General features: G+C 69.5%; 54 protein-coding genes and 1 tRNA gene. 5 read left to right on the top strand and 50 right to left on the bottom strand.

Features of this window, described 5'->3' with window-relative positions; genetic code table 11:
• Positions 1-22: 22 nt before the first annotated feature.
• The 3 genes from ABT085_RS06650 to ABT085_RS06640 form a co-directional block, all read right to left on the bottom strand.
• On the bottom strand, positions 23-2,548 hold the full coding sequence (locus tag ABT085_RS06650) for an ATP-binding protein (protein WP_351602859.1): 2,526 nt from the start codon (positions 2,546-2,548) through the stop codon (positions 23-25).
• A 438-nt stretch (positions 2,549-2,986) separates the two neighbouring features.
• The gene (locus ABT085_RS06645; RefSeq protein WP_152892817.1) at positions 2,987-3,310 is read right to left on the bottom strand and encodes an STAS domain-containing protein; all 324 of its coding nucleotides are present in this window, start codon (positions 3,308-3,310) and stop codon (positions 2,987-2,989) included.
• Positions 3,311-3,479: 169 nt separating this feature from the next.
• Positions 3,480-4,328 (bottom strand): 3-hydroxyacyl-CoA dehydrogenase family protein, encoded by an 849-nt coding sequence (locus ABT085_RS06640; RefSeq protein WP_351602854.1) that lies wholly within the window; start codon positions 4,326-4,328, stop codon positions 3,480-3,482.
• A 393-nt stretch (positions 4,329-4,721) separates the two neighbouring features.
• Between ABT085_RS06640 and ABT085_RS06635 the strand changes: the two genes are divergently transcribed.
• On the top strand, positions 4,722-5,294 hold the full coding sequence (locus tag ABT085_RS06635; protein ID WP_351602850.1) for a cob(I)yrinic acid a,c-diamide adenosyltransferase: 573 nt from the start codon (positions 4,722-4,724) through the stop codon (positions 5,292-5,294).
• A 30-nt stretch (positions 5,295-5,324) separates the two neighbouring features.
• Here ABT085_RS06635 and ABT085_RS06630 read toward each other — a convergent pair whose 3' ends face one another.
• Genes ABT085_RS06630 through ABT085_RS06615 form a run of 4 tightly spaced genes read right to left on the bottom strand, consistent with a single transcriptional unit; the run spans position 5,325 to position 8,123 of the window.
• Positions 5,325-5,522, bottom strand: a complete 198-nt coding sequence (locus ABT085_RS06630) for a hypothetical protein (protein ID WP_351602848.1) — start codon at positions 5,520-5,522, stop codon at positions 5,325-5,327.
• Complete coding sequence (locus ABT085_RS06625) at positions 5,522-5,917, bottom strand: hypothetical protein (protein WP_351602846.1); 396 nt, start codon at positions 5,915-5,917, stop codon at positions 5,522-5,524. The genes ABT085_RS06630 and ABT085_RS06625 overlap by 1 nt, the downstream gene beginning before the upstream one ends.
• A gap of 50 nt (positions 5,918-5,967) precedes the next feature.
• Positions 5,968-7,431: a sensor histidine kinase gene (locus ABT085_RS06620; protein WP_351602844.1), complete on the bottom strand. Its 1,464-nt coding sequence runs from the start codon at positions 7,429-7,431 to the stop codon at positions 5,968-5,970.
• Complete coding sequence (locus ABT085_RS06615; RefSeq protein ID WP_351602842.1) at positions 7,428-8,123, bottom strand: response regulator transcription factor; 696 nt, start codon at positions 8,121-8,123, stop codon at positions 7,428-7,430. Before ABT085_RS06615 ends, ABT085_RS06620 begins: the two co-directional genes overlap by 4 nt.
• Positions 8,124-8,362: 239 nt before the next feature.
• On the opposite strand from ABT085_RS06615, the gene ABT085_RS06610 reads away from it, so the two are divergent.
• On the top strand, positions 8,363-10,189 hold the full coding sequence (locus tag ABT085_RS06610) for a glycosyl hydrolase family 18 protein (protein ID WP_351602840.1): 1,827 nt from the start codon (positions 8,363-8,365) through the stop codon (positions 10,187-10,189).
• Between the two features lie 159 nt (positions 10,190-10,348).
• Here the strand turns inward: ABT085_RS06610 and ABT085_RS06605 are convergent, their stop codons facing one another.
• The 25 genes from ABT085_RS06605 to ABT085_RS06485 all read right to left on the bottom strand — a co-directional run bounded on the left by ABT085_RS06605 (position 10,349) and on the right by ABT085_RS06485 (position 37,141).
• The gene (locus tag ABT085_RS06605; RefSeq protein ID WP_351602838.1) at positions 10,349-10,795 is read right to left on the bottom strand and encodes a DUF2550 domain-containing protein; all 447 of its coding nucleotides are present in this window, start codon (positions 10,793-10,795) and stop codon (positions 10,349-10,351) included.
• Between the two features lie 142 nt (positions 10,796-10,937).
• Positions 10,938-11,312: a F0F1 ATP synthase subunit epsilon gene (locus ABT085_RS06600; RefSeq protein ID WP_351602836.1), complete on the bottom strand. Its 375-nt coding sequence runs from the start codon at positions 11,310-11,312 to the stop codon at positions 10,938-10,940.
• Positions 11,313-11,424: 112 nt separating this feature from the next.
• The gene (gene atpD, locus ABT085_RS06595) at positions 11,425-12,861 is read right to left on the bottom strand and encodes a F0F1 ATP synthase subunit beta (protein ID WP_351602834.1); all 1,437 of its coding nucleotides are present in this window, start codon (positions 12,859-12,861) and stop codon (positions 11,425-11,427) included.
• On the bottom strand, positions 12,861-13,778 hold the full coding sequence (locus tag ABT085_RS06590) for a F0F1 ATP synthase subunit gamma (protein ID WP_351602832.1): 918 nt from the start codon (positions 13,776-13,778) through the stop codon (positions 12,861-12,863). Before ABT085_RS06590 ends, atpD begins: the two co-directional genes overlap by 1 nt.
• Positions 13,779-13,799: 21 nt before the next feature.
• A complete protein-coding gene (gene atpA, locus ABT085_RS06585; RefSeq protein WP_152892827.1) occupies positions 13,800-15,389 on the bottom strand; it encodes a F0F1 ATP synthase subunit alpha in 1,590 nt (529 codons plus the stop codon).
• A gap of 142 nt (positions 15,390-15,531) precedes the next feature.
• The gene (locus ABT085_RS06580; protein WP_351602830.1) at positions 15,532-16,353 is read right to left on the bottom strand and encodes a F0F1 ATP synthase subunit delta; all 822 of its coding nucleotides are present in this window, start codon (positions 16,351-16,353) and stop codon (positions 15,532-15,534) included.
• Positions 16,350-16,898, bottom strand: coding sequence for a F0F1 ATP synthase subunit B (locus ABT085_RS06575; protein ID WP_351602828.1), 549 nt, complete (start codon positions 16,896-16,898; stop codon positions 16,350-16,352). The genes ABT085_RS06580 and ABT085_RS06575 overlap by 4 nt, the downstream gene beginning before the upstream one ends.
• A 42-nt stretch (positions 16,899-16,940) precedes the next feature.
• A complete protein-coding gene (gene atpE, locus ABT085_RS06570; RefSeq protein ID WP_103780068.1) occupies positions 16,941-17,171 on the bottom strand; it encodes an ATP synthase F0 subunit C in 231 nt (76 codons plus the stop codon).
• Positions 17,172-17,242: 71 nt separating this feature from the next.
• A complete protein-coding gene (gene atpB, locus ABT085_RS06565; RefSeq protein ID WP_351602826.1) occupies positions 17,243-18,076 on the bottom strand; it encodes a F0F1 ATP synthase subunit A in 834 nt (277 codons plus the stop codon).
• Positions 18,077-18,286: 210 nt separating this feature from the next.
• Positions 18,287-18,733, bottom strand: a complete 447-nt coding sequence (locus ABT085_RS06560; RefSeq protein ID WP_351602824.1) for a Cg1360 family ATP-synthase-associated protein — start codon at positions 18,731-18,733, stop codon at positions 18,287-18,289.
• 302 nt (positions 18,734-19,035) lie between these two features.
• Entirely contained in the window at positions 19,036-20,439 is a 1,404-nt protein-coding gene (locus ABT085_RS06555) for an MraY family glycosyltransferase (protein WP_351602822.1), read from the bottom strand.
• A 129-nt stretch (positions 20,440-20,568) separates the two neighbouring features.
• Positions 20,569-21,807, bottom strand: coding sequence for a serine hydroxymethyltransferase (glyA, locus tag ABT085_RS06550; RefSeq protein WP_351602820.1), 1,239 nt, complete (start codon positions 21,805-21,807; stop codon positions 20,569-20,571).
• Positions 21,808-21,890: 83 nt separating this feature from the next.
• Positions 21,891-22,541 (bottom strand): arsenate reductase/protein-tyrosine-phosphatase family protein, encoded by a 651-nt coding sequence (locus ABT085_RS06545; RefSeq protein ID WP_351602818.1) that lies wholly within the window; start codon positions 22,539-22,541, stop codon positions 21,891-21,893.
• Between the two features lie 52 nt (positions 22,542-22,593).
• On the bottom strand, positions 22,594-23,241 hold the full coding sequence (locus tag ABT085_RS06540; protein WP_351602816.1) for an L-threonylcarbamoyladenylate synthase: 648 nt from the start codon (positions 23,239-23,241) through the stop codon (positions 22,594-22,596).
• Between the two features lie 53 nt (positions 23,242-23,294).
• Positions 23,295-24,140 carry a peptide chain release factor N(5)-glutamine methyltransferase gene (gene prmC / locus ABT085_RS06535; RefSeq protein WP_351602814.1) on the bottom strand — a complete coding sequence of 282 codons (846 nt, stop codon included), beginning with the start codon at positions 24,138-24,140 and terminating at the stop codon, positions 23,295-23,297.
• 48 nt (positions 24,141-24,188) lie between these two features.
• Positions 24,189-25,265, bottom strand: a complete 1,077-nt coding sequence (gene prfA / locus ABT085_RS06530; protein ID WP_152892834.1) for a peptide chain release factor 1 — start codon at positions 25,263-25,265, stop codon at positions 24,189-24,191.
• Positions 25,266-25,373: 108 nt separating this feature from the next.
• Positions 25,374-25,598 carry a 50S ribosomal protein L31 gene (gene rpmE, locus ABT085_RS06525; protein WP_003997877.1) on the bottom strand — a complete coding sequence of 75 codons (225 nt, stop codon included), beginning with the start codon at positions 25,596-25,598 and terminating at the stop codon, positions 25,374-25,376.
• A 148-nt stretch (positions 25,599-25,746) separates the two neighbouring features.
• Positions 25,747-26,853: an LCP family protein gene (locus ABT085_RS06520; protein WP_351602811.1), complete on the bottom strand. Its 1,107-nt coding sequence runs from the start codon at positions 26,851-26,853 to the stop codon at positions 25,747-25,749.
• A gap of 615 nt (positions 26,854-27,468) precedes the next feature.
• Positions 27,469-29,490, bottom strand: coding sequence for a transcription termination factor Rho (rho, locus tag ABT085_RS06515; RefSeq protein ID WP_351602809.1), 2,022 nt, complete (start codon positions 29,488-29,490; stop codon positions 27,469-27,471).
• A 411-nt stretch (positions 29,491-29,901) separates the two neighbouring features.
• On the bottom strand, positions 29,902-30,819 hold the full coding sequence (gene thrB / locus ABT085_RS06510) for a homoserine kinase (protein ID WP_351602807.1): 918 nt from the start codon (positions 30,817-30,819) through the stop codon (positions 29,902-29,904).
• A 497-nt stretch (positions 30,820-31,316) separates the two neighbouring features.
• A complete protein-coding gene (gene thrC / locus ABT085_RS06505) occupies positions 31,317-32,375 on the bottom strand; it encodes a threonine synthase (RefSeq protein ID WP_351602805.1) in 1,059 nt (352 codons plus the stop codon).
• A gap of 6 nt (positions 32,376-32,381) precedes the next feature.
• Positions 32,382-33,674, bottom strand: coding sequence for a homoserine dehydrogenase (locus ABT085_RS06500; protein ID WP_351602803.1), 1,293 nt, complete (start codon positions 33,672-33,674; stop codon positions 32,382-32,384).
• A gap of 291 nt (positions 33,675-33,965) precedes the next feature.
• The gene (gene lysA, locus ABT085_RS06495; RefSeq protein WP_351602801.1) at positions 33,966-35,357 is read right to left on the bottom strand and encodes a diaminopimelate decarboxylase; all 1,392 of its coding nucleotides are present in this window, start codon (positions 35,355-35,357) and stop codon (positions 33,966-33,968) included.
• A gap of 45 nt (positions 35,358-35,402) precedes the next feature.
• Positions 35,403-36,389: an ArgS-related anticodon-binding protein NrtL gene (gene nrtL, locus ABT085_RS06490; RefSeq protein WP_351602799.1), complete on the bottom strand. Its 987-nt coding sequence runs from the start codon at positions 36,387-36,389 to the stop codon at positions 35,403-35,405.
• 242 nt (positions 36,390-36,631) lie between these two features.
• On the bottom strand, positions 36,632-37,141 hold the full coding sequence (locus ABT085_RS06485; RefSeq protein WP_502982661.1) for a response regulator: 510 nt from the start codon (positions 37,139-37,141) through the stop codon (positions 36,632-36,634).
• A gap of 129 nt (positions 37,142-37,270) precedes the next feature.
• Here ABT085_RS06485 and ABT085_RS06480 point away from each other — a divergent pair.
• A tRNA-Arg gene (locus ABT085_RS06480) sits at positions 37,271-37,342 on the top strand.
• 236 nt (positions 37,343-37,578) lie between these two features.
• Here ABT085_RS06480 and ABT085_RS06475 read toward each other — a convergent pair.
• The 17 genes from ABT085_RS06475 to ABT085_RS06395 form a co-directional block, all read right to left on the bottom strand.
• Entirely contained in the window at positions 37,579-37,974 is a 396-nt protein-coding gene (locus ABT085_RS06475) for a hypothetical protein (protein WP_351602795.1), read from the bottom strand.
• A 143-nt stretch (positions 37,975-38,117) separates the two neighbouring features.
• On the bottom strand, positions 38,118-38,972 hold the full coding sequence (locus tag ABT085_RS06470) for a nuclease-related domain-containing protein (RefSeq protein WP_351602793.1): 855 nt from the start codon (positions 38,970-38,972) through the stop codon (positions 38,118-38,120).
• 105 nt (positions 38,973-39,077) lie between these two features.
• On the bottom strand, positions 39,078-39,422 hold the full coding sequence (locus ABT085_RS06465; RefSeq protein ID WP_351602791.1) for a hypothetical protein: 345 nt from the start codon (positions 39,420-39,422) through the stop codon (positions 39,078-39,080).
• Positions 39,423-39,453: 31 nt separating this feature from the next.
• Positions 39,454-40,827 carry a tyrosine-type recombinase/integrase gene (locus tag ABT085_RS06460; RefSeq protein WP_351602789.1) on the bottom strand — a complete coding sequence of 458 codons (1,374 nt, stop codon included), beginning with the start codon at positions 40,825-40,827 and terminating at the stop codon, positions 39,454-39,456.
• Positions 40,824-41,018, bottom strand: a complete 195-nt coding sequence (locus tag ABT085_RS06455; RefSeq protein WP_351602787.1) for a helix-turn-helix transcriptional regulator — start codon at positions 41,016-41,018, stop codon at positions 40,824-40,826. The genes ABT085_RS06460 and ABT085_RS06455 overlap by 4 nt, the downstream gene beginning before the upstream one ends.
• Positions 40,994-42,331 (bottom strand): replication initiator, encoded by a 1,338-nt coding sequence (locus ABT085_RS06450; protein ID WP_351602861.1) that lies wholly within the window; start codon positions 42,329-42,331, stop codon positions 40,994-40,996. Before ABT085_RS06450 ends, ABT085_RS06455 begins: the two co-directional genes overlap by 25 nt.
• Positions 42,332-42,447: 116 nt before the next feature.
• Complete coding sequence (locus ABT085_RS06445; RefSeq protein ID WP_351602785.1) at positions 42,448-42,693, bottom strand: SpdD protein; 246 nt, start codon at positions 42,691-42,693, stop codon at positions 42,448-42,450.
• A 14-nt stretch (positions 42,694-42,707) separates the two neighbouring features.
• On the bottom strand, positions 42,708-42,902 hold the full coding sequence (locus ABT085_RS06440; protein WP_351602783.1) for a hypothetical protein: 195 nt from the start codon (positions 42,900-42,902) through the stop codon (positions 42,708-42,710).
• A 10-nt stretch (positions 42,903-42,912) separates the two neighbouring features.
• On the bottom strand, positions 42,913-43,104 hold the full coding sequence (locus ABT085_RS06435) for a mobile element transfer protein (protein WP_351602781.1): 192 nt from the start codon (positions 43,102-43,104) through the stop codon (positions 42,913-42,915).
• Positions 43,104-43,310 carry a hypothetical protein gene (locus tag ABT085_RS06430; protein WP_351602779.1) on the bottom strand — a complete coding sequence of 69 codons (207 nt, stop codon included), beginning with the start codon at positions 43,308-43,310 and terminating at the stop codon, positions 43,104-43,106. The genes ABT085_RS06435 and ABT085_RS06430 overlap by 1 nt, the downstream gene beginning before the upstream one ends.
• 18 nt (positions 43,311-43,328) lie before the next feature.
• Positions 43,329-43,946, bottom strand: a complete 618-nt coding sequence (locus ABT085_RS06425) for a DUF2637 domain-containing protein (protein ID WP_351602777.1) — start codon at positions 43,944-43,946, stop codon at positions 43,329-43,331.
• Positions 43,946-44,152: a hypothetical protein gene (locus ABT085_RS06420; RefSeq protein ID WP_351602775.1), complete on the bottom strand. Its 207-nt coding sequence runs from the start codon at positions 44,150-44,152 to the stop codon at positions 43,946-43,948. Before ABT085_RS06420 ends, ABT085_RS06425 begins: the two co-directional genes overlap by 1 nt.
• A gap of 79 nt (positions 44,153-44,231) precedes the next feature.
• A complete protein-coding gene (locus ABT085_RS06415) occupies positions 44,232-45,614 on the bottom strand; it encodes an FtsK/SpoIIIE domain-containing protein (RefSeq protein ID WP_351602773.1) in 1,383 nt (460 codons plus the stop codon).
• 4 nt (positions 45,615-45,618) lie between these two features.
• The gene (locus ABT085_RS06410; RefSeq protein ID WP_351602771.1) at positions 45,619-45,969 is read right to left on the bottom strand and encodes an SCO3933 family regulatory protein; all 351 of its coding nucleotides are present in this window, start codon (positions 45,967-45,969) and stop codon (positions 45,619-45,621) included.
• Positions 45,970-46,093: 124 nt separating this feature from the next.
• Positions 46,094-46,822 carry a GntR family transcriptional regulator gene (locus tag ABT085_RS06405; RefSeq protein WP_351602769.1) on the bottom strand — a complete coding sequence of 243 codons (729 nt, stop codon included), beginning with the start codon at positions 46,820-46,822 and terminating at the stop codon, positions 46,094-46,096.
• Positions 46,823-46,911: 89 nt separating this feature from the next.
• Positions 46,912-47,349, bottom strand: coding sequence for an ATP-binding protein (locus tag ABT085_RS06400; RefSeq protein WP_152889193.1), 438 nt, complete (start codon positions 47,347-47,349; stop codon positions 46,912-46,914).
• A gap of 281 nt (positions 47,350-47,630) precedes the next feature.
• Positions 47,631-48,371 carry a GntR family transcriptional regulator gene (locus ABT085_RS06395; protein ID WP_351602767.1) on the bottom strand — a complete coding sequence of 247 codons (741 nt, stop codon included), beginning with the start codon at positions 48,369-48,371 and terminating at the stop codon, positions 47,631-47,633.
• 81 nt (positions 48,372-48,452) lie between these two features.
• Here ABT085_RS06395 and ABT085_RS06390 point away from each other — a divergent pair, with 81 nt between their 5' ends.
• Positions 48,453-49,538 carry a DUF1152 domain-containing protein gene (locus tag ABT085_RS06390; RefSeq protein WP_351602765.1) on the top strand — a complete coding sequence of 362 codons (1,086 nt, stop codon included), beginning with the start codon at positions 48,453-48,455 and terminating at the stop codon, positions 49,536-49,538.
• Positions 49,539-49,576: 38 nt separating this feature from the next.
• Positions 49,577-50,080 carry a hypothetical protein gene (locus ABT085_RS06385; RefSeq protein ID WP_351602763.1) on the top strand — a complete coding sequence of 168 codons (504 nt, stop codon included), beginning with the start codon at positions 49,577-49,579 and terminating at the stop codon, positions 50,078-50,080.
• Between the two features lie 414 nt (positions 50,081-50,494).
• Here the strand turns inward: ABT085_RS06385 and ABT085_RS06380 are convergent, their stop codons facing one another.
• Positions 50,495-51,964: a DUF262 domain-containing protein gene (locus tag ABT085_RS06380; protein ID WP_351602761.1), complete on the bottom strand. Its 1,470-nt coding sequence runs from the start codon at positions 51,962-51,964 to the stop codon at positions 50,495-50,497.
• Positions 51,965-52,603: the final 639 nt, after the last annotated feature.

The following is a 52,603-nucleotide window of genomic DNA, read 5'->3' as shown; positions in this document are numbered from 1 at the left end:
CCTCTGCCGCATGCGAGCGGCCTCAGATCACCGGTGCCGTGTCGCTGGGCGTGCCGGACCCGGCGCCCTCCGAGGCGGTCATGGAGGCGCTGGCGGACGCGGCGCCACCGGCCGTGTCCGTTGTGGTCGGGCTGGCGGTGGGCCCGTCGGTGGGCTCGGACGTGGTCGGCGTGGAGCTCGGGGTCGACGACGGCGACCCGGACGGCCTCGGCGAGTTCGTCGGCCTCGTCGACGGCCTCGAGGTGGGCGAGTGCGACGGCTTCTTGGTCGGCGAGCCGGAGGCGCCGCCCGCTCCCTTCGTCCCGGTCGGGTCGTCGGAGGGCTGCGCCGCGCCCGTCGGCGTCGGGTCGTCGGAGGTGCCGTAGGTGCCGTCGGGGCCCGGGTCGGTGGCCGTGGCGGACGGGGTGCCGGTGCCGGTGCCGGTCCTGCCGGTGCCGCTCTTGGACTGGTCGGCGTCCTGGCTGCCGTCGTCCAGGTCCTGGTCGGCCGAGGGGCTGACGCCGACCCGGTCGGAGGGGATGTTGGCGTCGTTCTTGTCGGAGGTGGCGCCGAGCGTCACGACCGTGCCCAGCACGGCGACGAGCAGGGCGCCCGCCCCGACCGCGACGAGGTTGCGCCGGGCCAGCCCCCGCAGGCCGCCGCGCTCCTTGTGGCCGCCGTCGGCCGCGGGCTGGTAGGTGACCAGCGCCGTGCTGTCCAGGACGAGCGGCTGGCGGACCGTGGGGATCCCTCCGGGCGGGGAGGCGGACTGCTCGGAGCGCGCGTCGGGCACCTCCTCGCCCGCCGTCGCCCGCAGTCCGGGCACGTCGCCCGTGCGATCGGCGACCAGGGCGAGGGCACGGCGGCCGACGACCGTGCCGCGCTTGTCGGCGGTCGCGCCGCGCAGCCCTATGGCCGCCTCCAGCTCGGCACGGGCCACGTCGTACTCGCCGCAGCACAGCGCGAGGATCCCCAACTCATGCCGGAAGTAGGCCTGTTCGGAGACGTCGTCGACGGTCCGGGCGGCCTCGGTGCCGACCCGCAGCGCCTGTTCCCAGGCGCCCCAGTGCATTCCGGCGGCGAAGGCGGGCGCGGCGGCGCGGGCCAGCCGGACGACGATGTGGTCCTCGGTCCCGGGCTCGTCCTCGCCGTCGCCGGCGTCGGCCGGGGTCACCGTCGGCGCCAGCACCGCAAGGGCGGTGAGCACGGCGTCGGCCTCGGCGCACACCCGGCCGGGGGTGACGGAGGGATGGCCGGCCCACCAGGCGTAGTGCCGGGCGGCGGTCAGGGCGCCGCCCTCGATGTCGTCGGCGTAGCCGGCGGCCTCCAGCTGGGTCAGGACACCGGCGGCCAGCCGGTAGCGCGGGCCGACCGGGGAGACCAGCCCGCAGGCCGCGAGCTCGCCGAGCGCGGCGTCCGCGTGGGTGTCACCGACCAGTGCCGGCAGATGCGCCTGGTGCGGCACCTCGCCGCCGAGCGCGACGGCGAAGCGCAGCGCGGCCCGGGCCGAGGTGCTCAGCCGGGAGGCGAGCAGCGGGGCGGGCGCGGCCGCCTCGGCGAGGGACGGCAGCGGCACCTCCTCGGTCGACTCTGCGTCGAAGTCGGCGTCGCCGGGCAGTTCGTCCTCGAAGACGCCGAACTCGTCGACGGCCCCGACGTCGGCCCGCAGCCGGTCGCGCTGGCGCAGCAGGGCGCCCGCCTGGACGAAGCGCAGCGGCAGGCCCTCGGACTCGAACCAGAGGTCGCCGGCCCAGTTGTTCTCCTCCTCCGTGAGCACGCGGCCGACGGCACGCTCGATGAGGTCGACACCGCCCGCGCGGTCGAGACCGCCGAGGAAGACCTCCTCCAGGGCCGCCTCGGCGGACGGGGCGGGCACCTCGGGGGTGGCGGCGATCACGAAGGCGCACTCGGGGGTGGCGTCGAGCAGTTCGTCGAGTTCGGCGCCGCCGATCTCCGCGTCGTCGAGGACGACGACCGCGCCGATCTCCCGGACGTGCCCGGCCAGCTCGTCGCGGTCCGGGCGGTGCAGGGGCGCGTCGTACACGGCGTGGAACAGGTCGTAGAGCAGGTCGCTCGCGGTGCGGCGGGCGCCGTTGAGGCGGACCACGCCGTCGGGGGCGAGGTCCGTGCAGTCCTCGGCGACGACGTCGAGAAGGCTGGTGCGGCCGGAGCCGGCCGGGCCGGTGAGGCGGACGGAGCGACCGCGGGCGAGCAGCCTGACCAGGCGTTCGCGCTCGTCCTGCCGGCCGAGCAGGGGCAGCTCCGGCTGGGCGGGACCGGCCGGGACGGGCGGCTGGGCGGCGCGTTCGGCCTCGGCGCGGGCGGCGGCGTCGAGCTTCTCGGGCCGGCCGGGGCGCTCGGCGCCGGGCGGACAGGCCTCGATCTCGCTGCCGTCCACGGGGTTGACGGTGAGCAGCAGATCGCCGGTGACCAGCTGGGCCGTACGGGCCAGGGTCGGCTTGTGCTGCGAGAAGTCGGGGGTGAGGGGATCCCTGGACGAGCGTGGCCGCGGCGCGTGGCTGTCACCGTCGTGGCCGTACTCCTCGGGTTCCCGGTCGATCGGGTCCATAGGTTCAAGCCCCCACAAGCGTCGAGTGCCGAAAGCCCCTCCCGGCCTTGCCGCACACCGCGCGTCGCTTCTGGTCCGGGCCCGCTAGAGGGTTACGAGGTCAGCGGGCAGCCGAACCCTAAACCTTCGCACAGCATCTCCGACAGCCCGGGGTACCGCGCCGTCCGAGACGTCACACTCTCATGAGGATTGCGTGCGTCAGGCGTTTCGCCGGAAGCCGACCGGGTCTCCCCCGCCCGGACCCGCTCCGCCCGCCCCGGCACACCGCACCCGCCCTCGCCGGTACGCCCGCCGTCCGTCGGCACGCCCGCGGCGCTCCGGCCGCGCACCGCACCGCACCGGGCGCGTCCTGGGGCCTGTCCGGCGTCACCGCACCGGTCCGGGTCCGCCCGCGCGGATCCGCACGCCGTCGCGCCGGACGTCACACCCGGGGCGACGTCACACCCGGGGCAGGGACTCCACGCCGATGCCGCCCTCGATCGCCAGGATCCGGTGCAGCCGGGTGGCCACCAGCAGGCGCTGCATCTGCGGCGGTACGCCGCGCAGCACCAGGCGCCGGCCGATGCGGCCGGCCCGCCGGTGGACCCCCATGATCACTCCGAGTCCGGTGGCGTCCCAGGAGTCGAGTCCGGACAGGTCGAGCACGAGATCGCCGACCCCGTCGTCGACGGCCGAGTGCAGGACCGTACGGGCGTCCGCCGCGCTGCGGACGTCGAGGCGGCCCCCGACGACCAGCTCGGCGTGGTCGCCCCTGATGTACATATGCGCTCCCCGAGAGTGCGGTGGCGTACTCCGTGACGATGACTGTGCAACCTTTGACTGCTTCAGCAGCCACCTGGTTGCCGTCTGTAAGCGAACCGATACCGAATTCACCCCCGGGGGTGATCCCCCCGGGGTCTGTGCGGTTTCGGCGCCGATACGTACGTGGCGTTCAGTACGTGTAGAAGCCCTGCCCGCTCTTGCGCCCGATGTCACCGGCGTCAACCATCCGGCGCATCAGCTCCGGCGGCGCGAACTTCTCGTCCTGGCACTCGGTGTAGATGTTGCCGGTGGCGTGCAGCAGGATGTCGACGCCGGTGAGGTCCGCGGTGGCCAGCGGGCCCATGGCGTGGCCGAAGCCCAGCTTGCAGGCGAGGTCGATGTCCTCGGCGGAGGCGACGCCCGACTCGTAGAGCTTGGTCGCCTCGACGACGAGCGCCGAGATCAGGCGGGTGGTCACGAAGCCGGCCACGTCGCGGTTGACGACGATGCAGGTCTTGCCGACGGACTCGGCGAACTCCCGCGCGGTGGCGAGGGCTTCGTCGCTGGTCTTGTAGCCGCGGACGAGCTCGACGAGCTGCATCATCGGCACCGGCGAGAAGAAGTGCACGCCGACGACCCGCTCGGGACGCTCGGTCGCCGCCGCGATCTTGGTGATCGGGATGGCGGAGGTGTTGGAGGCGAGCACGGCGTCCTCGCGCACGATCTTGTCGAGCGCGCGGAAGATCTCGTGCTTGACCTCCAGCTTCTCGAAGACGGCCTCGACGACGACGTCGGCGTCGGCGACGGCGTCCAGGTCGGTGGTCACGGTGATGCGGGCGAGCGCGGCTTCGGCGTCCTGCGCCTCCATCCGGCCCTTGGCGACGAACTTGTCGTACGACGCCTTGATCCCGTCGGTGCCACGCTTGAGCGCCTCGTCGGTGACGTCACGCAGGACGACGTCCCAGCCCGCCTGCGCGGAGACCTGGGCGATGCCGGAACCCATGAGGCCGGCTCCGATGACGGCAAGCTTCCGTGCCACTGTGCGACTCCCCTACTGCAACCGTGACTAACACGCTGTTTATGTCTGACTCTCCGGCGGACCCTAGCGCTCGCGCGCCGCTGTGTGACCGGTTAGTAACGCGCGTCACGTCTCATCTGACGGACATCACACCGGCAGGCGCCGACGCCCGCCCCGGACGGCGCAGCCGGGCGCCGCACCGCCCGAAAAGTCCTCGATGCCGCCGCGGCGCACGTGCGGCTCTCGTGGCACTTCGCCCGGATTGCGCCCGGCGGCCGTCCCCCGGCCGGACCGGACCGGCGACGCCGGGCACCCGGCTCCGCGGCATCCTCGCCGCCGTCGCCCTCGCGGCCCGCGCCGTGACGGCGGGCACACGGGTGTTCCGCGCCGCCGGGGCGTAACTACGCTGGTCCCATGGTCAATCTGACGCGCATCTACACCAGGACCGGCGACCGGGGCACCACCGCCCTCGGCGACATGAGCCGGGTCGCCAAGACGGACCCGCGGATCTCGGCGTACGCCGACGCCAACGAGGCGAACGCCGTGATCGGCGTCGCGATCGCGCTGGGCGCCCTGGACGAGGAGATCGTCACGGTCCTCGGCCGCGTCCAGAACGACCTGTTCGACGTGGGCGCGGACCTGTCGACCCCGGTCGTCGCGGACCCGGAGTTCCCGCCGCTGCGGGTGGAGCAGTCCTACGTCGACAAGCTGGAGGCGGACTGCGACCGCTTCAACGCCGAGCTGGAGAAGCTGCGGTCGTTCATCCTGCCGGGGGGCACCCCGGGCGCGGCGCTGCTGCACCAGGCGTGCACGGTCGTACGCCGGGCCGAGCGCTCGACCTGGGCGGCCCTGGAGACGCACGGCGAGGTGATGAACCCGCTCACCGCGACCTACCTCAACCGGCTCTCGGACCTGCTGTTCATCCTGGCCCGTACGGCGAACAAGGCGGTCGGGGACGTGCTCTGGGTCCCGGGCGGGGAGCGCTGACCCACGGCGCCCCCGGCCCGCCCCGCTCGCTCAGCGGCCGGTGTCGTCGCGCGCGGCGTCCCGGTCCGCCTGGGTGAGCGCCGACTCGGCGGCGTCCACCTTCTGCTGCATCTCGGAGTAGCCGGAGGGAGTGGCGGGCGTCCGCTCCGCCGTGCCGCCGTGCCCGCCGCAGCCCGCCGTGAGGACCGCCAGCAGGGCGGCGGCGGCCGCCACGGCCGTGCGGCGCATCACTTGTGCCCCGCGCCGTTGTCGTTCTGCTCGCACCAGGTCTTCACGCCGGACAGGTCCTTCTGCCGCTGCTGGAGCATCGGCAGCAGGGACTTGCGGAAGGTGAGCCGGTCCTGGAGGTAGGTGGCGATCTCGTCGTGCCCGGCCGACTTCGCGTTGTCCACGCGCTGTTGCAGACGGGCGACCGAACCGCGGGTGCCGGCGTCCCCGTTCAGTCGCGTCAGGGCGCGGCCGATCCGGTCGTCGATCTTCGGCAGCCGCTTGCAGAGCGCCCGGGCGCCGTCGCCCGTCGGGGCGGCCGTGGGCGTGCTGTCGGCGGTGGCCGCCGTCGTACCGCCCGCCAGCAGGGCCGCCGTGGCGAGCCCCACGAACAGGCGCCTTCGCCGTGCGTACATGTCCTCCTCCGTTCCCGGACGGCCGCCGTGGCCGTCCGACGCGTCGGAGGTTAGGAAGTCTCTTTGGGGAAACTCTGTGACCGGTTTGCCCCGGCTGTGCCGATCAGCCAGTCGCGGCGGCCGGGCAGGTCCCCGCCGGTGGACGGCAGCCGTACCTCGAAGCGGGCGCCCGTCCCGGCCGGGCCCTCGGTCACGCTCACGGTTCCCCGGTGCAGCGCGGTCTGCTGGGCCACCAGCGTCAGGCCGAGTCCGGACCCGGAGCTGGCGGGACCCCGCAGGAACCGCTCGAAGACCCGGGCGCGGTCCTGCGGCGGCACCCCCGGTCCGCGGTCGTCGACCGTGACCACGACCTGCTCCCCGGCGCGCCGCACCCCGACCGTCACGGTCGCCCGGCCCTGGGCGTCGCGTCCGTGGGCCAGCGCATTGGCCAGCAGGTTGTCCAGGAGCAGCCGCAGTCCCGGCTCCCAGCCGTGGACCGTCAGGCCGGGCGCCGCGTCCAGGGTGATCCGCGCGTCGGGAGCCCGGCGCCGGGCCTGGGCCACCGAGGCGTCCGCCGCCTCCGTCACGTCCACGTCGCGCAGCGCCTCCGCCTCCACCAGGTCTCCGCGGCCCAGCTCCCGCAGCATCACCAGCAGGCTCAGCAGCCGGGCGTGTTCGCCGCGCAGGTCGGCCAGCACCTCGGTGCGGTCGGGCTCCGGGAGGTCGGGGTGGCCGGTGAGGATGTCGAGGTTGGTGCCCATGCTCATCAGCGGGGTGCGCAGTTCGTGGGAGGCGGCCGCGGAGAACGAGCGGGCGGTGTCGAGCGCCTCGGCGGTGCGGGCGGCCTGTTCGTCGTAGCGGGCCAGGACCGTGCGCAGGGTGGCCGCGAGTTCGTCGACCTCGGTGACCCCGGTCGGTCCGTCCGGCAGCCGGGCGGTGCTGGTCCGCGGGTCGAGTCCGGCCGTACGACGGCCCAGGCGCCGCAGCGGACCGGCCGCGCCGGAGGCGATGCCCCAGGCCAGCAGACCGGACAGGGGCGCGGCGAGCAGCGACGTCACGGCCACCCGGCGCCTGACCAGGCGGAGTTGGGCGCGGTCGGCGGCGTCGGGCGAGAAGACCCACAGGGTGCCCGGGCCGCGCGCGGTGGTGAGCGGCACCGCCAGCACCCGCCAACTGGTGCCGCCCGCCCGCACGGTGACCGGTCCGCGCGTCCGGTGCGGCAGCGCGACCGAGGCGGCCGGCTGCGGTCCGCCGCTGAAGGTGCCGCCCGGCCCCACGACCCGTACGCCGACGTCGAGGACCGCGCTGTACAGCCGCCGCTCCCGGGTGTCGGCCGCCTTGGGCCGGTCGGCGGCGGAGACCCGCAGCAGGGCACGGGCGTCCGGCACCACGGCGGCGGCACGGGCCCGCAGATGGTCGTCCTCGGCGCGGTGCAGATCGCGGGAGACCAGCTGGAGCAGCAGCCAGCCGGAGGCCAGCACCAGCAGCGGCACGGTCACCCCGACCGCGAGCCCGATCCGGGTCGACAGCCTCACGACGGCTCGCCCCGCAGCACGAAGCCCACCCCGCGCACCGTGTGCACCAGCCGCCGCTGCCCGCCGGCCTCCAGTTTGCGCCGCAGATAGCTGACGAAGGTGTCGACGGCGTCGGTGCGGATGTCGACGTCGTAGCCCCAGACCCGCTCCAGGAGCTGGTCGCGGGTCAGGACCAGTCCGGCGTTGCGGGCGAGCACCTCCAAGAGCTCGAACTCGCGCCGGGTCAGTTCCAGGCTCCGCCCGTCCCGCAGCACCGTACGGGCCGCCGGGTCGATGACCAGGTCCGCCACGCGCAGCACCTCCCCCGCCGGCGGTCTGCGCCGCAGCAGCGCCCGCAGGCGCAGCACCAGCTCCTGGAGGGCGAACGGCTTCACCAGGTAGTCGTCCCCGCCCGCCTGGAGCCCGGCTATCCGGTCGGCGGTCTCGTCCAGCGCCGAGAGCATGAGCACGGGCAGGTCCTGGCCGTCGGCGCGCAGCCGCGCGCACACCTCGATGCCGCTGGTGCCGGGCATCGACACATCGAGGACGAGCACGTCGGGCGGCGCCTCGCGGACGGCGTCCAGGGCGGCCCGCCCGCTGTCCGCCGTCCGCACGGAGAAGCCGCTCAGCCGCAGTCCGCGCTCCAGCGAGCGCCGGATCGCCGGGTCGTCGTCCACCACCAGCACCGCCCCGGGGCGGACCCTGTCGCTCATGCGGTCAGGGTACGGCGCCCCGGCCGGCGGGGGTGCGGCACGGTGTTCCACTCAGGGCGCTCCCGGGCCTTTTGCCGCAACGGGCTATCCTCGCACCGGAGTTGAGGACTCCACTTCCCAACTGCCATAGTGGTCCAGACCTATTGACCTATGGTCCAGACCTTTCTATTCTCACGGGCACTGTGGGCGTGAAGGCTCAGTTACGCCCACCTCCCCAACTCCCCCTGAGGAGGCGCGGAATGCGCTTCAGACAACGAGCGACGGCAGGGCTCGCCACCCTGCTGCTCCCCCTGGCCGGCCTGGTCGGCCTGGCGAGTCCCGCCCAGGCCGCGAGCACCGCCACCGCCACCTACGCCAAGACCCAGGACTGGGGCACCGGCTTCGAGGGCAAGTGGACGGTCACGAACACCGGCACCGCGGCCATCAGCTCCTGGACGATCGAGTGGGACTTCCCCTCCGGCACGTCCGTCACCTCCGCCTGGGACGCCGACGTCACGTCCTCCGGCACCCACTGGACGGCCAAGAACAAGTCCTACAACGGCACCCTGGCCGCCGGCGCCTCCGTCTCCTTCGGCTTCAACGGCGCCGGATCCGGCTCGCCCTCCAACTGCAAGCTCAACGGCGGCAGTTGTGACGGCGGCACCACGGTCCCCGGCGACAGCGCACCCGGCGCGCCGGGCACCCCGACCGCCTCCGGCATCACCGACACCTCGGTGCAGCTGTCCTGGAGCGCCGCCACCGACGACAAGGGCGTCAAGAACTACGACGTCCTGCGCGGCGGCACCAAGGTCGCGACCGTGACGACGACCTCGTACACGGACACCGGTCTCACCGCCGGCACCGACTACTCGTACACCGTCCAGGCCCGCGACACCGCCGACCAGACCGGTCCGGTCAGCGGCGCCGTCTCGGTGCACACCACCGGTGGCACCACCACTCCCCCGCCCACCGGCAACAAGGTCCGCCTCGGCTACTTCACCGAGTGGGGCATCTACGGCCGCAACTACAACGTCAAGAACCTGGTGACGTCGGGCTCGGCCGCCAAGATCACGCACATCAACTACGCCTTCGGCAACGTCACCAACGGCCAGTGCGCGATCGGCGACTCCTACGCCGACTACGACAAGGCCTTCACCGCCGACCAGTCGGTCAGCGGCGTCGCCGACACCTGGGACCAGCCGCTGCGCGGCAACTTCAACCAGCTCCGCGAGCTGAAGGCCAAGTACCCGAACATCAAGGTCCTGTGGTCCTTCGGCGGCTGGACCTGGTCCGGCGGCTTCGCGCAGGCTGCGGCCAACCCGACCGCCTTCGCCAACTCCTGTTACAACCTGGTCGAGGACCCGCGCTGGGCCGACGTCTTCGACGGCATCGACATCGACTGGGAGTACCCCAACGCCTGCGGTCTGTCCTGTGACAGCAGCGGCGCCGCGGCCTACAAGAACCTGATGCAGGCCCTGCGCGCCAAGTTCGGCTCGAACAACCTGGTCACCGCGGCCACCACGGCGGACGGCACCTCCGGCGGCAAGATCGACGCCGCCGACTACGCGGGCGCCTCGCAGTACGTCGACTGGTACAACGTGATGTCGTACGACTTCTTCGGCGCGTTCAACGCCCAGGGCCCGACCGCCCCGCACTCCCCGCTCACCTCGTACAGCGGCATCCCGACCCCCGGCTTCACCACCGCCGACGCGATCGCCAAGTTCAAGGCGAAGGGCGTGCCCGCGAGCAAGCTCCTCATCGGCATCGGCTTCTACGGCCGCGGCTGGACCGGCGTCACCCAGGCGGCGCCCGGCGGCACCGCGACCGGCCCGGCGGCCGGCACCTACGAGCAGGGCATCGAGGACTACAAGGTGCTCAAGACGTCCTGCCCGTCCACCGGCCTCGTGGCCGGTACGGCGTACGCCTTCTGCGGCAACAACTGGTGGTCCTACGACACCCCGGCCACCATCGGCACCAAGATGGCCTGGGCCAAGTCCCAGGGCCTCGGCGGCGCCTTCTTCTGGGAGTTCAGCGGCGACACCAGCAACGGTGAGCTGGTGAGCGCCCTCAACAGCGGACTGTCGTAGAACAGTTCGGAGGCTGAAAGACCGACGCTCCCCTGGACCTGGTCCAGGGGAGCGTCGTCGTATGGGGGGGGAACGTCAGCCGAGCCTCAGGCGACGTTCACCCTCCCCCAACCGCTCCGCGGCCGGGGGGACCCCCACCCAGCGGGGCCCTGAACGTCGCTACGCGACGTTCACCCGCTGGCCGGGCGGGGCCGCCTCCAGCCAGGCGAGAAAACCGGTCAGCGCGTCCTCGCTCATCGCCAGTTCCAGACGGGTGCCGCGGTGCAGACACGCGAGGATCACCGAGTCGGACAGCAGCGCCAGTTCCTCCTCGCCGTCGGGCAGCCGGCGGCCGGCCACCTCGATCGACGCGCGCTCCAGGATGCGACGCGGGCGGGGGGCGTAGGAGAAGACCCGGTACCACTCGATGCGGTCGCCGTTGTAGCGGGCGACGCCGTAGCTCCAGCCCTTGCCGCTGGTGTCGGACTTCTCGGGAACGTCCCAGCGCAGGCTGCAATCGAAGGTGCCGCCCGAGCGCTGGATGAGTCTGCGCCGCAGTCCGAAGACGAACAGCCCCACCACCACCAGGGCGACGACGATTGCGCACACAGTCAGAGCGAGGACCATCGGCACCGACCTCCTCGTCTCCTAGAGAACCGTAAATAGATAACGGAACGGAAAAAACATCCAGATCTGCCTCAGCCGCGACCGGCACCGGATCGCTCCGGTCCCAGCCGCGGCTGAGGGACGTCAATGCACAGCGCGCCTGCTAGCGCGCTGCCGCCGCGCGCAGTCGTACGTCCGCACGGCGCTCGGCGTGGGCGTCGCCCTCCGCCTTCGCGCGCTCCAGCTCACGCTCCACGCGCTGGACGTCGATCTCGTCCGACAGCTCGGCGATCTCGGCCAGCAGCGACAGCTTGTTGTCCGCGAACGAGATGAAACCGCCGTGCACCGCAGCGACGACCGTTCCCCCCTCACGCGTACGGATGGTCACCGGGCCCGACTCCAGCACACCGAGCAGCGGCTGGTGACCGGGCATGACGCCGATGTCGCCGGACGTGGTGCGCGCGACGACCAGGGTCGCCTCGCCGGTCCAGACCTCTCGGTCGGCCGCGACCAACGCGACGTGCAGCTCAGCAGCCAAGGTTGGCTCCTCGGGTCACCACCCGGCGGGTCTGCCGGGTGTTGGTTACAAGTCTAGTGGGCGTGACGAAGGGGGCGGGACGCGCCCGCCCCCTTCGTCAAGAGCGCGAGGCTCAGGAGACGCCCAGCTCCTTGGCGTTGGCCTTGAGGTCCTCAATGCCACCGCAGAGGAAGAACGCCTGCTCCGGGAAGTGGTCGTACTCGCCGTCGATGATCGCGTTGAACGCGGTGATCGACTCGTCCAGCGGGACGTCCGACCCGTCGACGCCGGTGAACTGCTTGGCGACGTGGGTGTTCTGGGACAGGAAGCGCTCCACGCGACGGGCACGGTGGACGACGAGCTTGTCCTCCTCGCCGAGCTCGTCGATACCGAGGATCGCGATGATGTCCTGGAGGTCCTTGTACTTCTGGAGGACCGTCTTCACACGCATGGCGGTGTTGTAGTGGTCCGCCGCGATGTAGCGCGGGTCCAGGATGCGGGACGTGGAGTCCAGCGGGTCCACGGCCGGGTAGATGCCCTTCTCGGAGATCGGACGGGAGAGAACCGTCGTCGCGTCGAGGTGGGCGAACGTGGTGGCCGGGGCCGGGTCGGTCAGGTCGTCCGCGGGGACGTAGATCGCCTGCATCGAGGTGATCGAGTGACCACGGGTCGAGGTGATGCGCTCCTGGAGGAGACCCATCTCGTCGGCCAGGTTCGGCTGGTAACCCACCGCGGAGGGCATACGGCCGAGCAGGGTCGAGACCTCGGAACCGGCCTGCGTGAAGCGGAAGATGTTGTCGATGAAGAACAGCACGTCCTGCTTCTGCACATCGCGGAAGTACTCCGCCATGGTCAGACCGGCCAGGGCCACGCGCAGACGGGTGCCCGGGGGCTCGTCCATCTGGCCGAAGACAAGGGCCGTCTTGTCGATGACGCCCGAGTCCGCCATCTCCTCGATGAGGTCGTTGCCCTCACGGGTGCGCTCACCGACACCGGCGAACACGGAGACACCGTCGTGGTTGTTGGCGACGCGGTAGATCATCTCCTGGATGAGCACCGTCTTGCCGACGCCGGCACCACCGAACAGACCGATCTTTCCACCCTTGACGTACGGGGTGAGAAGGTCGATGACCTTGACGCCGGTCTCGAACATCTCGGTCTTCGACTCGAGCTCGTCGAAGTTCGGGGCCTTGCGGTGGATGGACCAGCGCTCGCCCTCGTACTTCTCGTCGACGTTCAGCACCTCACCGAGGGTGTTGAACACCTTGCCCTTGGTGAAGTCGCCGACCGGGACGGTGATGCCCGTGCCGGTGTCGGTCACCGGGGCCTGGCGGACCAGACCGTCGGTGGGCTGCATCGAGATGGTGCGGACCAGGCCGTCACCCAGGTGCTGGGCGACCTCCAGGGTCAGCGTCTTCTTCTCGCCCTCGTTCGCCGGGTCTGCGACCTCGACGTGCAGGGCGTTGTAGATCTCCGGCATCGCGTCGACGGGGAACTCCACGTCGACGACCGGGCCGATGACCCGGGCGACGCGGCCCGTGGCAACGGCCGTCTCAGAAGTCGTCGTCATTACTTGTCACTCCCCGCGGTCGCGTCGGCAAGGGCGCTGGCGCCACCGACGATCTCGCTGATTTCCTGGGTGATTTCGGCCTGGCGGGCCGCGTTGGCAAGACGGGAGAGCGTGTTGATCAGCTCGCCCGCGTTGTCGGTCGCCGACTTCATCGCGCGGCGCGTGGCGGCGTGCTTGGAAGCAGCCGACTGGAGCAGCGCGTTGTAGATACGGCTCTCGACGTAGCGCGGCAGCAGGGCGTCGAGGACGTCCTCCGCCGAGGGCTCGAAGTCGTAGAGCGGAAGGATCTCGCCCTGCGGCGCCGCCTCCTGCGCGACCTCTTCGAGGCTGAGCGGGAGCAGACGGTCGTCGAGCGCCGTCTGCGTCATCATCGACACGAACTCGGTGAAGACGATGTGGAGTTCATCCACGCCGCCGTCGGCCGTGTCCTTCTCGATGGCCTCGATCAGCGGAGCCGCGACCTTCTTGGCGTCCGCGTACGAGGGCTCGTCGGTGAAGCCCGACCACGACTCCACGACCTTGCGCTCGCGGAAGTTGTAGTGGGCCAGACCGCGCCGGCCGACGATGTACGTGTCGACCTGCTTGCCCTCGGCCTCCAGGCGCGCGGTCAGCTTCTCCGCGGCCTTGATGGCGTTGGAGTTGAACGCGCCTGCGAGACCGCGGTCGCTCGTCAGGAGCAGCACCGCGGACCGCACGACCGTCTCGGCCTGCGTGGTCAGCGGGTGCTTCGTGTTCGAGCCGGTACCGACCGCCGTGACCGCGCGGGTGAGCTCGGTCGCGTACGGCGTGGAGGCCGCCACCTTGCGCTGTGCCTTGACGACACGCGAGGCGGCGATCATCTCCATCGCCTTCGTGATCTTCTTGGTCGCGGTGACGGATCGGATGCGACGCTTGTAGACCCGGAGCTGGGCTCCCATGAGTCAGGTCCCTTCCTTACGTCACTTGGCCGCGGCCGGGGCGTCCTCGCCGAGAAGCTTGCCGTCCGAGGTCTCGAACTGCTTCTTGAAGGCGGCGATCGCGTCGGCAACAGCGGTGAGGGTGTCGTCCGACATCTTGCCGCCCTCCTTGATGGAGGTCATGAGGCCCTGCTCCTTGCGGTGCAGGTACTCAAGCAGCTCCTTCTCGAAGCGGCGGATGTCGGCGACCGGGACGTCGTCCATCTTGCCGGTGGTGCCGGCCCACACGGAGACGACCTGGTCCTCGGTCGGCATCGGCTGGTACTGAGCCTGCTTGAGCAGCTCGACCAGGCGCTGACCGCGCTCCAGCTGCGACTTCGACGCGGCGTCCAGGTCGGAACCGAAGGCGGCGAACGCCTCCAGCTCGCGGTACTGGGCCAGGTCGAGGCGCAGACGGCCGGAGACCTGCTTCATCGCCTTGTGCTGCGCGGAACCACCGACTCGGGAGACGGAGATACCGACGTTCAGCGCGGGGCGCTGACCGGCGTTGAACAGGTCCGACTCCAGGAAGCACTGGCCGTCGGTGATGGAGATGACGTTGGTCGGGATGAACGCCGAGACGTCGTTGGCCTTCGTCTCGACGATCGGCAGACCCGTCATCGAACCGGCGCCCAGCTCGTCGGAGAGCTTCGCGCAGCGCTCCAGCAGACGGGAGTGCAGGTAGAAGACGTCACCGGGGTAGGCCTCGCGGCCCGGCGGGCGACGCAGCAGCAGCGACACGGCGCGGTAGGCGTCGGCCTGCTTCGAGAGGTCGTCGAAGATGATGAGGACGTGCTTGCCCTCGTACATCCACTGCTGGCCGATGGCCGAACCGGTGTACGGCGCCAGGTACTTGAAGCCGGCCGGGTCGGACGCCGGGGCGGCGACGATGGTCGTGTACTCCAGCGCGCCGGCCTCTTCCAGGGCGCCACGCACGGAGGCGATGGTCGAGCCCTTCTGGCCGATGGCGACGTAGACGCAGCGGACCTGCTTCTTCGGGTCGCCCGAGCGCCAGTTGTCGCGCTGGTTGATGATCGTGTCGACGGCCAGGGCGGTCTTGCCGGTCTGGCGGTCGCCGATGATCAGCTGACGCTGGCCGCGGCCGACCGGGGTCATCGCGTCGACGGCCTTGTAGCCGGTCTCCATCGGCTCGTGCACCGACTTACGGGCCATGACGCCCGGAGCCTGAAGCTCCAGGGCGCGGCGGCCGGACGTCTCGATCTCGCCGAGGCCGTCGATCGGGTTGCCGAGCGGGTCGACGACGCGGCCGAGGTATCCCTCGCCGACAGCCACGGAGAGCACCTCACCGGTGCGGTGCACCGGCTGACCCTCCTCGATGCCGCTGAACTCACCGAGGACGATGGCGCCGATCTCGCGCTCTTCCAGGTTGAGCGCGAGGCCGAGGGTGCCGTCCTCGAACTTCAGCAGTTCGTTGGCCATGGCCGAGGGGAGACCCTCGACCTTCGCGATGCCGTCGCCGGCAAGGGTGACCGTACCGACCTCCTCGCGCGAGGCCGCGTCCGGCTTGTACGACTGGACGAAGTTCTCCAGCGCGTCCCGGATCTCCTCCGGCCGGATCGTGAGCTCCGCCATCTGGGTTCCCTGCTCTCCTTGTTGGGCCCGAAGTTTCACTTTGGGGGGATGGGGACTCCCCCCTGAAAGAGGTGAATCCTCTGCACGGCCCAACCAGGGCCGTAATTGCTTACGTACTGCTTATTGAGTTGCCGCGGGGGTGCTAGCTCGCCAGTCGGCGGCCGGCGTCCTCGATACGGTCCGCGACGGAGCCGTTGATGACCTCGTCACCGACCTGCACCCGCATCCCGCCGACGACCGAGGGGTCGACGTCGAGGTTGAGGTGCATCCTGCGGCCGTAGAGCTTTGCGAGGGCGGCGCCCAGGCGCTGCTTCTGCGTGTCGCTGAGCGGCACCGCCGAGGTGACGACGGCGACGGCGCGGTCCCGGCGCTCGGCGGCGAGCGTGGACAGGGACTCGAGTCCCGTCTCCAGGCTACGTCCGCGCGCGGCGGTCACCAGACGCGTCACCAGACGCTCGGTGGTGGCCTTCGCCCGGCCGCCGAGCAGCCGGTTCAGCAGCTCGGTCTTGGCCGCGACGGTGGCCTTGCGGTCGGTCAGCGCGGCGCGCAGCTCGGTGTTCGAGGAGACGATCCGGCCGAACCGGAACAGCTCGTCCTCGACGTCGTCGAGCGTGCCCGCCTTCTCCGCGGCGGTGAGGTCGGCGATGCTCGCCAGCTCCTCCAGCGCGTCGACCAGGTCGCGAGGCTGCGACCAGCGCGAGCGCACCGTGCCTGCCACCAGGTCGGCGGTGGTGCCGCTGACCTGGCCGGCGAGCAGGCGCTGGACCAGCTCGGCCTTGGCCTCACCGGCCTGCGCCGGGTCGGTGAGGACCCGACGCAGCGACACCTCGCGGTCGAGCAGCGCGGTGACGGCGGCCAGCTCGTCGGCGAGCCGGGCCGCGTCCACGGACGTGGAGTCCGTCAGCGCGTCGAGACGCTCACGGGCAGCTGCGAACGCCTCGCGGCTCGCTCCGTGTGCTGTCATCGAGCCGCCTCGGCCTTCTCCTCGAGCTCGTCGAGGAAGCGGTCGATCACACGGCTCTGGCGGGCGTGGTCCTCGAGGGACTCGCCGACCAGCTTGCCGGCCAGGTCGGTGGCGAGCTTGCCGACGTCCTGCCGCAGCGCGGACGCGGCGGCCTTGCGGTCTGCCTCGATCTGCGAGTGACCGGCGGCGACGATCTCCTCGCGCTGCCGCTGGCCTTCCGCGCGCATCTCGGCGATGAGCGTGGCGCCCTGCTCCTGCGCCTCCTGGCGCAGCCGCGCGGCCTCGTGGCGGGCCTCGGCGAGCTGGGCCTTGTACTGCTCAAGGACGCTCTGGGCCTCGGTCTGTGCGGCCTCGGCCTTCTCGATACCGCCCTCGATGGCCTCGCGACGCTCTTCCAGGACCTTGTTGATGGTCGGAAGAAGCTTCTTGGCGAGGAAGCCGAAGACGATGACGAAGGCGATCAGGCCGATGACGAGCTCCGGCCACGGCGGAATGAGGGGGTTCTCCTTCTCCGCCTCGGCCGCCAGCTGAACCAGGGGGTTCACATCAGTGCCTTTCGTCGAATGGGGCTGTCGCTGTCGTTCGTCTTAGTAGACGAACGGCATGACGAGGCCGATGAGGGCCAGCGCCTCACAGAAAGCGAAGCCGAGGATCTGGTTGGCGCGGATCAGACCGGCCGCCTCGGGCTGGCGGGCGAGGGCCTGGGTGCCGTTACCGAAGATGATGCCGACGCCGACGCCCGGGCCGATCGCGGCGAGGCCGTAACCGATGGAGCCGAGGTTGCCGTCAACCGCAGCGAGGGTCTGGAGAGCGGACATGCCGGTTCTTCCTTCTCTTTCAGTGACCGGTGGGGGTTGGCCACCGGATGTCTCTTGGGTGAGGGAGCGACTCAGTGGTGCTCGGCGAGCGCGCCCTGGATGAAGGTGCAGGTCAGGAGGACGAAGACGTACGCCTGGACAGCCTGGATGAAGAGCTCGAAGGCGGTCATCACGATGACCATCACGAACGAGACGGCCGAGTACGCGATGCCGATGCCGTTCAGCATGTACCAGCTGGCGATCGTGAAGAGCAGCAGCAGGGTGTGGCCGGCGAACATGTTCGCGAACAGTCGGACCGCGTGCGTGAACGGGCGGACCAGCAGGTTCGAGAAGAACTCGATGGTCATCGACAGCGGCAGCACCGCACCGAGCGACTTGTCGTAGCCGGTGACGTTCTTGAAGAAGCCGACGAAACCGTGGCGCTTGAACGTCAGCGAGACCCAGGTGACGTAGACGATCAGGGCGAGCACCGCCGGGTAGGCGATGATCGAGGTCACCGGGAAGGAGGCGACCGGGATGATCGACCAGAGGTTCATCATCCAGATGAAGAAGAACAGCGAGACGGCGAGCGGGACGTACTTCTCGCCCTCGCGCTTGCCGATCGTCTGGTAGACGATGCCGGTCCGGACGAAGTCGTAGCCGGCCTCGGCGACCATCTGGAGCTTGCCCGGGACGAGCTTCGGCTTGGCGAAAGCCGCCCAGAAGAAGCCCACCACGATGATGGAACCGAGCAGTGCCAGCAGCATCGGCTTGTTGAAGTACAGGCCGTCGGTGTCGCCCCAGAGCGGCTCGAACATGAACGAGTGCAGGCCCGGAGCCGGGAAGCCACACCCGTCGAACAGGTGGCAGCTCGTGTCGAAAGCGAGCGTCTGCGTCGGGTCAGCACTCACCGCGGGCTCCTTCATCGTGGCGCATAGGTACGGCAACCTCGTTGTGTCGGCGCGGCACGGAGCCGCGGTTCGGCACGGGACTGGTGTAACGGATGTGGGGGCGGCTGAGGGGCATCTCGCCTCGCGATCGAACAGGCGTCAGCTCGGATGCCCGCGCCCGCGATGCCGCAGTTGGCACCGGACGATAGCAGGATCTCTCGTGCGGCTTTATCCCGGCCCTACCCCTCACGACTGGTGACCCGGCTTTTCGGGCCCGTCACCCTTCGAAGAGGTGGTCGAATCGGGTTCGACGTAGAGAATCTTGGACTTCATGTGAGCACGCGTCTGCGCGGCGATCCACGTGAGAGTGCCGGCGACGAGCGTGAGCGCGAAGGCCCGGGGGTTGAACAGCGTCGTGTGCTTGAAGGCCGCGACGAAGATGAACAGCAGCAGGATCTGCGCCGCGTAGAGCATCAGACCCATTGCCTGGAACAGGTGCGGAAGCGATCTGGCGGTGCGCTGCAGTACGTAGAGCCCGATTCCCATGAAGAGGATCACGATCAGCGTCGCGACGATCGCCCCGACCGCACCCTTGCCGCCCGCGACCACGCCGCTGACGACGGCGGCGATCGCGCCGACGGCAGCCGTGGGCACAGCAGCCTGGGCCAGGATCCGGACGTCGTTGGACGGCATGGCGGCAACTCCGCTTTCAAGGGGGGCAGGGGTGTCGTCATGGACGAGCGTAGTCCCGGGTCGAGTGTTGGTGCCCTCGCGCCAAGGGACCGTCGCATTACGGTCCTTCGGCTCCATCCCGGGTTCTCGTGAACCGTATCACAAACTATTTGATGAGGTCTTTACCTGGTAGGTGTGCTTGCTGTCACACATGAGACTGACGCTGCGCGTCTGTGCAAAAACACGGCCAATGTGTCTGGTATTGGGATGCTTTGCTCCCCCACGACTTGGCAATGCTCTAGTCAGATTCTTACCTTGTGATGTCAACGCACGCGTGCGCGAGCGCCGATGGCGGTCGCCCCGTTGACCCCTGACGCCCCGTGCATCCCGGCCGCGACCGGAGCCAGTTCCTCGTCCCCGGGCACGTCCTCGGCAGGCACGTCATCGGCGGACGCGGCCTCGACGGGCACCCGCTCGGCCGGAGCGGCCTCGGCGTCCGCAGCCCGCTCCTCGTCGGCCGCCCCGGCCGCCTCCTGCGCACCGGCCGCGGCACGGGCCTTGCGGCGCCGGTAGCGCGGCGGCACGAACGCCTCGGCCCAGCGCGGGGCGCGCGGCGCGAACCGCGGCAGCAGAAGCAGCACCAGGCCCAGTGCGCAGAAGAAGACCACGCCGAGCACGATCCACATGGACGCCGCGTTCACGGAGTAGGCGAGCGCGCCGAAGGAGATCAGCGCGGACCAGAAGTACATGATCAGCACCGCGCGGCTGTGCGAGTGCCCGATCTCCAGCAGCCGGTGGTGCAGATGCCCGCGGTCCGCCGCGAACGGCGACTGGCCGCGCCAGGTGCGCCGCACGATGGCCAGGACCAGGTCGGCGGCCGGGATCGCGATGATGGTCAGCGGCATCAGCAGCGGGATGTAGACCGGCACCATCTGGTGCACGGCGCTGCGCTCGGACCCGGAGAACAGCTTCATCACGTCCGGGTCGACCTGCCCGGTCACGGAGATCGCGCCGGCCGCCAGCACCAGGCCGATCAGCATCGAACCCGAGTCGCCCATGAAGATCCGCGCGGGATGCGCGTTGTGCGGCAGGAAGCCCAGGCACATGCCCATCAGGATCGCCGCGAACAGCGTGGCCGGAGCGGCCGCCTCGATGCCGTACGAGTACCAGATCCGGTAGGCGTACATGAAGAACGCGGCCGCCGCGATGCACACCATGCCGGCGGCCAGACCGTCGAGACCGTCCACGAAGTTGACCGCGTTGATCGTGATGACGACCAGCGCCACGGTCAGCAGGGTGCCCTGCCACTGGGTCAGCGCCACGGTGCCGACGCCCGGCACCGGCAGCCACAGGATCGTCAGACCCTGCATGACCATCACACCTGCGGCGATCATCTGGCCGCCCAGCTTGATCAGGGCGTCGATCTCGAACTTGTCGTCCAGGACGCCGATCAGCCAGATCAGCGCGGCTCCGGAGAGCAGCGCGCGCGGCTCGTTCGACTTCTCGAAGACCTCGTTGAGGTTGGTGAGGTGGTCCGCGACCAGCAGTCCGGCGCACAGGCCGAAGAACATCGCGATCCCGCCGAGCCGCGGAGTGGGCTCCCGGTGCACGTCACGTGCCCGGATCTCCGGCATCGCTCCGGCCACGATCGCGAACTTACGTACCGGCCCTGTCAGCAGATACGTCACGGCGGCCGTGATGCAGAGCGTCAGCAGGTATTCACGCACGGGCTTCCCCACAGGTCTCGCAGGCCATCTCAGCCCCACACCCTAGCGAGGGACGCATATGGTTGGGGACTTCCGGGTAGCGACGATGGTTGCACGTGAGTCTGTGCACCCGTGTGCGCCTACCCCCGTTCAGCCGGAATACGGCGGAAATTCCAGCGCCAGTTGCCGCGCCTCCTCCCTGGCCAGGACGGTCTCGACATCGCCCCGCAGCACGCTCGCGAGCAGTACGGCGATCCGCGTCATCTCGGCCTCCCCCATGCCCTGTGTGGTCACCGCGGCGGTGCCCAGGCGCAGGCCACGGGTGTCGCCGTGCGGCAGCGCACAGCAGTCCAGGACCATCCCGGCCGCCGCGAGCCGCCCCCGCGCCGCACGCCCGTCGACACCGAGCGGCCCCGGATCGGCGGTGATCAGGTGGGTGTCGGTCCCGCCGGTGGTGACGACCAGTCCCTCCGCCGCCAGCCCGGCCGCCAGGACCTTCGCGTTGGCGACCACCTGATGGGCGTAGAGGGTGAAGGCGGGCGTCGCCGCCTCGCCGAACGCCACCGCCTTCGCGGCGATGGTGTGCATCTGGGCGCCGCCCTGTGTGAACGGGAAGACGGCCCGGTCCACCCGCTCGGCCAGGTCGCCGCCGCACAGGATCATGCCGCCGCGGGGCCCGCGCAGCACCTTGTGCGTGGTGGCGCACACGATGTCGGCGTACGGCACCGGGCTGGGCGCCGCTCCCCCGGCGACCAGCCCGATGGGATGGGCCGCGTCGGCGATGAGGGCGGCGCCCACCTCGTCGGCCACCTCCCGGAACAGGGCGTAGTCGAGGTGCCGGGGGTAGGCGATGGAGCCGCACACGATCGCCTTGGGCCGGTGCGTACGGGCCAGGGTGCGCACCTGGTCGTAGTCGATCAGTCCGCTCTCGGCATCGACGCCGTACCCCACGAAGTCGAACCAGCGTCCGGAGAAGTTGACCGGCGAGCCGTGCGTGAGATGGCCTCCGTACGGCAGCCCGAGGGCGAGGACCGTGTCGCCGGGCCGCAGCAGCGCGGCGTACGCGGCGAGGACGGCGGACGACCCGGAGTGCGACTGCACATTGGCGTGCTCGGCCCCGAACAGCGCCTTCGCCCGGTCCACCGCGATCCGCTCGGCGACGTCCACGATCTCGCACCCGCCGTGGTGGCGGGCCCCCGGATACCCCTCGGCGTACTTGTTCGCCAGCGGTGAGCCGAGTGCGGCCAGCACGGCCGGCGAGGTGAAGTTCTCGGCGGCGATCAGCTGCAAGGACGTCGACTGCCGGTCCTGCTCGGCGAGCAGGACCTCGGCCAGTTCGGGGTCCTGCCTGCGCAGGACGTCGGCCTCGAGGGCATGTGTGACGGCCATGATGGACTCCGGACGCGTCGACGGTGACGTACGTCCAATGTAGGCCGGGGGCACCCGGCTCGCCCGGCACCGCCGGGCGGGTCCTACATCCGCGCCGGTACCCCGGTCAGCGCCGTCACCACCGGATCCAGCGCCTCGTGTATCTCGTCCCCGATGGACCGGAAGAACGGCAGCGGTGCCCCGTACGGGTCGAACACCTCGTCCGCCTCGGCGGTCGGGGCCAGCAGCCAGCCGCGCAGCGCCGCGGCCGCCCGCACCAGCGCGCGGGCCCGCATGACCACCCCGTCCTCCAGGGGCGGCAGGGTCGCCGGGTCGATCGCGCGGACCAGCCGGGTGAACTCCTTCAGCGTGAACGTGCGCAGCCCCGCCGAGTGCCCCATCGAGATCACCTGGGCCCGGTGGTCGCGGGTCGCCGTCAGGACCAGGTCGGCCATGATGACGTGCTCGTCGAGGAGCTCCCGGCCGACGAAGCCGGAGGCGTCCGCGCCGAAGTCGGCCAGCACGGTCTCCGCGTTGGCCTCCATGGGCGCGCCCTCGTGGCCCCACGTGCCCGCGCTCTCCACGATCAGCCCGCCGCTGAGCAGACCGCCGAGCCGGTCCGTCACGAAGTGGCGGGTCAGACGCTCGGTGATCGGCGAACGGCACACGTTGCCGGTGCTGACGTGGAGGATGCGAAAGGTGTCACGCGGGAACCCGAAGGTGCCCGTCACTTCCGCGCTGCCTATGCCACGCATGGGGGTGCCCCCTGCGCGCGGGCGGCCGGGAGCTCGGGGCCGAGGGGGGCCGTCAATTCGCCACCTCGAGGTCGGGTACGACCTTGCGCAGCTCCTCCGCGGAGATCGCGCCGGCCCGCAGCAGCAGCGGCACCTCACGGGTGACGTCGACGATCGAGGACGGCACGTTGCCGGGGGTCGGGCCGCCGTCCAGGTAGACGGAGACGGAGTCGCCCAGCATCTCCTGGGCGGCGTCGCAGGTCTCGGGGGACGGGTGTCCGGTCAGGTTCGCGGAGGAGACCGCCATCGGGCCGACCTCGGTCAGCAGCTCGATGGCGACCGGGTGCAGCGGCATGCGCACGGCGACGGTGCCACGGGTGTCCCCCAGGTCCCACTGGAGCGACGGCTGGTGCCTGGCGACGAGCGTCAGCGCGCCCGGCCAGAAGGCGTCCACCAGCTCCCAGGCCAGCTCGGAGAAGTCCGTGACGAGGCCGTGCAGGGTGTTCGGGGAGCCGATGAGGACGGGCGTGGGCATGGAGCGGCCCCGGCCCTTGGCGTCGAGGAGGTCGGCGACGGCCGCCGAGGAGAACGCGTCGGCCCCGATGCCGTACACCGTGTCCGTCGGCAGCACCACGAGTTCGCCCCGGCGGACGGCGGACGCGGCCTCGCGCAGACCGGTCACTCGGTCGGTCGCGTCGTTGGTGTCGTAACGCCGTGCCATCTAGCGGGCCTCCTCGTACACGTACTGCTGGGCTGAAGTCTGGGACGCGCCGGTCACGGCATCGCCTTGCGGGCGGTCGCGAACCGAGGGCGGTTGTTGAGGTCGGGGTGGTCGGCCGCGTCGGCCCAGCCCTTCTCCTCGGTGAAGATCCACGGCACCTGGCCGCCCTGGGTGTCGGCGTGCTCGACGACGACGACACCGCCGGGGCGCAGCAGCCGGTGCGCGGTGCGCTCCAGGCCGCGGATGAGTTCGAGTCCGTCCTCGCCCGAGAACAGGGCGAGCTCGGGATCGTAGTCCCGCGCCTCGGGAGCGACGTACTCCCATTCCGTCAGCGGGATGTACGGCGGGTTGGAGATGACCAGGTCGACCTGGCCGTCGAGGTCGTGGAAGGCGTTCAGGGCGTCTCCCTGGCGCAGATCGACCCTGGACCCCTCCATGTTCTTGCGGGTCCACCGCAGCGCGTCCTCGGACAGCTCCACGGCGTGCACGCGCGAGCGCGGCACCTCCTGGGCGAGCGCGAGCGCGATGGCGCCCGAGCCGGTGCACAGGTCGACGATCAGCGGCTCGACCACGTCCATGGCGCGCACGGCGTCTATGGCCCAGCCGACCACGGACTCCGTCTCCGGACGCGGCACGAAGACCCCGGGGCCGACCTGGAGCTCCAGGTAGCGGAAGAAGGCACGGCCGGTGATGTGCTGGAGCGGCTCGCGCTGCTCACGGCGCGCGATGACCTCCCAGTAGCGGGCGTCGAAGTCCGCGTCCTTCACGGAGTGCAGCGCGCCCCGCTTCACGCCGTGCACGAACGCGGCGAGCTCCTCCGCGTCGTTGCGCGGCGAGGGCACGCCGGCGTCGGCCAGCCGCTGGGTGGCCTGGGCCACCTCTGCGAGCAGCAGGTTCACGCAAGTCCTCCGTGTCGTACTCGTCCTCGTACGTGGGTACGTCCGCCCTTACGCGGCCGCGAGCTTGGCGGCCGAGTCCGCGTCGACGCAGGCCTGGATCACCGCGTCGAGTTCGCCGTCCAGGACCTGGTCCAGGTTGTACGCCTTGAAGCCGACGCGGTGGTCCGAGAGCCGGTTCTCCGGGAAGTTGTACGTACGGATCTTCTCGGAGCGGTCGACGGTGCGGACCTGGCTGCGGCGGGCGTCGGCGGCCTCCCGCTCCGCTTCCTCCTGAGCCGCCGCAAGCAGCCTGGAGCGCAGGATACGCATCGCCTGCTCCTTGTTCTGCAACTGGCTCTTCTCGTTCTGGCAGGAGGCGACGACTCCGGTGGGCAGGTGCGTGATGCGCACCGCGGAGTCGGTGGTGTTGACGGACTGGCCGCCGGGGCCGGACGAGCGGTAGACGTCGATGCGCAGGTCGTTCGGGTTGATCTCCACGTCGACCTCCTCGGCCTCCGGGGTGACCAGCACGCCCGCCGCCGAGGTGTGGATGCGGCCCGCGGACTCGGTGGCCGGCACCCGCTGCACGCGGTGCACGCCGCCCTCGTACTTCAGCCGGGCCCAGACGCCCTGGCCGGGCTCGGTGGCGCCCTGGCCGCCCTTGGTCTTCACCGCGACCTGGACGTCCTTGTAGCCGCCCAGCTCGGACTCGGTGGCGTCGATGATCTCGGTCTTCCAGCCGATGCGCTCGGCGTAGCGCAGGTACATGCGCAGCAGGTCGCCCGCGAACAGCGCGGACTCGTCGCCGCCCGCGCCCGCCTTGATCTCCAGGATGACGTCCTTGTCGTCGCTGGGGTCGCGCGGGACGAGGAGCAGCCGCAGCTTCTCCGTCAGCTCTTCGCGCTGCTTCTCCAGCTCCTTGACCTCGGCGGCGAAGTCCGGGTCGTCGGCGGCCAGTTCGCGCGCGGTCTCGATGTCGTCGCCGGTCTGCTTCCAGGAGCGGAAGGTGCCGACGATCGGGGTGAGCTCGGCGTAGCGCTTGTTCAGCTTGCGCGCGTTCGCCTGGTCGGCGTGGACCGACGGGTCGGCGAGCTTCGTCTCCAGGTCGGCGTGCTCACCGACGAGTTCCTCGACGGCCTCGAACATCTTGGGCTCCTGTACTGCGTTGCGAAGGGGAAGACGGGCGACCAAAAACGCCGGTCCCGGGCGCACCCCGGTGAAGGGCGCGACCGTGGACCGGCGAAATGGGGCTCGCTACTTCTTGGAGCCGGCAGCAGCCTTGCCGAAGCGGGCCTCGAAGCGGGCCACACGGCCACCGGTGTCGAGGATCTTCTGCTTGCCCGTGTAGAACGGGTGGCACTCGGAGCAGACCTCGGCCCGGATGGCTCCGGACGTGATGGTGCTACGGGTGGTGAACGACGCGCCACAGGTGCAGCTGACCTGCGTCTCGACGTACTCGGGGTGGATGTCGCGCTTCAAGGTGTCTCCTAGTTTCGGGAGGGCGCCGGGTCGCCGCCGCGGGATGCGGGAGCGTGAACCGGAGCCGACGTACCAGTCTGCCAGGACTGGCCGCATCCCCCAAAACCGAGAGGCGGGCGCATCTATTCCCCGCGCCCCCGCGAGCGGCTCAGGGCGAGGCCACGACCCCCTTGGCGGCACCGCTCGCGGTGCCCTGCGTGGCGGCCTTCGGCACGGCCCGGTCGGCCTTCAGGGCGTCCCAGACCAGTTTCGCCTTCGCGTCGGCGACGACGACGCGGTTGGGGTCGGCGGGGTCGTACCGCACCGGGAGGGTGACCATGGTCATATGGGACGGACTGATCCGCTTCAGCCCGTTCGTGAAGTCGAGCAGGGAGTTCACCGAGCCCAGCTCCGAGTCGGTGGTGACGGCCTTGGTCGCGGTGTCGGCGAGGTCGACCAGCTCGGTGGGGCTGGTGAAGAGGCCGATGTTCCTGACCTGGGTGACCAGGGCCTTGATGAACGCCTGCTGGAGCTGGATCCGGCCGAGGTCGGAGCCGTCGCCGACGCCGTGCCGGGTGCGCACCAGGGCGAGCGCCTGCCGGCCGGTGAGCCGGTGGGTGCCGGCCTTCAGGTCCAGGTGGCTCTGGTGGTCGCTGATGTTCCGGGTGGTGGTGACCTCGACGCCGCCGAGTTCGTCGACGAGCCGCTGGAAGCCGCTGAAGTCGACCTCCAGGTAGTGGTCCATGCGCATCCCGCTGAGGGCCTCGACCGTCTTCACCGCGCAGGCGGCGCCGCCGGTGGTGTACGCGGAGTTGAACATCACCCCGGTCGCGGCCCGGTGCGTGGCGCCGTGGGCGTCCGTGCACGCGGGGCGGTCGACGAGGGTGTCGCGCGGGATGGAGACCACGCTGGCCTTCTTGTGGCCCTTGTAGACGTGCACGACCATCGCCGTGTCGGAGCGGGCGCTGCCGTCGTCGGTGCCGCCGCCGAGCTTCTTGTTGGCGCCGGAACGGGTGTCCGAGCCCAGGACCAGGATGTTCTCGGAGCCGTTGTCGGCCTTGGCGGGCCGGTCGGTGCCCAGCAGCTGGTTGATGTCGATCGACTTGAGGTTGTCGTTGAGCCTGAGGAACAGATAACCGCCGCCCGCACCGCCGAGCGCGACGATGCCGGCCACCGTCCAGGCCATGATCATCAGGCTCCTGCCACGGCTGCGGCGGGGGCCGCTGGAACCGGGTTCGCCGGGTATGGCGGACTCCGGCGTCTTGTCGGCAGACATGTGCTCCTCGACTCTCCGCGTCGCTCGACCGGGGGAAACCCCTGTCGCTTTATCGTCACTCCATCCGCTCAGACGGGTGAACTCGAGCGGGAGGTTGCATGACGTGCCGTGTTCCCCCGATGCCCGCCCGTACACCGCGCGCCGCCGCCGAACCGGGCCGTACGGCGCTCACCTGCGGCTTCCGCCGGCGGGCCGTCCCGGCTCCACCACGACCCCGCGGGAGCCCGCTGTGGCGAAGCTCTCGCCGCACAACCCGGCAGCGACGGCAACACGACGGCGCGGGGCACGGCGGGGCCGGGAGGGGCGCGGAAGGGCCACGGAAGGGGCACGGGAGGGGTCGTACGGGCGCTACGGGGCCGGTCGTACGGCCGGCAGCGTGAGGCTCTGAGAGAGGGGCTCCGGGCGCGAGGGCCGGGCGCGAGGGCCGGGCGCGAGGGCCGGGCGCGAGGGCCGGGCGTGAGGGCCGGGCGTGAGGGCCGGGCGTGAGGGCCGGGCGTGAGGCTCGTGCACCGGCGCCCGGGCCCGAGGCCCGGGGAGTAGGGCCCCGGACGGCCCGAAGGGCCGCTCCCCGGTCGGGGAGCGGCCCTTCGTGTGTCACTGCCTGTCGGTACGACCTCAGTCGTTGTTGCCCGGCATCGGGGTCGTCTTCTGGATCTGGAGCAGGAACTCGGCGTTCGACTTCGTCTGCCGCATCTTGTCCAGAAGCAGTTCGATCGCCTGCTGCTGGTCGAGCGCGTGCAGCACCCGGCGCAGCTTCCAGACGATGGCCAGCTCGTCGCTGCCGAGCAGGATCTCTTCCTTGCGGGTACCGGACGCGTCGACGTCCACCGCGGGGAAGATGCGCTTGTCGGCGAGCTTGCGGTCGAGCTTGAGCTCGGCGTTGCCGGTGCCCTTGAACTCCTCGAAGATGACCTCGTCCATGCGCGAGCCGGTGTCGACCAGCGCGGTGGCCAGGATCGTCAGCGAACCGCCGTCCTCGATGTTGCGCGCGGCACCGAAGAAGCGCTTCGGCGGGTAGAGCGCGGTCGAGTCGACACCACCGGACAGGATGCGGCCGGAGGCCGGGGCGGCGAGGTTGTACGCACGGCCCAGACGCGTGATCGAGTCGAGCAGGACGACGACGTCGTGGCCCAGCTCCACCAGACGCTTGGCGCGCTCGATGGCGAGCTCGGCGACCGTGGTGTGGTCCTCGGCCGGACGGTCGAAGGTCGAGGAGATGACCTCGCCCTTGACCGACCGCTGCATGTCGGTGACCTCTTCCGGACGCTCGTCGACCAGGACGACCATCAGGTGGCACTCGGGGTTGTTGTGCGTGATCGCGTTGGCGATCGCCTGCATGATCATGGTCTTGCCGGTCTTCGGCGGGGCCACGATCAGACCGCGCTGGCCCTTACCGATCGGCGCGACGAGGTCGATGATACGAGTCGTCAGCACACCGGGGTCGGTCTCCAGACGGAGCCGGTCCTGCGGGTACAGCGGCGTCAGCTTGTTGAACTCCGGTCGCCCGCGCCCGGAGTCGGGGGCCATGCCGTTGGTGGAGTCCAGACGCACCAGCGCGTTGAACTTCTCGCGGCGCTCGCCGTCCTTGGGCTGACGGACCGCACCGGTGACGTGGTCGCCCTTGCGCAGACCGTTCTTGCGGACCTGGGCGAGGGACACGTACACGTCGTTGGGACCCGGCAGGTAGCCCGACGTACGGATGAAGGCGTAGTTGTCGAGGATGTCCAGGATGCCGGCGACCGGGATCAGGACGTCGTCGTCGGCGAGTTGCGGCTCTGCGGTGCCGATCTCGTCGCGGCCGCGACGGCCACGGCGGTCGCGGTAACGGCCGCGACGGCCACGGCGTCCGCCGTCGAAGTCGTCGTCGTCCTGAGGGCCGTTGTCGCGCTGCGGGCCGTTGTCACGCTGACGGTCCTGACGGTCCTGGCGCTCCTGACGGTCCTGGCGACCGCCGCCCTGCTGCTGGCCCTGCTGACGCTGCGGCTGGCCGCCCTGCTGGTCGTCCTTGCCCCGGCGGTCGCGGTCGCGGCCGCGCTCTCGGCGGTCGCGGCGGCGGCCCTCGGCGCCGTCACCGGCGTCGCCCTGCGACTGCGCGGAGGCGTCGGACCTGGGCTCGCCCTTGGCCTCGGCGGCGATCGTCTCGGTGCCGCCCGTCGCCGGGCTGCCCGCGTCGGCGGTGGCACGCCGACGGCGGCGCTCCGCTGCGGTGTCGTCGGCCGCGGGCTGGCCGGGGATCTCGATCTGCTGCTGGGCCACGGCCTTCTCGGCCTGGTCCGCGGAAGTCTCGGCCTTCTTCTCGGCGGGGGCGTCGTCGCCCGTGCGCGCCTTCGAGGTGGCCCGGCGCTTCGGCTTGGTCTCGGTGGCGGACTCGGCGGACTTCGCCGGAGCGGCCTGAGAGGTACCCCCAGCCTGCGCCTCCTTGATGACCTCGATCAGCTGGCTCTTGCGCATACGCGCGGTGCCCCTGATGCCGAGGCCGGATGCGACCTGCTGCAGCTCTGCCAGCACCATGCCCTCGAGGCCGGTACCGCGGCGCCGCCGGGAGCCGGCACCGGCGGCAGGCGCGGAGGCGTCCGTGGCGGGCGCGGCAGCGGTCTCCTCGACACGTGCGCCCATCAGATCGGTGGTGTCGCTCACGAAGGGTCCTTCCCTGGAGCGGACGTCGGCCTGTCTGGCTCGGCGACCGGTTGTGCTGTCCGGCAGTGGTCCCGTCTGTGTGGACCGTGCCGGGGCGGTGGTCCGCCAAAACGGCGGAAGAGGAATTTCTGGTGATGGCGCTTCCAGGAAGCCGTGGCACGGACTGTCTGTGTCACGCGGCGTGGTCGCACCGATTCCGGAGCGTGCCCTGTGATCCGCTCAGCACCCGTGTACGGCGTACTGCCCAGATACGACGTACGGAACGCAGTGCGGCTTGGGGAGCTCCCGGAAGAATGTTGGTCCCGGACGGGGACACGAAGCACCTCGCCATGGTGGGGTCGGGTGCAGACTTGAGGTTAACACTACCGGATCCAACAAACATTCCCCCTCTCGAAATCCGGCAACCGTGTCTCAGGGCGCAAGCGGCAGCACGCTCGCTCCCTGGAGATCAAGGCTCAGCCGGTTCGCAGCCCAGCCGGTACCGGCCAGCCGCTCGACCTTGTCGGCGGTACCCGCGTCGGCCAGTGCCATGACGGTGGGTCCGGCGCCGGAGATGACGGCCGGAATGCCGTCCGCGCGCAGTCGTTCCACCAGTGCGGCGCTCTCCGGCATGGCGGGTGCGCGGTACTCCTGGTGGAGACGGTCCTCGGTGGCGGGCAGCAGCAGCTCGGGGCGCCGGGTGAGGGCCTCGACGAGCAGGGCGGCACGGCCCGCGTTGGTGGCGGCGTCGACGTGCGGGACGGTGCGCGGGAGCAGACCGCGCGCGGTCGCCGTCAGTACCGGCTTCCCGGGGACGAAAACCACCGGAACGACTGAATCGGCGGGCTTCATACGGATCGCCCGCGCGGATCCCGACTCCATCCAGGAGAGCGTGAACCCGCCGAGCAGACAGGCCGCGACGTTGTCGGGGTGCCCCTCGATCTCGGTGGCGAGTTCGAGCAGCGCGGCGTCGTCCAACTTCGCCTCGCCGCCTATGGTCACGGCCCGCGCGGCCACGATGCCGGCGCAGATGGCGGCCGAGGAGGAGCCCAGGCCGCGGCCGTGCGGGATGCGGTTGGCGCACACGATCTCCAGACCGCGCGGCTGCCCGCCCAACAGGTCGAACGCGGTACGCAGAGACCGTACGAGAAGGTGGCTCTCGTCACGCGGGAGGGTCTCGCTGCCCTCACCCGCGATGTCGATGTGCAGCCCGGAGTCGGCCACCCGGACGACGACGTCGTCGTAGAGCCCCAGCGCGAGGCCGAGGGCGTCGAAGCCCGGCCCGAGATTGGCGCTGGTGGCGGGGACGCGCACCCGGACGGCGGCGGCGCGGAACGCTGGACCGGCCATCGCTCGATGAACTCCTTGAGCTGCGGGACTGTCGAATGACATTCGATGCGAACAATGCGATACGTACGTGAGGACCCTCGGGCCGAGTGGGCGGCGCGACGCCGTGCCGGATGCGGAGGCATATGCGGCGGGCGGGTTCACTACAGCCTATCGAAGGAAGGTTCTGCCGCGACATAGGGCGCACAGGAGGCGCACGATGCGTGTCGCAAGCCCCCTGTGCACCCCCGATGGGGTTGTCCCCCGTCGAGCCGCCCCGAGGCGGACGGACCGGCCCGATCCCGTCACCGGGCGCCCCGGTTGCGCCGGGGCCGACCGACTCCTGGCCGGCCGACCCGAGGCGATGGAACCAGCCGATCCGAGGCTGCCGAACCGGCCACTTCGAGGCGGTGGAACCAGCTGGATCCGGCCACTATCCGACAGCCGTCGACAGCCGGTTGCCGACCGCCCGACCGTGCCGGGACCGGTCCGGTTTCCACCGGGCCGGTCCGGTACCTCCGTCAGGCCAGTCCGAGGCGCTCGGCCGCCGTCGCCGCGTCCACCGGGACGGTGACCGGCTGCGGGGCACCCGCGACGGCCCAGTCCGGGTCCTTGAGACCGTTCCCGGTGACCGTGCACACGATGGTCTGCCCCGGGTCGACCTTGCCCTGCTCGGCGGCCTTCAGCAGACCGGCCACCGACGCGGCGGACGCGGGCTCCACGAAGACACCCTCCTGCGCGGCCAACAGCCGGTAGGCGCGCAGGATCTCACGGTCCGTCACCTCGTCGATGACACCACCGGACTCGTCCCGCGCGGCCAGCGCGAACTGCCAGGACGCGGGGTTGCCGATACGGATCGCGGTCGCGATGGTCGACGGGTCCTTGACGACCTCGCCGCGCACGATCGGAGCGGAACCGGAGGCCTGGAACCCCCACATCCGGGGAGTCCGCGCGGCGATGCCGTCGGCCGCGTACTCGGTGTACCCCTTCCAGTACGCGGTGATGTTGCCCGCGTTGCCCACCGGCAGGACGTGGATGTCGGGGGCGTCGCCCAGCATGTCCACGATCTCGAAGGCGGCGGTCTTCTGCCCCTCGATACGCACCGGGTTGACCGAATTGACCAGCGCCACCGGGTAGTTGTCGCTCAGCGACCGGGCCAGGGTGAGGCAGTCGTCGAAGTTGCCGTCGACCTGGAGGATCTTCGCGCCATGGACGAGGGCCTGGCCCATCTTGCCGAGCGCGATCTTCCCCTGCGGGACGAGGACGGCCGACACCATCCCGGCCCGCACCGCGTACGCGGCCGCCGACGCGGACGTGTTGCCGGTGGAGGCGCAGATGACGGCCTTCGCCCCCTCCTCCTTGGCCTTGCTGATGGCCATGGTCATACCGCGGTCCTTGAAGGACCCGGTGGGGTTCGCGCCCTCCACCTTGAGGTGGACCTCGCAGCCCGTGCGCTCGGAGAGCACCTGCGCGGGCACGAGCGGCGTGCCGCCCTCACGGAGCGTCACGACCGGCGTGGTGTCGGAAACCGGCAGCCGGTCCCGGTACTCCTCGATGATTCCGCGCCACTGGTGGGTCATTGCTCGTTACTCTCCTTCAACCCGCATGATGCTGGCGACACCCCGCACGGTGTCGAGCTTGCGCAGCGCCTCGACGGTCCCGCTCAGGGACGCGTCGGACGCGCGGTGGGTGACGACGACGAGGGAGGCCTCGCCGTCCTTTCCCTGCTGCCGAACGGTGTCGATCGACACCCCGTGCTCGGCGAACACGGTCGCCACCTGGGCGAGAACACCCGGCTTGTCGGCCACATCGAGGCTGATGTGGTAGCGCGTGACGACATCGCCCATGGGCGACACGGGCAGCGCGGCGTACGCCGACTCGCCGGGACCGGTGGCGCCGTTGAGCCGGTTGCGGCAGACGGCGACGAGGTCGCCGAGCACAGCGGAGGCGGTGGGCGAACCGCCGGCGCCGGGGCCGTAGAACATGAGCTGTCCCGCGGCGTCGGACTCGACGAACACGGCGTTGTAGGCGCCGCGTACGGAGGCCAGCGGGTGGCTCAGCGGAATCATCGCCGGATGCACGCGCGCGGTGACGGACCCGCCGTCGGCCGCGCGCTCGCAGATGGCGAGCAGCTTGATGGTGCAGCCGATCCGCTTGGCGGCGGCGAAGTCGGCGGCGGTGACCTCGGTCATGCCCTCGCGGTAGACGTCGTCGAGGCGCACGCGCGTGTGGAAGGCGATCCCGGCGAGGATGGCGGCCTTGGCGGCGGCGTCGAAGCCCTCGACGTCGGCGGTCGGGTCGGCTTCGGCGTAACCGAGGGCGGTGGCCTCGTCGAGGGCCTCCTGGTAGCCCGCCCCCGTGGAGTCCATCTTGTCGAGGATGAAGTTGGTGGTGCCGTTGACGATGCCGAGCACGCGGTTGACCTTGTCGCCGGCGAGGGACTCGCGCAGCGGCCTGATCAGCGGGATGGCGCCGGCGACGGCCGCCTCGTAGTAGAGGTCCTCGCCGTTGTCCTCGGCCGCCGCGTGCAGCGCGGCGCCGTCCTGGGCGAGCAGGGCCTTGTTGGCGGAGACCACGGACGCGCCGTGCTCGAAGGCCGTCACGATGAGGCTCCGGGCGGGCTCGATGCCGCCGATGACCTCGACCACCACGTCGATGTCGCCGCGTTTGACGAGCGCGGTGGCGTCGGTGGTGACCAGGGCGGGGTCGATGCCCTCCCGGACCCTGGACGGCCGCCGCACGGCCACACCGGCGAGTTCCACGGGCGCACCGATGCGTGCGGCGAGGTCGTCGGCGTGCGTCGTCATGATGCGCGCCACCTCTGAGCCGACCACTCCACAGCCCAGCAGCGCCACCTTCAGCGGACGCGTACGCATCATCCGACCTCGTTTCCTCATACCTCTACGGTTCGACCAGTCTCACTCACCGAACGGGACTTTCTTCCTCCAGTCCGGATCGTGAGACATCCATTTCATTTCTGTGGGGGCGGAGACCGGAGATCTTCCACCGTCCCACCGTCCCGGCTTCCCGCCTCCCGGGAACGGGCCCACCCGGATTCTTCCGGAGGCGGGCCCGACCGGCTTCCGGTTTCCCGGATCCCCGTGTCCCGGCGTGTACGGGAGTCCCGGCGTCCGGGGGTCCGGAGGCCGGGGGTCCGAGCCGTCCGGTGCTCAGCCGACGTCGAGACGCAGCAGGTCCTCCTCCGTCTCGCGGCGCACGATGAGCCGGGCCTCGCCGTCGCGCACGGCGACGACCGGCGGACGGGTCACGTGGTTGTAGTTGCTGGCCATGGACCGGCAGTACGCGCCCGTGGCGGGCACGGCGATGAGGTCGCCCGGCGCCAGGTCGGCCGGCAGGAACGCGTCCCTGACCACGATGTCCCCGCTCTCGCAGTGCTTGCCGACGACCCGGGCGAGCATCGGCTCGACGTCACTGGACCTGGATACCAGGGCGACGCTGTACTCGGCGTCGTACAGCGCGGTGCGGATGTTGTCGGACATGCCGCCGTCGACCGACACGTACGTACGCAGCCCGTCCAGCGGCTTGATGGTGCCGACCTCGTACAGCGTGAAGGCGGTCGGGCCGACGACGGCGCGTCCGGGCTCGACCGAGATGCGCGGGGTGCGCAGCTTCGCGGCTTCACACTCACGGGTGACGATCTCCGTCAGCGCCTTGGCGATCTCGTGCGGCTCCCGGGGGTCGTCGTCGCTGGTGTACGCGATGCCGAGACCACCGCCGAGGTCGATCTCCGGCAGTTCGACACCGTGCTCGTCCCGCACGCTCCGCAGCAGCGACACGACCCGGTGGGCGGCGACCTCGAACCCGGACATGTCGAAGATCTGGGACCCGATGTGGCTGTGGATGCCGATGAGCTCCAGCCCGTCGAGCTGAAGGGCCCGGCGCACGGCCTCCGCGGCCTGCCCGCCGGCCAGCGGGATGCCGAACTTCTGGTCCTCGTGCGCGGTGGCGATGAACTCGTGGGTGTGCGCCTCCACGCCGACGGTGATACGGATCTGCACCCGCTGCCGCTTCCCGAGCGACTGGGCGATGTGGGCGACCCGGACGATCTCCTGGAAGGAGTCGAGCACGATCCGGCCGACCCCGGCGGTCACGGCCCGCTCGATCTCCTCGGCCGACTTGTTGTTCCCGTGGAAGGCGATCCGCTCCGCGGGCATCCCCGCGGACAGCGCGGTCGTGAGCTCACCGCCGGAGCACACGTCGAGGTTGAGCCCCTCCTCGTGCAGCCACCGCACCACCGCGCGGGACAGGAAGGCCTTGCCGGCGTAGAAGACGTCGGCGTCCGGGCCGAACGCGGTCCGCCAGGCGCGGGCGCGGGCGCGGAAGTCGGCCTCGTCCATGACGTAGGCCGGGGTGCCGAACTCCTCGGCGAGCTGCTTGACGTCGACACCGCCGACGGTCGCGACGCCGTGCTCGTCACGGGTGACGGTCTGCGCCCAGACCTTGGGGTCGAGGGCGTTGAGGTCGGCGGGCGGGGCGGAGTAGTGCCCCTCGGGAAGGACGTCGGCGTGGCGGGGCCCGGCGGGGTGTGCGGAACGGCTCATGGCTGGAGGACTCTCTCTGGCTCTCCGGGGCGCTCTCGGGCGCCCTCAGAGGTGGTCGGGTGCGTCGATGCCGAGCAGGGACAGGCCACCGGCCAGCACCGTCCCGGCGGCTTCGGCGAGAGCGAGCCGGGCACGGTGGGCGGCCGAGGGTTTCTCGTCGCCGACGGGCAGGACGGCGGGCAGGAACGGGAGCGTGGCGTCGGCGAGGGCGAGGAGATGACGGGTGAGACGCGAGGGCCCGCCGCCTTGCTCCACCGCTGCTGCCGCGAGAACACGGGGATGATCGGCCAGCGCGGCGAGGACCACGGGGTGGGCCTCCGTGCCGCCGACCGGGCCGGGCTCGGGGCCGAAGCCCAGATCGGCGGCGTTGCGCAGCAGGGCCCGGGTGCGGGCGTGGGCGTACCGGACCCGGAAGAGCGGGTTGCTCTCCCGCTGGACCAGGTGGTCGGCACCGATCCGGGGCCGGTCGTGCGGCGCGGGGTGCAGCAGGGCCCAGCGGGCGGCGTCGCGGCCGAGCGGGGCGGGGTCCTCCGGGGCCGGCACGGGCCGCAGACCGGCGGGCTCGCCGTGCTCGACCTCGGCCCGCCCGCCCTGGGAGCCGACGATCCGTACGAGCGCGTCGGCGACGGCCTCGGCACGGACCTCGTAAGGAATACGAAGACGGACGACCCGGCCCGTGAGAGCGTCGGAGTGCCCGTACCGCGTCCCTTCCCGCAGGATCCGCCGTACGAGCGCGACGGAGGCCGCGTCCCGGTCGAGACTGATGTTGAGGAACCCGGGCCCGGTGATGTCGACGGCGGTGACACCGGCCGAACGGGCGAGGTAGGGCTGGAGCACCTCGGCGACCCGCCGGGGCGGGCACCCGGCCGGGCGGGCCAGCTGGAGAGCGATGTTGGTGGCGTAGTCACCGCAGCCACCGGGACCGGGCACGGTCACCAGGGCCTTCTCGGGCACGGCCACCGTCAGCCGCCCGTCGTCGACAGCGCTGCACACCGCGCGCAGCACGGTACGGGAGAGCTCGACGGGGGTCACGGGACAAGCCTAGGGGAGGAGGGGGGTGGAAATGCGAGCCGATTAGGACGACAGTCCGAGATGTGGACGGCCAGCCCGAAATCAGAAAAGTACGGGGTAACCAGCGACGGCTACACAACCGAAAAAGCCCGACACCCCACCGGCCAGCCTCGCAGCCCCCGCCGATCAGGCCCTCTGCCGAGAGGCCGCCGATCACCCCTCCGTCGAGGGTCAGCCCTCTGTCGGCAGTCAGTCGCCGACGGTCAGCCGCCGGCCCGCTCGGCCGCTTCTCCGAGGCTGAGCACACCCCGCAGAGAGCCGTGCTCCCCGCTCTCGACGACCCTGCTGCCCCCGCCCTCGATCAGCTCCCGCACGAGCCGAACCAGTTCGGCGGGCTCGAACGGCTTGGCGAGGAAGGCGTCCACGCCGACATCGAGCCCGGCCTCGACCTCGAACTGCGTACAGGCGCTGACGATGGCAAGAGGAAGGCCACGCGTCCGGGGATCGGCCCGCAACCGGGCGGCGGTCCTGAGCCCGTCCAGCCGGGGCATCACGACATCGAGGGTGACCACGTCGGGCCGCACCTGATGAACGACTTCCAGACACTCGGCACCATCGGCCGCGGTCACGACCTCGAGACCCTCCAGCTCGAGATTGACCCTGATCAGCTGCCGGATGACCTTGTTGTCGTCCACAACAAGCACCCGGCCCGAAGTGCCTGGCACAACTCGAGAGTAGGTCCGGACCGGCCACCGCGTCCGGCTTTTCCCCACTTCCACCCGCCCGGGTCACCACCCCTCGGGCCCGACCCCGACACCACCCGACAAAACCCGTTCATGACCACCCAGGCCGAGCTGGTAGTGTTCTACCCGTCGCCGCGAGCAACACCTCACGACGAACACGCCCCCGTAGCTCAGGGGATAGAGCAACGGCCTCCGGAGCCGTGTGCGCAGGTTCGAATCCTGCCGGGGGCACTTCGCATGAAGTGCCCAAAGACCCCGTCACCAGCGGAAACGCTGAGGATGGGGTCTTCGTGTTTGTGCAGGCGTATGCGGCCCAGAGCGGGCGTATGTCGGGGTCTGTGGACGAGACGTGGACGGGATCTTGAGGCATCACGCCAGGTGGGCCCCGCAAAGTCGCGGCGACAGAGGTGACCGGCCGACTGGTCTCGACAGCGTGATCTACCGCCGCCGAAACGAAGTGAACGGACTCAGAGGTCAGTCGCATCCGGGTAGTGACGACGAAGCTCGCTGAGCACGCGCTCGTCGACGGCCCTGACGTCCCACCACGAGCTGTCTGCTTCGGTCAGGACGACCACCAGCTCGTCCCCGGCGAACCCACGCGCTTCGGCGTCGACCAGCTGAAGGAACGGGGTCGTCAGTGACAACAGCGTCAACGTGTCCATGCCGACGCCGGCGGACCGTCGCTCAATCTCCAAACAGCGCGGATCCACGATCTCGTCGCACTCGACGCGCCACGTCAGGTCCAGGCCGAAGCTGCCGAGGCGGACCAGCATCTCGGCCAGAGTCACGTAGTGCTTTCCGTACCAGGCAGGGAACGTGATCCCCTTCATCCCTGCCTCTGCTTCGGCCGTATCGCGCGACAAGCGACCTCCTTCGTTGAGCACCAAACACTAGGCCACGGTCCTGACCAGCCGGCTCACTCGACCCATCGGGCAGGCCCTAGGCGGAGGCGCTCCCAGTAGCGGAGCGCAAGAGACGGCAATAACAGGCACTCAGGGGCACCGCCTCAGGCCCGCTTCCAAGCCTGGCGATGGCGAGCAACGCTGTACACCTGCTCGACCTGCTCCGCCGTCAGCACCCCGGAAAGCGGCGCCAGTGCCGCCACCTCACGCTCCCGGTATACGCGCACGCTGAGCTGCGTAGCGACCACCTTCAAGTCGGTCACACCGACAAAGACGAGCACCGGTTCCACCGGTACAGGAAAGCCGCAATAGCGCTCAAGCACTCGGGCTACCCGCTTGGCCTCCGCCCGGCTCTTGCGCGCGTAGGGCTCCGGCTTCCCGTGATCGACCTTTACGGAGTCGTCGCCGACCCACACGGCCCTTCTGTGGTGGTGCTTTGTATTGATGCTGAACACCCCACCGGGCCCGATCAGCAAGTGATCGACATCTACCTTGTCGGCCAGGGGGATGGAGTGCAGGACCCGCCAGCCCTGACGTGCCAAGCGGTTCAGCTCGGCTCCCACCCTCTGCTCCCCCGCCAAGCCCTTCCGCCAGGAGTCCCACTCGGTGGGGCGCCGCAGGAGCTGTGAGACGACTCGCTTGATCAGGCCTGGCCCGGCTTTGTCGCGAAGAGACTCTCCGGGAAGGTTGGCGGACAGGTCGTCGGCCGCCGTCAGAAGCGGCAGCAGTGGGGGCGCCGCATCCTCGGGGGTCCTGGGCGCCTTCTGTGGCGGGACCGGTTCGGGGTTGTTCCGTAAGTGGTCGGTCAGTACGGCGATCACGTCGTCGCGATACGCGGCGACCAGGACTGTGATGTCCCCCGTCTTCACGTCCGCCCAGCCGACCGCGGTGCCGTCAGACAGGTTGGCGTACAGGCGATCATGTCCGTACCGCTTCCAGCGCGTGACCTTCAGCTCCACGAGTCCCCCCTCGTCCGCTCTCGACTCGAAGCGTCGCAGCAGGTAGGGCTCAAAACGAGAGAGGCCCCGGACAATATGCCGGGGCCTCGCACGTCGATTTAGTGATCACGCTTGGATCTCGCGAACCAAGGTGTCGCCTCCCTCGTAGAGCTCTAGGGAGTAGCTCAGACCAAGGCGGTGGAGTACGCCGCCGAGCTCGTCAAAGCGCTGAGGGTCGACGACTCCGTTCAGCAGAATGTCCGGACTCTCGGTCGGGTCGACCTCCAACTGGCCCCAGTTGGTTTCGACTTCGTAGCCGTGCCAGGAAGACGACCTCGAACTCCACCCCGTCCTCACGAAATGGTGGGCCACCGCAGAGGCATCCCGGCAACCGCGCAGAACACCGCATACGTTGCTGCCAACCTCCACCCACTCAGGATCGAGCTTTTGGCCATCGTCGGATACGTCCACGCCGGAAGTATGAGGCCCAGGCTCCATACGATCACTCGTATTCGCGAAGCAAATCCTCGATACGTCGATTGGCGACGTCCTGCCGTCCGTCGAGGCACTTCGCGTAGCGGGTCAGCAGGACCTCGACGCTGTTGCCAGCGCGCTCGGCCACCTCGGTGGGGTCGACACCCGCGTTGAGCCACGTCGACAGCGCCGAATGCCGCAGGTCGTACGGCCGACTCGCGAGCGGCGACGAGGCCGCGGCCGGAGGGAGCGCGAGAAGACGGGCCTCCTGCCAGACGCGGTAGTAGGTCGAGGAGGGGACCACCGAGCCTTTCTCGCTGAAGAAGAGCCGCCCGTCGTCCGCCGTGCCGAAGGTGGCCAGGTGCTCACGGAGTACGGCGACCAGGTGCGGCGGGATCGGCACCCGGCGGACATCCTCAACGGGCCGGTTCTTCAGACCGCGGTCGTCGTGGGTCTCCCCCGAGTCGGTCCACTGCTTGCCGACCGACGGACGCGTCCGGTGGAGCAGCGCCGATCCCCACCCCTGTCCGGGGAGGTTCAGGTCCGTCTCGACCAGGCCGACCGCTTCAGCCGGCCGGAGACCGCCGAAGTACATGGCAGCGAAGAGACCCACCAGTCGCCGACCACGGGCCCGCCGGTAGCCGCCCACGTAGGAGACGGCCGCCAGGAGATTGCGAGCCTGCTCGGGGTTCGCGACAACGCGAGGATCGACCTGACCGGACACCTTCGGTTTCTGCCAGCGGACAGCCGTGATCGGGTTATCGCGCAACTCCCCCAAGTCGACCGCATAGTTCGCGGCGTTGACGAGAGTCCGCCGCTTACGCCGCACGGTCTCGGCCGCCGCGGCCGTACCGTCGAGCTTGAGTTTCAGTGAGTCCAGCACCGCACGGGCCGTAGCCGGTTCAGCGAGATCGGCCAGCGGTCGCGATGCCTTCGACACCCAGTGAAGGACGTTCCGCACGTCGTCCGGGATGTCTCGGTCATCAGGCCCTGGCAGGACGAAGGCCCAGTTGCGGAGCGCCTGGCGGATGGCCTGGTCGGACGGCCGTCCAGCCCGCTCGTCGAGGAGCTCCACGGTCACGCTGGTGAGCGATTCGTTGATGCCGTCGCGCGTGTTGGGGGCGGCATGTGGCCACTTCATGGCGAGGTACCTGCGGGCGAAGTCGTACCACGACACAGCCGACTTCTTCTCTTCCATCGACTCCGGCAGCCCGGACGCCTGGTCGAACTCCTCGCCGTCGCGCATCGCCCGCATCAGCTTCGCGCGGTAATGATCGGCCAGTGCCTTCGTGCGAAAGGAGTCGGAAAAGACGTTGCCCGCCACAGACCACCGGACGCCGTACGAGGGCGTTTTCGTATCGCGCTTCCGTACAGCCCAGACCTTCACATCGAGAGACTTCACGCCGCGGCCTCCATCTGCCGCAGCCACGTGGTGAAGTCACTCCGCCACACCCGGAGCTCCCCGTTGGGCAGCTTGAACGCGGTCGGCCCACACCCCAACTCACGCCAGCGATAGAACGTCCGGCGAGAAACCCCACCCAGCTCATCCAGGACTTGGCGAACGGTCATCAGCTCGTCGCGACGGGAGTCCATGTCGGTTCTCCTTCCGTACCGGGGGCGGGTTCGAGGGAGGCGGACAGCCAGGCCTCGGCGGCAGAGAGGCCGGTTCCGGCGAACGCCCAGTGGGCGAGGACGTACGTCGTCTCAGGCTCACGCTCGGGCAGCACGGCAGCCGCTTGAGCTCGGCGCCAGTCGGCGCGGGCGTCGCGGAGGGCGCCGAGGGTGGTGGAGTAGCGGCGGGACTTGGTGGAGAAGTGGCCGCGGAAGCCGAGCATGTGCGCCCAGGCGCGTAAGCGGAGGTGTTCCAGGTCTTTACGAGCGCCGAGGGTCCAGGCGGTTCGGATCAGGCGGCGGGCGTGATCGGTGAGCTTGGCTTGGGCCAGCTCGGCGAGGAACCTGAGCGGGCGGTCGAGGGTGCCGGTCGTGGTCTCGGCGCCCTTGGTGGCGTACTTCGCGATGTACGACGCGACGGCCCGCTCGGTCAGCTCCTGGCCGCCGTCGAAGTCGGCGGATCGGATCGGGCGGACGTCGAGTTGCCGACCGAAGACGAAGGAGTGCCGGCGGCCGTCGACGTCCGGCCCGTCGATGCGGGCGGCGGTCGCTGCGGCGCGGATCGCATCGGTCAGCAGCTCAGCGGACGCCCACGGTGGGGGCGGGGTGTCTCCGCCTTCCGGTCCGTCGAGGCGAATCACCGCATGGAAGTGGACGGCGCCACGCTTCTGGTACTCGGCCACCTTCGCGAAGGAGAGACGGGCGTGATGGCGAAAGGCGCGTTGGGTGAGACCGGCGCGCTTAGCGACTTCCCGGCGGAGGTAGATCGAGAAGCGGCGCCAGAGGACGCCCGCGTGGGCGTTCCAGAGGACGGCGGCTTCGTAGTCGTACGAGTCGGGTGTGAGCGGTGTTCCCAGGGCCGGGTCCTGGTCGTCGTGGTGGATGCCGCAGCGGCAGGCGCGACCGGCTGCGGGGCGGTTGTGCACGGGGCCGAAACCGGGAGCGGTGAAGGTGGCGAAGACGCGCGGGTGGGTGGCGACCTGGTCCGAGGTGCCTTTACCCCCGCGGAGTCCGGCGGTGATCAGGTGGAAGGTGTCGCGGCGGTAGGTCTCGGCGCAGGCCGGGCAGCGGGTCGCGCGTCGGTTGTTGCAGCGGACCAGGAGGTTGCCGGCCGGGAGGGCGGTGGAGTCGAGGTGGTGCAGGGCTCGGCCGATCTCTCCGGTCGCGGTATCGACCGCGTACTCCGTGCGGTGGCCGTCGAGGCGGACGGGGCGGGTACAACCGCCCAGGGTGGAGAGTTGGCGGGCCAGCTCAGGCAGGGTGCCTATGGAGGCCAGCGTGGAGAGTTCCGCCAGCGGGGGCGGAGTCTGCCGGGTAATGATGAGGATTCCTTTCGGCTGTTTCGGCGGTGGGGAGGGACGGCCCCGGGGCGGCGGGATGCTTGGCGGCTTGTTGCCGCCCCGGCGGCCGATCAGCGCTTGTTCGCGCTGGTGACGAGAGAGCGCAGGACCACGGCCGCGATGGCCACGGAGATGGCCGTGACGGCAACGGCCGCGAGGAGCGCGGTCAGGACGACTCCGACGACGACAACCGCGGCGACCGCGCCCACGTAGGGGCTGAGAGAGTGGTGGCCGGCGGAGGACGCCGGGGTGTGGTGGGTGCCGAGGGCGTTCGAACTGGGCAGGATCGGGATGTCGGGCAGCTTGGGGCGGAACACGGGTTGCCTCCTTTTCAGTCGTGGGTGCCGTTGACGACGTCGACGCCGGAGCGGGTGCCGGAGTCGATGGCCGGGGCGAGGAAGGTCCGGGAGAGCAGGAAGCCGAAGAGCGCGATCACGACGGCGATCCAGACGCGGACGCCGAGGAACTTGATCGCGGCCCAGGCGACGAGGCCCAGGACGAGGACGAGCGGCAGCGAGACGGTCATGGAAGCTCCCTCAGCGGGCGACGCAGCGGTGAGTCCGGGCGGCGAGTTCGGCGGCGGCCCGGCTTTCGTAGTCGGCGGAGAAGCCACAGCGCGGGGCGGTACAGGCGGCGGTGTGCTTCTCGCGGCCCCGGCCGTCGTAGTACGTGGCGACCTGGACGGGGCCGATGCGGACGACTCGGCGGAAGCGCGGGTTGGCGGGCATCAGCCGGTTCCCTTCTCGGTCTCTGCGGTCTCGTTCTCTCTGGTGAAGTCGGCGACGTGGTCGGCGAGCCAGCGCACGATCTCGTCACCCTCGTAGCTGTCGGCGGTGAGGATGACCGGCTCGGCGATCAACATGGCTTCGGTGAGGCGGTTCTGTCGGGTCAGCTCGGCGGCGCGGTTCAGCGCGCGGAGCGTGGACGGGCGCAAGGTGGGATGTCCTCCGGGTCAAGCAAGTTGGGCGGCGATGGCTTCGGCGAGCGGCAGTGGGACGCCGAGGCGGGCGCGCAGGGTTGTGGTGTCGATGGCCGTCCCGGTCCGGGTGTGGTGTTCGTCGGCGACCTTGCGGGCCAGGGCGACGAGGGCGGGCGGCACGGTGGAAGGGAGGGGTGCGGCAACGGGTAGTTCAGGGATCGAGGCGGCTGGCTCTTCCAGGTCGGGCGGGGTTGGCGTCGTATCCGGTTCCGGGTCCGGTGTCGTCGTAAGGCCGCGATGGGCGAGCAGGGTTCCTCCGAGGAAGGCGACCGCGGGCCATCCGGCGACGAGGATCCGCAGCCAGGCAGGTACGTCGCCCAGATCGAGAAGGCCGGCAGTCGCGACATTGGCGCCGAGCGAGGCCGTCAACGCGACGACGAACCAGCACCACGCGGCAGCTTTCGGGCCCCCGGTGCGGAGCCGGTGCCAGGCGGCGACGAGAAGCAGGTCGACCGAGATCGGATAGGCCCAGGCCTTCCATCCGCTCTGCCCGGCAGCGGCGGCGAGGTCGTGCAGGTGGGCGAAGGACAAGGCCCCGGCGATGACGGCCTGGACCAGGACCGCGTCCGCGCGGAAAGCGGGGCGGGACATCAGTCCGGCTCGCCGGGATAGTCCGGGCCGTCATCGGGGTCGTAGCCGGGCGGGAAGATCCCGGGCGGCGGCTCCGGGAGAGACGCGGCCAGAGACACGCCCACGGCGTCGACGAAGGTCTCATCGGCGTCCGACGTGCCTGCGTACAGGGCAAGTTGTCCCAGCAGGACGACGGTTCGGGCGAAGTCCTCACAGTCGGGGCACATGGTGGGTGCTCTCCTCCTTTCGGGCATGACGGGGTAGGGACTTGACGCGATGGCGCGTCGAGTCAGGGGGTGGGTGGGGTTACTCGGCAACCGGCCGAGGGTGGCTCACGCGCCCGGCAGGCTTCACGGTCGGCGCGGGCGGGACGTAGGGCCGGAAAGGAGAGAGCGCCGGTACGTCGGGGGCGAGGTGAGCCGTGTCGCGGCAGGTGGCCGCGGCGGCGACGAGCGAGATGTACGGGGTGCGGATGCGGGACCAGCCGCCGGAGGTGTCGCCAGCGACGGCGAGACCCGGGCGATCCGCGGGGATGGAACAGGCGGCGTACACGGCTTCCGGCGCGATGTCGCCGAGAGCCATCTTCGCGGAGGCTTCGTCGTTGACGCGGTGGGAGACGCGGCCGGTGAGCTGCGCGCGGAGCATGGTGGCGCCCTTGCCCAGCTCGGCGCCGAAGCGCTGCCCGCAGACCTCTAGGTAGATGCCGGCCGCGCGGCCGAGCTGAGCGAGCCGGATGAGCTGGGTGACCATCTCGTCCCGTCGTTCCTCCTCCTTGCGCGTCGCGACGAGGAAGAGTTCCGCCACCTCGTCGACGAACAGCACGATGGGCGAAGGCCGTTCGTTCTCCGGCAGACCCCAGATGTCGGAGGTGATCAGTTCGTCGGGGGTGCCAGGGGCGATGCCTTGTCGGGCCTTGATCAGGTCGTATCGGTCCTCCATTTCCTTCACGAGCACCGGCAGCAGTTCGGCCGCCTGCTCGGGGTCGGTTGCCAGGGCAGAGAGTCGGGCGGCGAACGGTGAGAGTTCGACGCCGCGCTTGCAGTCGACGCCGACCAGGACGACGGGCTGACCCGCCAGGCCAGAGATCAGGTTGCGCAGGTACATGGACTTGCCCGACAGCGTTGCGCCGAGGACGAGTTCGTGCGGCACGGCCCGGTAGTCACGGACGAACGCGGTCGCGTCCTCCCGCAGCGCCACCGGCACCCGTAAGAGATCGCCCTCGGTCCCGGTCCGGCGCGGCATCCGCACTTTGCGCAGGACGTCGAAGCCGACGAGCCGCAGTTCGACGACTCCGGGCTTGATGTCCCGTACGTACACGGCGTGGACGCCCCAGGCGTGCCGGAGGCGTTCGGCCGAGGCCGCCACGTCCGCCGGCTCCTGGCCCGGGGCGAGCCGGAGCCGCATACGCAGACCGGTCGAGGTGGGCCGGATGATGCCCCGGCGGGGCGGTACCGGCCGGACCTCCCGTCGGGTGGTCGCCCGGATGGCCAGGGCCCGCCAGCGGGGAGGCGCGACGGTCAGCCCGCAGGCGTCCATGGTCGAGGAGTACGAGCCCAGCAGCCGGGCCACCGAGACGGGCAGCCCGACTGTGGACCAGTACGCAGCGGGGTGAGCGTGCCGGAGGTAGGCCGCGCCGCCTATCGCAGCGAGCGACCCGCCGAGCTCGGCCACCGTCACCAGGTCCGTCACGCGATCAGCCCGCCTCAGCCATCGAGAAGGCCCCCGGCATAACGGCCGTGGCCCGGTAGGCGATGCCGTGGCGCTGCTGGCCGTTGAACACGCTCTGCCAGGGGCGGGCCACAAGGCCCGGCAGCGCGATCGGAGCGCCGACGGTCAGCCCGTCCGCCACCCCGCTTTCGGGAATGGTGACCTGGATCAGGGCCGATTCGCCCTCGTCGATGTAGACGACGCCCACGGTCATCAGGGCCTCGCCGCTCACGGTGTCCTTGGCGATCTCACCGGTCTGCCGGTCACGCACCTTCGGTGCCGGCGCCTCGGTGAGCAGGATCGTGGCGGACGAGGTGTCGATACGGATCACACGCACAGAGAGTTCTCCTTCTGAGATCGATCAACCCATTACCTGACAGGTTGACTTAGCAAGTTCGAAGTTAGAGTTGCCAGGTTGACTTGTCAAGTGCGATCAAGCATCAACAGCCCTTGTTCTGGGCTCAGTTCAAGCGGTACGTGTCTTCAAGCTCCTGCCCATCGGCAGGAAGCAGCACGTCGGAAACCTGTAGCGCCTGGCCCGATGCATCGAAGGCGATGACCAGGACACTGAGCACAGGAACCCCGTCGGCCAGGCCCAGAAGCTCAGCTTCGCCGACATCGGGCAACCGGGCAGAGACCCGCTCCGTCACATGGTCGAAGCGGACCTTCTTCCGCCCCTCCAAGTGCTCCCGGACCCCGGCACTCAACAGCTCGGAGCTCCCGAGCTCGGTGCCGTCGACCAGGCCGGCAGGGAAGTACGACGAAACGAGCTCGACCGCCTCCCCCTCCTCCTCGACCAGGAACCGGCGCATCAGGACTTCGGCTCGCTTCGGCAGCCCGAGCACTGAGGCGACACGCGCCGGAACGGGCACGCGATCCACCGCGGCCAGTCGCCCCGGAGTCCGCGACTCATCGCGCTCCAGCGCTTCCCGCCCACGCCGGTTCTTCTGCTCGACGACGGCCGGCCGACCACGCACGATCGTGCCGAAACCCTGCCGGGACTCCAGCCAGCCGTCCCGCTTCAGCAGCTCCAGAGCGCGGACCACGGTAGGCCGGGACATCCCGAACGCCTGGACCAACTGATTCTCGCTGGGCACCCGAGTGCCTGGCGCGTACGTGCCATCCTCGATGCGGCGTTGGATCGTCTGGGCGAGGCGGACGTACTTAGGTGCCTCCACTTCATACGCCATGAATGCCGCCCGTCGAGATTGGCCAAGTCAACTGGTCAACCAGACTAGCGATAAATCCAATTACGCAATACCACGGCACCAAGTCCGCTTCAGTCGGGCCAGGCATCGGCCATCACGAAGGAGACGACCGTGCCGCCGAAACGGCTGGGCCCGCACCGCCAGGACTCCGCGACGGAGTCGACGAGCAGCAACCCACGCCCGTGTGCGTCATTCGCCTCGGGACGCCGCAGTCGCACGTTCGCCGGATACCCCGGATTGTGCACGTCGACGCGGAGCGAGGCCCCTTCACGGAACCACTCGACCCGGACGATCCACGGGTCGTCCGATCGGCCGTAGACGACGGCGTTGGTCACCAGCTCGGAGAGCATCAGCACGCAGTCGTCGACCGAGCAGGCCGGGTTGTACGGGGCGATGAACTTCCGGAACCAGCGCCGGGCCCGGGGTACGGACTCCGCGACGGGGTGCAAGGTCATCGCACCGAGCCGCGGTGAGTCCGCAGAGGGATAGCGGTCGATCGTGTAGCCCATCCGCGTTCACTCCCTGCCGCTGCCGTCGCAGTCGAGGCAGCGCCGTTTCGATGTGGGACGGACACGGTCATTGACGGTGGAGAGTGCCAGGTCCGTACGGGAGCCGACTCGCTTCCAGCCGCGCCCACGACATCCCCGGCAAGGTAAGTGCGCGCCCCGATCCGGCCGCCGACTCGTCACGCCGTGCCCCCTTCATGAAGTGGCCTTAGCCACTTACTGGATAGTGGCATTAGCCACCTGTGGGATGCAAGCGGTTCGCCGAAATGGCGAACCGGCAGCCGTCAGGTGAGGGGGTAGCCCTGCTCGAACGCCCAGCGGTGCGGCGGGTAGGTGGCCTCGGCGAACTCCAACGGCCGGTCCTGGAGGTCGAACACCACATGGTGCACGATCAAGACGGCCGACTCTGAGTCCAGTTGGAGGTCTTGCGCCTCCTCGTCCGTCGCCTGCCGAGCACACATGCGGTCCTCGGCGTAACTCCCCTGCCGTCCCGTCATGTTCTCGACGTACATCAAGGTGCCTTCTTGGATCCGCTCAGGTTCCAGGAGCTTGGGCGCCCGCTGCCCGACGTCCGGCGCGAACCACGAAGTGGACAGAGTGATGGGTCCGTCCTGGTTGTTGGTCACGCGCCGGCGGTGCACGGCCCGACGATCCTTCACCAGGCCCAGCGCCTCAGCGACGTAATCCGGAGCCTCCAGCCAGCCCGCCGAGGTGATCACCGCATACTCGCCAGAGGTGTAGATCTTCCCGGTCTGCCGCGCCCGTCCGTACAACTCTCGTGCCCGCCGGTTGACTTCGAGGCTGCGCACGTACGTGCCCGACCCCTGCCGCTTCTCGACGAGCCCCTGATGGCTCAGCGCCTCCAGAGACCGCGCGGCCGTCGGCCGGGACACCTTCCAGGTGGCCGCGAGTTGCCGTTCCGAGGGGACCTCGTCCCCCGGCCGCAGGTCACCCCGAAGGATCTGATCGCGGATGAAGTGAGCGATCTGGAGATACTTCGGCTGCGCCTCCTCGATCTGAGGCATGTCCCCTCCTCGTTCAAGTGGCTATGGCCTCTAGCCACTATAGGGTGAGTGGCCAGGGGTCGAACCCGTAATGTGGGGCGCATGACGCGGTTGATCGTCGCAGCAGGAGGAGGGGGCGACGCAGTCGCCGCCGCAATGCTTGACGCCGCTCTGTACGGCGCCGAGCCCGACCATGCAGTGATCCTCACGTACGCGTGGGACCGCTTGCTGATCGACCCGGTACCGGGCCCACGAGGCCCCGACAACTTCACGGGCCTCGAACCCGTCACCCCCGCAGTCTGGTCGGTGCCGGCCGAGGCCCGCCCCATCGCTCCAGCGGGATCCACTCTCCCCCGCCTCGCGGCAGAGCTCCCGCACACCTTCGCTCTGATCGACCCTCGCCACGGAGCCGAGGGCATCACCCGCCAACTGGAAGAACTGATCGGCCACTTCAAGCCAACCACGATCGACCTCCTGGACGTGGGCGGCGACATCCTCGCGCGAGGCGACGAACCGACGCTCAAGAGCCCCCTTGCGGACGCTCTGACATTGGCAGCTTGCTGCCAGGTAGACGCTCCCATCCGACTACTGGTCGCCGGCCCTGGCCTGGACGGCGAAGTCCCTGTCGACGACATACGCAGCCTGTTCGGCCCGCTCGTCCACAGGTTCACCGCGGAGAACACGGAACCGGTCAGCTCGGTCCTGGAATGGCACCCCTCCGAGGCAACCGGGATGCTCGCTGCAACAGCCCGAGGAGTCCGAGGCATCTGCGAAGTCCGGGACGCTGGCCTCCCCATCCCCCTCACGGACGAGGGCCCGACGGTCCACGAAGTCGACCTGGACGACGCCCTGAGCCGCAACGAGCTGGCCCGCGCGGTCACGACAACCACCACCCTGGACCAGGTGGAGGAACTGAGCCGCGAGATCTGCGGCGCCTCCGAAATCGACTACGAGCGCAACAAGTCGCTTTGGCTCAAGGACCAGCAGGCGAAGAAGCTCGATCCCGATACCGTGCTGTCCCAGCTCGACGCGTTCGAGAACGAAGCTCGAAGCCGCGGAGTCAGCCATACAACGTTCCGCCACCTCACCGAGGTGCTGAACCTCAGTGGCGTACAACGTGACGATCTGCGCCGACTGCTGATCAGCAACCGCCCGGAACGGTACACGGCGCCCCTGTGGCGCCTGTAAAGAAGCCGCCCTCCCCCCTTGCCTAGGGAGTTGTTTCCGTGGACATCGTCGCCCTGGCAAGCGTCATCACAACCGGCATCGTCTCACCTCTCATCTTGACCATATCAACGCGCATGCAAGTGGATCGCACCGCGAGAGATGATCACTTCCGAGATAGGCGTCAGGTGCTGGATGATGCGGCTCAGCACATTGGACAGCATATCCGCGCAAGTGGCCACTGCCTGAGCCAATGGAGCCGAGGCGTATCCGATACAACCCCTGAAACTCAGGAGAACTTCAAAGCTCGTAGTACCGCTGACGAAAACCTCAAGAGCGCCTACGCAAAGCTCTGCATTAGATACGGCCCAGATAGCGAAGTAGCCCGGACATGCTTGGCCTGTGTGGCCGCCATGGAAGCAAACACCGTACTTCTCAAGCAGTACAGGACCGGAGTCGACTTCGGGACGCTCAACACCAATGTAGAAGCATTGATGGAGCCTTACCACGTCGCCTTTAGAGGCTACCTGGAGGCCGCCCACAAGGCAGCGGCGAAGCCTCAATAACACCCTGCAGTCAGCTCCGCAGGCCGCGGCACACGCCTGGTAGACGACGTGACATCGAGTGAGTTACAACCTTCTCTACTGGTTCAAGAGCCCGCGCACAGCGCGGGCGCGCGCCGCCTCTGCGGCGCGGCCTGCCTCCTGTCTGCGCCCCGGCTGGCCGCGCCCGGCGGCGCGCTCGGCGGCTGCGGGCATGAAGTGGGAGACACCCTCTATGGCTGGGGCGGTCGGCTCCACGGCTTTAGGCAGCCACTTTGGGGCGAGCCTCTAAGATCATGGCCCCAACGTCGTGCTTTACGGGCAGGTCCACTGACTGCCCGACTCGCCGTCAGCTTACGGGGCCATGATCACTCGCCCCAAAGCAGCTCCAGCCCAAAGCCGCTCCGCCGACCTAACGGAGAATTCCTCACCCGGAACCTACACCGCTAGGGAATCCAGGTCGTCGGCGATCGCACGGAGAAGCGTCGCCTGCATGAGGGGGAAACGTTCGGGTGCCAGAGTAGAGGGCGAGGTTTCCCCTGAAGCGTAACGCGCAAATGCTTCGCCGATCTTCTTCCTTTTACTGGCGACTGCCCCGGCTTTCCCGTGATCAACATCGTGCTGAAGGCCGGTCCGGAGAAGGTTTACGTCGACGAATGATGCAGGGACGTTACCGTCAAGACGGGACCCCGGGCCCTCACGAAGAACGAAGTAGAGTTCACCAATCAATTTCGAGTAAGCATCGAAATTCTCGATAGGCTCACGAATCGACGTCATGGCGGTGACAGTCCTATTAGTGGGCTTGAACAGGTCGGATCCATGCTTGGCGGAGTACTGTTCATTCTTCTGCGAAATCAGAGTGCTGACCCTCTGCCCCAGATTGTCAATTTCTTCACGGATCGCGGTAGAAGAAGACTCCTTGAGCGTCAGCACGCTCATCCACGCAGGATCCGAAATCAGCAATTTACGCAGAAGGATCTCATGCCGATCTTTAGCGCCGGACTTTACGTTTGCTGAAAGCGTGCGCTGATAGTCCAGATACGCGGCGTCGGTCGCCTTCGTGCCAAGTTCGTTTTGCTTCGCAAGCTGCGTTGTAAAGTCAGAGAAGAAGGAGTAGAGACGTTCCTCCATCCCCTCAGACCGCCCACTCGACACAATAACTGCCCCGAGCGTGACGAAGGATTGGATGGTGCTCCTATTACGCAGGGACGAACTCTTCTTTTGGAAGCAACGATCGAGGTAGTCGAGCGTATTCAGGAGCCTTTTTGCCACCTGCGAGTCTTCCGAGAAGTTGCTCTGCGAGTCAGCCAATGCCTTCAGATCTTCATATCTAAGCCCGAGATCAAACCCTTCAATTTCGAGAGCGAGGCCCTTCAGAGCCATATCGAAGTAGGCTTTTCGCGTGTTGCTACTCGCCACTTTTTCGACGAAGAACTTGTGCGTGGCCAGCTTCCGAGCGTAGCTAATGAGGTTACTGTTTACCGAGTTGAGCCTCTCGGCGGAAGTGAGGGCCTTCCCCGCCTGGAGTCGCTGAAAGAACTCCTGAATATCATCGTCAGTAGCTTCGGTGATCTCGTCATACTGAATCTCGAAGTCATCGAAATCGTCGGTGACAGTCTCGGGAAGTTCAGAGTAGGTATGCCCTCCAAACCTCTTGGCACTTTCATCGGAGAGCTTCAGCTTATCCTCGAAGAACTCCCAGATCGTAGCGAGACGCTGCTGCCCATCCACCACGTCGAACTCGTCAGGGTCGCTCGACGTTTTGGCGAAATAGAACTTTGGAAGCTTCCATCCATTCAGGATCGAGTCGATAAGAAGCCTCTTTTGTTGGGGTGACCACACCTCATCGCGCTGCCAGTCGGGGATGTCGTAGCGGCCACGACGCTTGAACACCTTGTCGAGCGCCATGCTACGTGGCTCCATTTTCATTGGTTCTCCCCGCACCTGTGGCTTTTCTTGAACCGCCCGCGGCTGTTCTGAGGGTAAATACTAGCTAGGTGTGGAGGTTGCAGCACCCCCATTTGTGCAGATTCACGCACAGGCCAGGCAACGACTTCGGCGACGGCTGCCGATGGACGCCACGCACCGACGACCATCGTGGAAGGACGACCAAGCACGAGCGCCCTCCCGGGCCGTCTAGGGGCCGTGGAAGGGCGCTCAACGATGACCAACGTCGACAACTGCCGACAGCTCAGCAGCAGGTCAGAGCGGTGATCGAATAGGCGGCCGCAGGTCACGGCCGCCCAGGATCAGTTGTGGCTGGACTGACCACGGTGGATACAGCGCCGAAGCGCTGCCCGACGGCAACGCCATTGAGCACGCAGCCGTCGCCTGTCTCCTCCGCGAACACGGCGGCGAAACTTGTGGAGGCATCCTCCCTCCAGTGGTTCTGGATGGAGGACTGCTTCCTCGGCGCCGACCAGTGGAACTCCCAGCACGAACGCCGACACATGGAGCCTCCCCCTGAGTGGTGGACACGCTGATACTGGATCTGCTTGATCCGGAGGAAGCGAGACAACCGCCGATGGCGATGAAGGACTACTCGGA

Source organism: Streptomyces sp. NPDC002265, assembly GCF_040296125.1.
In the GTDB taxonomy this organism is placed as follows: Bacteria; Actinomycetota; Actinomycetes; order Streptomycetales; family Streptomycetaceae; genus Streptomyces.
Note: the sequence above shows the minus strand (reverse complement) of the source record. Positions and strands in the feature narration are given on the sequence as shown.

What these genes read in the sequence shown, in the direction of transcription:
- ABT085_RS06650 (WP_351602859.1), bottom strand. Translation starts at nt 2,548, where the DNA reads ATGGACCCGATCGACCGGGAACCCGAGGAGTACGGCCACGACGGTGAC.
- ABT085_RS06645 (WP_152892817.1), bottom strand. Translation starts at nt 3,310, where the DNA reads ATGTACATCAGGGGCGACCACGCCGAGCTGGTCGTCGGGGGCCGCCTC.
- ABT085_RS06635 (WP_351602850.1), top strand. Translation starts at nt 4,722, where the DNA reads ATGGTCAATCTGACGCGCATCTACACCAGGACCGGCGACCGGGGCACC.
- ABT085_RS06630 (WP_351602848.1), bottom strand. Translation starts at nt 5,522, where the DNA reads ATGCGCCGCACGGCCGTGGCGGCCGCCGCCGCCCTGCTGGCGGTCCTC.
- ABT085_RS06625 (WP_351602846.1), bottom strand. Translation starts at nt 5,917, where the DNA reads ATGTACGCACGGCGAAGGCGCCTGTTCGTGGGGCTCGCCACGGCGGCC.
- ABT085_RS06615 (WP_351602842.1), bottom strand. Translation starts at nt 8,123, where the DNA reads ATGAGCGACAGGGTCCGCCCCGGGGCGGTGCTGGTGGTGGACGACGAC.
- ABT085_RS06610 (WP_351602840.1), top strand. Translation starts at nt 8,363, where the DNA reads ATGCGCTTCAGACAACGAGCGACGGCAGGGCTCGCCACCCTGCTGCTC.
- ABT085_RS06605 (WP_351602838.1), bottom strand. Translation starts at nt 10,795, where the DNA reads ATGGTCCTCGCTCTGACTGTGTGCGCAATCGTCGTCGCCCTGGTGGTG.
- atpD (WP_351602834.1), bottom strand. Translation starts at nt 12,861, where the DNA reads ATGACGACGACTTCTGAGACGGCCGTTGCCACGGGCCGCGTCGCCCGG.
- ABT085_RS06590 (WP_351602832.1), bottom strand. Translation starts at nt 13,778, where the DNA reads ATGGGAGCCCAGCTCCGGGTCTACAAGCGTCGCATCCGATCCGTCACC.
- atpA (WP_152892827.1), bottom strand. Translation starts at nt 15,389, where the DNA reads ATGGCGGAGCTCACGATCCGGCCGGAGGAGATCCGGGACGCGCTGGAG.
- ABT085_RS06580 (WP_351602830.1), bottom strand. Translation starts at nt 16,353, where the DNA reads ATGACAGCACACGGAGCGAGCCGCGAGGCGTTCGCAGCTGCCCGTGAG.
- atpE (WP_103780068.1), bottom strand. Translation starts at nt 17,171, where the DNA reads ATGTCCGCTCTCCAGACCCTCGCTGCGGTTGACGGCAACCTCGGCTCC.
- atpB (WP_351602826.1), bottom strand. Translation starts at nt 18,076, where the DNA reads ATGAAGGAGCCCGCGGTGAGTGCTGACCCGACGCAGACGCTCGCTTTC.
- ABT085_RS06560 (WP_351602824.1), bottom strand. Translation starts at nt 18,733, where the DNA reads ATGCCGTCCAACGACGTCCGGATCCTGGCCCAGGCTGCTGTGCCCACG.
- glyA (WP_351602820.1), bottom strand. Translation starts at nt 21,807, where the DNA reads ATGGCCGTCACACATGCCCTCGAGGCCGACGTCCTGCGCAGGCAGGAC.
- ABT085_RS06545 (WP_351602818.1), bottom strand. Translation starts at nt 22,541, where the DNA reads ATGCGTGGCATAGGCAGCGCGGAAGTGACGGGCACCTTCGGGTTCCCG.
- ABT085_RS06540 (WP_351602816.1), bottom strand. Translation starts at nt 23,241, where the DNA reads ATGGCACGGCGTTACGACACCAACGACGCGACCGACCGAGTGACCGGT.
- prfA (WP_152892834.1), bottom strand. Translation starts at nt 25,265, where the DNA reads ATGTTCGAGGCCGTCGAGGAACTCGTCGGTGAGCACGCCGACCTGGAG.
- ABT085_RS06520 (WP_351602811.1), bottom strand. Translation starts at nt 26,853, where the DNA reads ATGTCTGCCGACAAGACGCCGGAGTCCGCCATACCCGGCGAACCCGGT.
- thrB (WP_351602807.1), bottom strand. Translation starts at nt 30,819, where the DNA reads ATGGCCGGTCCAGCGTTCCGCGCCGCCGCCGTCCGGGTGCGCGTCCCC.
- thrC (WP_351602805.1), bottom strand. Translation starts at nt 32,375, where the DNA reads ATGACCCACCAGTGGCGCGGAATCATCGAGGAGTACCGGGACCGGCTG.
- ABT085_RS06500 (WP_351602803.1), bottom strand. Translation starts at nt 33,674, where the DNA reads ATGATGCGTACGCGTCCGCTGAAGGTGGCGCTGCTGGGCTGTGGAGTG.
- lysA (WP_351602801.1), bottom strand. Translation starts at nt 35,357, where the DNA reads ATGAGCCGTTCCGCACACCCCGCCGGGCCCCGCCACGCCGACGTCCTT.
- ABT085_RS06455 (WP_351602787.1), bottom strand. Translation starts at nt 41,018, where the DNA reads ATGGACTCCCGTCGCGACGAGCTGATGACCGTTCGCCAAGTCCTGGAT.
- ABT085_RS06440 (WP_351602783.1), bottom strand. Translation starts at nt 42,902, where the DNA reads ATGACCGTCTCGCTGCCGCTCGTCCTCGTCCTGGGCCTCGTCGCCTGG.
- ABT085_RS06435 (WP_351602781.1), bottom strand. Translation starts at nt 43,104, where the DNA reads ATGCCCGCCAACCCGCGCTTCCGCCGAGTCGTCCGCATCGGCCCCGTC.
- ABT085_RS06425 (WP_351602777.1), bottom strand. Translation starts at nt 43,946, where the DNA reads ATGTCCCGCCCCGCTTTCCGCGCGGACGCGGTCCTGGTCCAGGCCGTC.
- ABT085_RS06420 (WP_351602775.1), bottom strand. Translation starts at nt 44,152, where the DNA reads ATGTGCCCCGACTGTGAGGACTTCGCCCGAACCGTCGTCCTGCTGGGA.
- ABT085_RS06405 (WP_351602769.1), bottom strand. Translation starts at nt 46,822, where the DNA reads ATGGCGTATGAAGTGGAGGCACCTAAGTACGTCCGCCTCGCCCAGACG.
- ABT085_RS06400 (WP_152889193.1), bottom strand. Translation starts at nt 47,349, where the DNA reads ATGGGCTACACGATCGACCGCTATCCCTCTGCGGACTCACCGCGGCTC.
- ABT085_RS06395 (WP_351602767.1), bottom strand. Translation starts at nt 48,371, where the DNA reads ATGCCTCAGATCGAGGAGGCGCAGCCGAAGTATCTCCAGATCGCTCAC.
- ABT085_RS06390 (WP_351602765.1), top strand. Translation starts at nt 48,453, where the DNA reads ATGACGCGGTTGATCGTCGCAGCAGGAGGAGGGGGCGACGCAGTCGCC.
- ABT085_RS06380 (WP_351602761.1), bottom strand. Translation starts at nt 51,964, where the DNA reads ATGGCGCTCGACAAGGTGTTCAAGCGTCGTGGCCGCTACGACATCCCC.